Raw genomic sequence first — 50,005 nt, 5'->3', positions numbered from 1 at the left:
CGTTTGCTCGGAGAAGGACACGCTTCTCTTCGCCTTCTTGTAGGCCTCTCTCCTCTCCTGCAAGGCGGCGTTGTAGAGGTGGCGGCAGAGGTCTAGGGTGCGCTCCAGGTCCTTGGCCTGGGGTTGGGTGGGGTAGAGGCGGTACTTGAAGGCTTTGCGCATCCCCGTCCTCCACGTAGGATAGCGCGCTTTTCGTTTATCCCGCTATGCGCTCCGAAGGAGCGCGTGGGGGTCCATGTATCCCCGGTTTGAAAACCGGGGCGTTATGGCCCCCACACCCCCTTTTCTGTAATGCTCCCCGGAGATAACCTTTTCAAAGGCCGCTCCCGTGGAGGAATAGAGGGCGGCCTGGGCTCGGCCAAAGGCCCGCACCAGGTTTTGGAAGGCCGGGTACTGGTCGTAGTCCGCCTTAAGGATGGTGAAGCCCACGGCGCTCCGCTCGGGGTCCCAGGTGGCCACCCGCCCCCGCATCCTGGGCTCCTGCAGGAGGCGCACCAGGCCCTCGCGGGTGGTGGGGACCTCCTCCGGCTTGAGGAAGCGGCGGTTAAAAACCACCACCGCCGGCTCGAGGGTCGTGCCGTAGGCGAGGTTCTCCAGGCGCGCGTTGGCCGGCCAGTTCTTGGCCTCGGGGGAGTCGTAGGGCAAGGCGTACCCCTCGCTCGCCAGCTTCACCTGGAGTTCCATGGCGCTAGACCAGAGGAGGTCCGCACTCCGCGCCCCGGCCGCCGTTTCGCTCACAAAACGGTCGTAAATGGCCTGCGTCCCCAAATCGTTGTACTCAATCTGGATGAACGGGTACAGACGGCGGAAGTCGTCCAACAGAGCTTGGGCGCTCGCCTGGTCCGTGGCCGAGTAGATGATGAGCCGCCCCTCCTTGCGGGCTGCCTCCACCACCCCAGGGTCAGAGGCTGGCCGGGACTGCTGCCCCAAAGCCCAAGCCCCGAGCAAAACCAAAAGCCACGCCGTTCCCTTACGCATCGCCTTCACCTCCTCGGTTATGCCTACAAGGGGGACTATACGCCAAGACCCCTTCTCGGACAAGGCTTTTTCGTTTTTTTCCCGCTCGTTGCCGAGGGCACAAGCCCCTGGGGGAGCCTCTTTCACGGAAGGGGCTATACCCCCGGCCTTGCCCCCGACCGCCTGTCAGGGATATACCCAAGTGCATGGAGCTCCTACGCCCTCTTCTCATGGGACTCCTCGTGGGCATAGCCTTTCACCGCTTGGGCCTCCCCGGGGGAGCGGTGGTGGGGGCCATGCTGGGCGCAGGCCTTTACCAGGTCCTCTCGTCGGCTCCCGTCCCCACGCCAGCGGGTCTGGACGTGACGGCCCAACTCCTAGCCGGGGTGGCCGTGGGCCTCAGCTTCCGTAGGGAACTCCTCCAGGGATGGCTCTTGCCCTGGGCGGTCCTGGCAGGCTTGGGCTTTCTGGCTCTAGCCTTGGCCCTAGCCTTCCTTTACGCCCGCCTTCTGGGCCTGAGCCCCCACACCCTCTTCTTCGCCCTTTCCCCCGGGGGCATCACCGGCATGGGCCCCTTGAACCGCGCCGAGGGAGGGGATGCCGGGCTCGTGGGGCTCTTCCACACAGTACGCGTGTTTCTCCTCTTCCTCCTGGTACCCCTCCTGGCGAGGCTCCTGGGGGGGAACGCCCGCTGAACCTCTAAGCGCTAAAGGGAAAGCAGGGACACCACCTCGTCGCTCTGAACCAGGTCCTCCATCCGGCCCTCCAAGCGCACCTCCCCCGTTTCCAGAACGTAGGCCCGGTCCGCCACCTTCCCCGTGAAGCGGAGGTTTTGCTCCGCCAACAGGATGGGCAAGCCCTCTGCCTTCAACGCCAGGACCAGGCGGGCGATCTCCTCCACGATGAGGGGAGCAAGGCCCTCCGTGGGCTCGTCCAGAAGGAGAAGTCGAGGATGGGTCAATAGGGTGCGGGCGATGGTGAGCATCTGTTGCTCGCCGCCGGAAAGGAGCCCCCCACGGCGGTTTTGGATCTCCGCTAGCCGGGGAAGAACATCAAACACCCGTTCAAGGGTCCAAGGGCCAGGCCGCGCCGCCACTAGGAGGTTTTCCCTCACGGAAAGTTCCGGGAAGATCCGGCGGTCGTCGGGAACGTAGCCTAGCCCAAGCTGAGCCCGTCTATAAGGGGGCCAAACGGAAACGTCCTGGCCCCGGTAAAGGACCCGTCCAGAGAAGCGCCGCACCAGGCCCATGATCGCCTTGATCAGGGTGGTCTTGCCGGCGCCGTTCCGTCCCAGAAGGGCCACCACCTCCCCGTCCTCTACCCGCAAGCTGATGCCGTGCAGGACCGGGATCTCTCCGTATCCCGCCCACAAACCCTCCACCACCAGGCTCATGCGCCTCCTCCCAAAAAGGCAGCGCGCACCGCGCTATCGCCCCGGATCTCCTCAGGGGTTCCTTCCGCCAACACCCGCCCCTGGTGAAGGACGGTCACCCGGTCCGCCAGGGCCAGCACCGCCTCCGTGTCGTGCTCGGTAAAGAGGAGGGTAACGCCTTCCCGCCGCAACAAGTCCCCGATAAAGTCCACCATGCGTCGGCGCTCCGCCCGGGATAGTCCGGCCAAGGGCTCGTCCAGAAGGAGGATTTCGGGTTCGGCCACCAAGGCCATGGCCACGTCCAGGCGTTTGAGGTCGCCCAAGGGCAACTCCGCCACCCGGCGCATGGCGTGCGCCTCGAGGCCCACCTTGGCCAAGGCCGCCTGCGCCTTGGCCTGGGCCTCAGGAAAAGCAGAAAGGGGCCTGAGGAGGCGAAAGGTTTGCCCGGTATACCCCAGGCGGGCCAGGACCACCGCCTCCAACACCGTCATGGAGGCGAAGGGTTGCGCCCTTTGGAAGGCAATGGCGATGCCCAGCCTGGCCACCTTGGGCGTGGACCAGCCCGTGATCTCGGCCCCCCGAAAGAAGACCCTACCCTGGTCCGGCACCAGGCGCCCAGTGACCACGTTGAAAAGCGTGGTCTTGCCCGCCCCGTTGGGCCCCACCAGGGCGTGAAAGGTCCTCTCCTGGACTTGCAAGGAAACCCCACCCAAGGCCAAAAAGCCTTGGAAGGACTTGTAAATCCGGTCAACCTTGAGGAGCGCCACGACGCACCCTCCAAAGCCTCCGGGCCACCCTCTCCCCCACCCCGGCAAGCCCCGAGGGGAAGAAGAGCACGGTAAGGAGGAGGATAACCCCTAGGAAAAAGGGCCAGTACTCCGTTTGGGCCTGAACCCATACCCGCAGGAAGAGGAAGGCCGCTGCGCCCACGGCGGGCCCGAGGAAGACCCCGCTTCCCCCAAGGATGGTGGCCAGGATGGCCTCCGCCGAACGGGTCCAGAAGAGGTACTCGGGAAAAACGGAACGCTGCAATGCCCCTTGGAGCGCCCCCGCCAACCCGGATAGGAGGCCCGAGAGCACAAAGGCCAGGAGGAGGTGGCTGAACCCCCCGATTCCCACCGCCTCGGCACGGGCCCGGTTGTCCCGCAGCCCTCGGAGGGCGTACCCAAAGGGCGACCGTTGCAGAAGGGCCAGGAAGCTCACCCCTAGGGCGAAGGCCGCAAGGCTCAGGTAGTAAAAGGGGAGGCTTTCCCCGAAGGCCCCTTGGGGCCTTAGGTCCGTGATCCCGTTATCCCCCCCGGTGAAGGCATACCACTTGTGGACCACGGCGTAAAGCAACTGGGCAAAGGCCAAGGTAAGCATGGTGAAGTAGATGCGGGTGAGACGAAGGCTTAAAAACCCGATAGCGGCAGCCGCTAAGCCTGAGGCCAAAAGGGCAACGGGCAGAGTGGGGAGGAAAGGCCATCCCGCCCGGCTTACCAAAAGGGCCATGGTGTAGGCCCCCACGCCGAAGAAGGCCGCCTGGCCAAAAGAGAGCAGGCCCGCCTGGTGAAACTGGAGGTTAAAGGCCATGGCGTAAAGGCCCAAGATCAACGCCTCGCTGAGCAGTTTCAGTCCGTATTCCGAGAGGGCCGGGCCCAAGGCCGCCAGGAAGGCGAAGAGAAGGAGAAGCCTCATGTCCGCACCGCCGGGGGACGCCCCAAGAGGCCCCAAGGACGAAGCAGCAGGACCATGGCCATCAGGGCAAAGGGGAACACCATGGTCATCTCCGGGAGAACAAGGATGCCAAAGGCCTGGATAAGCCCCATCAGCACCGCCCCCAAGAGGGCGCCCCAAACGCTACCCAGTCCCCCGATCACCACCACGATAAAGGCCTGGATCACCGCATCCACCGCCATACCCGGGGTGGCGGCCTGGAGGGGGAGGAGGGCTGCCCCGCCCAAGGCGGCGAGGGCGATACCCCCAGCGAACACCGAGGTGTAGAGCAAGGGAACGTTGACCCCCAAGGCCTCCAGCATCTCCCGGTCCTGGGTGGCCGCCCGTACCCACACGCCAAGCCGGGTGCGCTGGAGGAAGAGCCATAGAAGCAAGGCCACCGTGGCGGCCAGACCCACCAGGAAGAGGTAGTAGCTGGGAAAGGGAGTCCCCAGGAGAAAGAGCGGCGAAGCGAAAGTGGGGGGCAAGGGGAAAGAGCGGTAGGCGGCGCCAAAAGCAAAGCGTACGAGATCCTCGAGGATCAGAAGAAGGGCATAGGTGAGGAGGATCTGGTACTCCTCCGGCCTACGGTAGATGGGCCGGATGAAAAGGCGCTCCACCACCGCTCCGATCACCATCCCCGCCGCCGCCACCAGCAAAAGCCCCCACCAAAAGCCTTCCCCCTGGCCCCGGGTGAAGGCGTACAGCAAATACGCCCCAAGCATGTAAAAGGAACCATGGGCGAAGTTCACGATGCCCATGGCCCCAAAGATGAGGGAAAGCCCCACGGCCAAGAGGAAGAGGGTGCTGGCGTAGGCTAAGCCGGTGACGAGCTGGAGTAGGTAGAAGCCCAAATCCATGTTCTACCGCTTGCACTGCGTGGGGTAAACCGTGTCCGTGGCCGGGATGATGCGCATGCGATCCAGAATCGCGAAGGGATACTCGGGGCTATGCTTGGTGTAGCCCCACACAAGTCCCTCGAACACCTGGTGGTCCTCGGGGCGCATGCGCTTGCGCCCTTCGGGGGCCTCATAGGTGAGCCCACCGTCGGCCTCAAAAGCGCGTCGCACCGCCTCCGCCTGCGTAGAGCGGGCCTTTTGGATGGCCAAGGCAAGCATGTGCATCCCGGCATAGGCCTCCTGGGCGTTGTAGCTGGGGTATTCGTTGAAGCGCTTTCGGTAGGCCTCCACAAAAGCCCGGTTCCGCTCGGTGTTCGGGTACAGGAACCAGTAGCGCGCGGAAACCAGAAGGCCTTCCGGAGCTTCCTTACCCAGGGGCCCAAGGACCTCCAGGGCCGCTCCCACGGGGTTCACAAAGTAGCGCACCTGATTGAAGAAGCCAAAGGCCTTGGCTTGGCGCGCAAAGATGACCATGTCCCCCGCCCAAAGGGTGGAGAAAACCCCTTCCGGCCGAGCCCGCATGAGAGCGGTGATAAAGCTGGCGTAATCCGTGGAACCAAAGCGGGGCCACTGCTCGCTCACCACCTCCACATCCGGCCGGAGTTGCTTCAGCCTCGTGATGAAATCTTGCCAGGAAACCCGGCCAAACTCGTAGTCAGGACCGATGTTCGCCCAGCGCTTCACCGGTAAGGTGGCCGCCAAAGCCGCAGCCGCCCAGGCGTCCATGCGGGCGTTGTTGGAGGTGCGGAACACGTAGGGCCGGCACTGCTCCGTGAGGGTAGGGGTCGCCGCATGGGTGACCACCAAGGGAATCTTGTACTCATCGGTGAGGGGCGCCACCGCCAGGGAAACCGAGCTCGAGTCGATACCAAAAAGCACGTCCACCTTCTCCTGAAGGACCAGCCTGCGGGCCTCCCTTACCCCCACCTCCGGGTTCCCTTGATCGTCCACCACGATGAGTTGCAAGGGGCGGCCCAGCACACCCCCACGGGCGTTGATCTCGTCCACCGCCAACTGCGCCCCTTGTGAGCCCGACTTACCGTAACCCGCAAAGTTGCCGCTCAGGATAAAAAGCGCCCCTACCTTGATGGGCTGCTGGCCCTGCGCCCATGCCAAGCCGACCGCCAACGCCAAAACCGGAAGCCACCGTAACGCCTTCATCGGCCACCTCCTACCTCGCTCCCACGCCGCCATCCACGGCGTAGACGCCTCCCGTCAAGTAAGCGTTTTCCGGCTCCAAAAGAAACGCCACCATCCTCGCCACCTCCTCAGGGCGGGCCATCCGCCTCAAGGGGATTTCCTGAAGGATAGCGGGCCCGAGCCTGGGATGGCTCCGCAAGCTTTCGGTCATCTCCGTTTCCGTCCAACCTGGGGCCACGAAGTTCACCCGAATGCCCCGTTCCACCCAGTCCAAGGCCAACGAGCGGGCGAGCCCCCAAAGCCCCGCCTTGGAGGCGGTGTAGGCGGCCAGACGGGCGCCACCCCGGAAGCCCAGGACCGAACCCACCAGAACCAGGCTCCCTGGGCCCGAAAGCACCTCGGCGAAGGCCCGTGCCGCCACAAAGGCCCCGGTGAGGTTCACGGCGAGCACCTCGTCCCAGACCTCTAGGGGCAAACGATCGGCCCGGGTGAAGGCGGGACTGGTGCCAGCGTTGTACACCAGGCCATAAAGCCCCACGTCCTTGGCAAAGTGGGCCACGGCTTCGGCCACCCTCTCCCGCTCCCGCACGTCCACCGCCATGCCCCAAGCCCCAAGCCGCTGGGCCACCCCCCGCACCCGTTCCGGATCTCGCCCCGTAACGCCTAGCTTGGCGCCACGACGGGCAAGCTCCTGGGCCACCGCCAGACCGATCCCGCGTGTGGCCCCCACCACCAGTACCGGAAGCCCCTCAAGCCCCGGCATGCTTCACCACCCGCTTGGCCTTAAAGGCCGTGCGCTCCAAGGTGCCTGGGGCCTCGAGGCGAACCCCTGGGGTTACCCCCAAAGCCTCCTTAAGGCGCTGGCGGATCCTCTGCAAAAGCCCCTCACCCACGTCTAGGGGACGGGCTAGCTCCACCACCACCGTCACCTCCTTCGCCACTCCATCCGCCTCGAGGACCTCTATGCGGTACTCGCTGGAAAGCTCGGGGAAACGCCGCACCACCTCCTCCACCTGGCTGGGATAAAACTTGGCCCCCCGGTAGACCACGAGATCGTCCGCCCGGCCCAAGATGCCCCCAACGGCCCGCAGGTGCGTGCGGCCGCAAGGGCAGCGCTCTTTGGTAATGCGGGCCAAATCCCCGGTGTAGTAGCGCACCAGGGGGGTAGCCTCGCGGGTAAGGTGGGTGAGGACCAGAACCCCCACTTCCCCCTCGGGAACGGGCTCTTTGGTTTCGGGGTCCACCACCTCCACCAGGTAGTGGTCTTCGGCGAAGTGAAGCCCCGCCTGGAACTCGCACTCCCCAGCGAAGGTGGGGCCCATCTCTGCCAGGCCGTAGTAGTCATAGGCGCGCAGGCCCAAGCCCTGCTCCAGCCGATTCCGGGTAGCGGGGTTTTCCGTTCCCGCTTCCCCACCAAAGGCGCCTATGCGCAAGGGGCTCTCTATCCCCCGCTCTTTTAGGACCTCGGCCAGAAAAAGCCCGAAGGATGGCGTGGCGGTTAGGGCTTGGGGCCGAAAACGGGACAACAGCTCCAGGTGGCGTTCCGTCTGCCCGGCGCCCACCGGCAATACGAAGAGGCCAAGGGCTCGGGCAGCGTGGTGGACAGCGATCCCCGCAACCCACAGGCCATAGCTAAACCCATTCAGTAAGGTGTCCCCCAACCGCAGGCCGTAAGCGAAGAGCGTCCTTGCCGTCACCTGGGTGATGTTTTCCAGGTCCTTTTCGCTCCAAACCGTGCCCACCGGGAAGCCGGTGGTACCGCTGCTTGGGTGGTACTCCCGCCAGGCCGCCCGGGGAGCCAGCACATAGCGCCCTAAGGGGGGGTGGAGGCGCTGCTCCTCCCTAAGTTCCTGTTTGGTGACCACAGGAAAGCGGGTGAGGTCCTCCAGGTGGCGGACTTCCAGGGGAACCCCAGCCCATTTCTCGCAAAAGAAGGGACTTTCGCGGCTAAGGCGCTCTACCTGGTACCGAAGGCGCTCTAGCTGCAAGGCTTCCAGGGCTTGCCGCGGCATGGTCTCCAGCTCCGCCTCCCAATAGGCCGCCATTCTTCCCTCCGCGCTTTGCGCCTACTATAGGGTTTTGAACAAGCGATGTCAAGAGTGAACACTTATGTTCACTTTGCTTGTGCGTTGTGCTAAACTGCGGCCATGCCCCCAACGCTGCCTTCGCTATACACCCTGAGCGACCTCGCCCGCGCAAGTGGGGTTTCGCGGCGCATCCTGCAACACTATGCCCAGCTTGGCCTTTTGGAGCCGGGAGCCCTCACCCAAGGGGGTCGGAAACTTTACACCGAGTTCGCCCTTTACCTAGTTCAGGACATCCAAGACCTCAACCAGTTAGGCTTTACCTTGGAAGAGATACGCAAGATAATGGCCCTCAAGAAGGCCGTCTTCCATCCCGACGGGACTTATCGCCAGGATTGGCGCCGGGAGGACATCCCCCTGTCGGATGAGGATCTTTGGGCCATGTGGCGCAAAGCGGGCGAGGTGCTCTCCAGCATGGAGCGGCAGGAGCGGATGATCCGCCGCTTCTACCGCTTCCTCACCAAACACTTCGCCCCGAAGGAGGTGCGGGATGGAGTTCTCTCTGGGGCAGGAGACGGAAGCATTGAGGGAACGGGTACGGGCCTTCCTGGAGGAGCGGGTCATCCCTCGGGAGAAGGAGGCAACACCGGCTAACCTCGAGGCCCTCACCCAAACGCTTCAGCAGGAGGCACGGGCTTGGGGGATCTTCCTGCCCCATATGCCCAAGGAGCTGGGCGGCCTGGGGCTTTCTTGGACTCAGCTTGCGGCAATTCTGGAGGAGGCGGGAAGAAGCCTCCTAGGCCCCCGGGCCCTCAACGCCGCTGCGCCGGACGAGGGGAATATGCACCTCCTGCACAAGGTGGCCAACCCAAAGCAGAAAGAGCGCTACCTGGTGCCCTTGGCCGCAGGCGAGGTTCGGAGCGGCTTCGCCATGACCGAGCCCATGGGAGCAGGGGCGGACCCTACCCTCCTCAAGGCCACAGCTCGGCGTAAGGGCAAGGGCTTTGTCTTGGAGGGACGCAAGTGGTTCACCACCGGGGCAGAGGGGGCGGCCTTTTTCCTCGTCCTGGCCCGGGCGGAAGAGGGACCCACTCTCTTCCTGGTGGACCGGGAAAACCCCGGGCTCAGGCTGGTGCGCACCATCCCCACCATGGACCACTGGTCGGTGGGCGGGCACGGGGAGCTGGTCCTGGAAGGATGCGAGGTGGGGGAGGATGCCGTCTTGGGCGAGGTGGGCAAGGGGTTTGAATACGCCGAGCTCCGCTTAGACCCCGCGCGGCTGACCCATTGCATGCGCTGGCTGGGCGTGGGGGTGCGGGCCACGGAGCTAGCCCAGGCCTATGCCCTTCAACGGGACTCCTTCGGCAGGAAGCTGGCGGAGCACCAGGCCGTACAGTTCATGATCGCCGACAGCCACATTGAGCTCCACGCCGCCCGGCTCATGGTCTGGCACGCCGCCTGGAAGCTGGACCGGGGGGAGCGGATCCGCCACGAGGCCTCCATGGCCAAGGTCTTCGTCTCCGAGGCGGTGAGCCGGGCCGTGGACCGTGCGGTACAGATCACCGGGGCCTTGGGCATCAGCGAGGACATCCCCCTCTCCATCTTTTACCGGGAGGTGCGCCCCTTCCGCATTTACGACGGGCCCAGCGAGGTCCACCGCGCCTCCGTGGGTAAACGGGCGCTTTACAAAGGGCTTAGGCCATGAGGGAAGCGCTGGGAAGCGCCTTAGAAGAAGTTCTAGGCCCGGGAGAGGTAATCCGGCTGCAACGCCTCCCCGGAGGGGCCTCCAAGGAGGCCTGGGCCGTGGACTACCGCCTGGGGGAAACGCTCCACCCGCTCTTCCTGCGCCGGGCCGGGGGTGGGGTTATCTACCGGGACACCCTCAGCCTGGCCACGGAGTTCCGCATCCTGCAACTGGCCCAGGCCCACGGGGTACGGGTCCCGGAACCCTTGGCCTATTTCCCCGACCTGGAGGGCCGGGAGGCCTTCCTCATGCGGCGCCTCGAGGGGGAGTCCATCGGGACCCGGGTGGTGCGGCGGCCGGAGTTTGAGCGGGCCAGGAAGGCCTTACCCCAAGCCATGGCGGAAGAGCTCGCCAAGATCCACACCATCCCCTTGGAACGGATTCCCTTCCTCCCCAAGCCCGCGCATCCGCCCTGGCGCACCGCCCTGGACCTAGCCTACCAAGACCTGGATGGCCTGGCGGAGCCCCACCCTGCCCTGGAATGGGGTCTCCGTTGGCTCCTGGAGCACCCTCCAAACCCCCGTCCCCTGGTCCTGGTCCACGGCGACTTCCGCATCGGCAACCTTCTCGTGAACGAAGAAGGGCTTGTGGCTGTCCTGGACTGGGAATTCGCCCATCTAGGAGATCCCAGGGAAGATTTAGCCTGGCCCCTAGTGCGGGCCTGGCGGTTCGGCGAGGACGCCAAGCGCCTAGGAGGTGTGGGCGAGGCAGGTCCTTTTCTGGAGCGCTACAACGCCCTTACGGGCCAAGATATTGGCGAGGAGGAGCTTTTCTGGTGGGAGGTCTTGGGCAACGTGCGCTGGGGCCTGGGAGCGCTCAAGCAGGCCCGCAGGCACCTGAAAGGGGAGGAACGAAGCGTGGAGCTGGCGGTCCTAGGAAGGCTTGCGGCAGAGATGGAATACGAGATCCTATTTCTCCTGGAGCGCCATGGATAGGCCCACCCTGGACGAGCTCTTGGAAGCCGTGTCGGAGTTCGTGGAACGGGAAATCCTCCCCACCCTCCAAGATCCGAGACTTCGCTTCCAAACCCTTGTGGCCTTAAACGCCCTGGGCATCGCCCGGCGGGAGTTAACCCTGGGGGAAGCCCTGAAGGGAGAGGACCGCCAGGCCCTAGTCTCCCTCCTGGGCGTGGAAGCCCCTCTGGAAGAGCTCCTCCGCCTCCTCGCCGAAAGGATCCGCCGAGGAGAAGCACCCCCAGGAACGGAGGCCTTCCTCAAAGCGCACGTGGCCCGCAAGCTAACGGTGGCAAACCCCAAGTACTTGGAGCGCTACCCATGAGAAGGCGGCTTCTTCTCCTGCGCCACGGCGAGGTGGACTACTTCCCTGAGGGAAAGCCGGTGCCCCCTGAGGGCGTGGGCCTCACGGACACGGGAAGAAAACAGGCGGAAGCCGTGGGAGAACTCCTCCGCGAGGTGCCCCTGGACCTTGCCATCCACACGGGCGTCCCTCGCACAGAGGAAACCCTCCGCATCCTTCTCAAGGGCCGGAACGTCCCCGTGGAGGCTTGGCCCGAGTTCCAAGAGATCCGACCAGGACGGCTAAAGGACCTTCCAGACCCCCAGCGGGCGTTTCAGGAAGCCTTCCATCCCCGAGACCTCTCGGAGCGCTTCCTAGGCGGGGAGCGGTATGCGGACTTCCTGGCCCGGGTCCTTCCCACCTACGAGCGCCTCTTGCTAAGGCCCTGGGATACCCTGCTCCTAGTGGCCCACGGAGGGGTTATCCGGGCCCTGCTTTCCTATGCCCTGACCGGCAAAGAGGGCTTCCTTCCCCTCGAGGTGCACCCTTGCGGGCTCTCGATCCTAGACCTGGGGGAGCCGCCCCTGCTTCGCGTCCACAACCTAACCCCTTACGAACTCCTCCCCCAAACCCGCCTTTCCACCATGGAGGCCCTTTGGCTCGCTTACCGGATGCCCTAGCGCCACACCCCCTTCTCCCGGAAGTAGCGCACAGCCCCTTCGTGGTAAGGCACCTTTCCACCCCGGGAGCGAATCGCGCTTTCTAAGGTGGTGTCCCGGGCAGGGGCCACGGCGGCATGGAGGGAAGAGAGGTTTTCAAAGACCGCCTTGACCATGGCGTAGGCCACCTCCTCGGGAAGGCTTGCCGGACAGACGAAAAGGTTCCAGAAGGTAAGGGTGGGCGCATCGTACCGCGTGTTGTAAACGCTCTTGGGAATGACCCCCGTGTCCACCACCCCGGGGAAGCGGCGCTGGAGCACCTGCACGGGGGTACTTTGCGGCGGGAGGGGGACCAGGGAAAGGCGCTTCCCCTTGCGGGCAAGACTCCCGGAAAGCTCCAAGATGCTCCCCGTGGGCAACCCCCCGGACCAGAAGAACGCATCCAGATTCCCTTCGGAGAGCATCTGGGCCGCCTCTGCCACCCGCACCCGTTCCCACTTGCCGAAGTGGGTTTTCGGATCAAAGCCGGGTATGGCAGCGGACATCAGAATCCTGGCCTCGTACTCGATGATTCCCCCGGCTACCTCTGTGGAAACACGCCTTCCCTTGAGGTCTTGGAGAACCCGGATGCCGCTATCCTCCGTGGTCACCACGTGGAAGTAGTTAGGGTACATGGTGAAAAGGATGCGTACAGGCGCGGGTTTTCCCTGGAAGCGCTCCTCCCCTTGCAGGGCAAGAAGGGCAGCGTCGGGGAGCACGGTGCCACAGTAGTAGAGACTCCGGGCGGGGTCCGTACGGTCTCGCAGGAGCATGAGGTTTTCCATGGACCCGCCCGACTGCATGGCCTGGGCCTGGACCACGCCAGCCTTGTTGAGGATCTCCGCCACCGCCGTGCCGTAGTAGAAGTACACCCCGCCCACACCCCCGGTGCCGATAACCACCTGGGGTTTTTGCGCCAGCGCCACACCGCAAAGGGCTACAAGCAGAAACCATCTTTTCATCGCCCACCTCCGGTTGGAGGCGAGTTTACTGGGGGAGAAGCCCGGGGCACAAGCCCTCGGTTGACCCAGGCCGCAACCCGTGCTACGATCGACCTCAAGACGTCAGGGAAAGGACTACGCATGCCGGAGGTTGCGGTGTCCGCCCTTTCTGACCTACAAGACCTGGGATTTAGTCCCTATGAGGCCCGGGTCTATTTGGCCTTGCTCCAAGAGGGTCGGCTTAACGGGTACGAAGCCGCCAAGCTGAGCGGGGTACCTCGCTCCATGGTGTACCAAGCCCTGGAACGCCTGGTGGCGCGGGGAGCCGCCTACCGGGTGGAGGAAGACCGGGGCGTCTTCTACGGCGCGGTGCCCCACGAGGAACTCCTAGCCCGCCTCGAGGCCGAGTCCCAAAGACGCCTAGACCGCGCCCGGGAAAGCCTGGCCCGTCTGACCCCAAAGCGGCCTCTTGGGGCCATCTGGCGGGTTGAGGGAGCGTCCCGAACCCTGGAGGAGGCCAGGGCCCTGGTGGTAGGGGCTCGACGGGCCCTAACCCTTTCCCTTTGGCAGAACCAGTTAGAGGCTTTGGAGGACGAGCTCCTGAAAGCTCAGGACAAGGGGGTGGCGCTCCGCCTCGTCCTCTTCGGGGATCGGGTTAACCCTGGCTTGCGCCAGGTTTACTTCCACCACTTCGTGGACCCCAACGTGGTGGAAGGTCGGCTTAGGGCCAGGCTGTTCGTGGTCGCCAAAGATCACGAGGAGGTGGTGGTGGGCAACCTCACGGAACAGGGGGAGGCATGGGCGGTACGTACCCGGGACCCCGCCTTGGTCCTGGTGGCGGAGGAATACGTGCGCCACGACGTCATCTTGGCCGAGATGACCCTGGCCTACGGGGTGGAAAAGCTCTCTGCCCTCTGGACCGCCCGCGAGGATCTGCGCCGGATGGTGACGGGGGAAGAGGTGTATGGATCGCCTTAACCTATACCGCCTTATGTACCGAATTCGTCGCTTTGAGGAACGGGTGGAGAAACTTTTTCAGGCGGGCAAGATCCCGGGGTTTGTCCACCTCTATATCGGCCAGGAGGCGGTGGCCGTGGGCGTCTTGGCCCATCGGCGACCCGGGGACTACCTCACCAGCACCCACCGGGGGCACGGGCACGCCCTGGCGGCCGGGGTAGACCCCCGGGCCATGATGGCGGAACTCTTTGGCCGGGCCACCGGCGTCTGCCGGGGTAAGGGAGGAAGCATGCACCTCTTTGACCCGGACCGCGGGATGCTAGGGGCCAACGGCATCGTGGCGGGGGGCATCCCCATCGCCGTGGGGGCAGGCCTTGGGTTGCGGCTCCTGGGCCAAACGGGGGTGGTCTTCGCCTTCTTCGGGGACGGGGCCCTGGGCCGGGGTGTCCTCCACGAGGGGCTAAACCTGGCAGCCCTGTGGCGGCTTCCTGTCCTCTTTATCCTGGAGAACAACGGTTACGCCTCCACCACCGCCCATGCGGAGAGCCACGCCTTCCGGGTGGAAGACCTAGTCCGGGCCTACGGCCTTCCTTTCCGGCAGGCAGATGGCCAGGACGTGGAAGAAGTCTACAGTGCGGTGGCAGATCTCCTACAGGGGGTACGTGGGGAAGGGGGCCCAGCTTTCCTGGAGGCCCGAACCTACCGTTTCAAGGGCCACTACGTGGGCGACCCCGAACGCTACCGTTCCCGGGAAGAGGTGGCCCAAGCCCGTATGCGGGACCCCGTGTCCCTCGCTCGGCAGAGGCTCCTCGCTGCCGGGGTCGGCGAAAAAGCCATAAAGACCCTGGAAGGCGAGGAGGATGCCCTCCTGGAGGAGGCTGTGACCTTCGCCGAGTTAAGCCCATGGCCTGATCCCGACGAGGCCCTTCAGGGCCTTTTCGCCGAGGAGGTGAGGGACTACCCATGGGAGGGGTGAGGGAGATCACCTTCGCTGAGGCCACGCGGGAGGCCATGGAAGAGGAGATGGCCCGCGACCGCACCGTCTTCCTCATGGGGGAGGACATCGCCAAGCAAGGGGGAATCTTCGGCCAGTTCAAGGGATTGGCGGAACGGTTTGGGCGGGAGCGGGTCCGCGACACCCCCATAAGCGAGCCCACCCTGGTGGGGGCGGCGTTGGGGGCGGCCCTAGTGGGGGCAAGGCCGGTCCTGGACATCCACTTCGCCGATTTCCTCCTCCTCGCCATGGACGAGCTGGCCAACCAAGCGGCCAGCCTGCGCTACATGTCAGGAGGCCGACTCAAGGTTCCCCTGGTCATCCGGGCCCCGGACGGGGCCATCCGCTCCGCAGCGGCCCACCACTCCAAAAGCCTCGAGGCCCTCTTCCTCCACCTGCCCGGTTTCAAGGTGGTGGCCCCGGCCACGCCTAAGGACGCCAAGGGCCTCCTAAAAGCCGCTATCCGCTCCGACGATCCCGTTCTCTACCTGGAGCACAAGGCTCTATACACCCGCAAAGGCCCGGTGCCCGAGGGGGAGGTTCTGACGCCCATCGGCCGGGCTGAGGTGGTGCGGGAGGGGCGGGACGTCACCTTGGTCAGCTATAGCCTCACCCTTTACAAGGCTCTGGAAGCGGCGCGCCAGTTGGAGGAAGACGGGATCTCGGCAGAGGTGGTGGACCTTAAGACCCTCTATCCCTTGGACTGGGACACCCTCCTCGCTTCGGCGGAGAAGACGGGCCGCATGGTGGTGGCCCACGAGGCCTGGCGTTTCCTGGGACCGGGAGCGGAGATATCCGCCACCCTAGGGGAGAAGCTTTGGAACAGGCTCCAGGCCCCCGTGGTCCGGGTGGGAGCAGCCCACGTGCCCATCCCCTTCAGCCCACCCTTGGAGGAACGCGTCATCCCCCAGGTGGCCGACCTGGTGCGAGCTGCGAAGGAGGTCCTGACGTGGCGCTAGTTCCCCTCCGTATGCCCCAGCTTGGTCTAACCATGGAGGAAGGGTGCTTCCAAGGCTTTGCCAAAAGGGTCGGGGAAACCTTCCGCAAGGGCGAGCCCCTCTTCACGGTAGAAACGGACAAGGCCCTGGTGGAGGTGGAAGCCGAGGCGGATGGGGTGCTGGTTTCGGTGCTGGCGGAGGTGGGGAAAACCTACCCCGTGGGCGCAATCCTTGGCTACTACGAGGAGGTGAAGGGATGAGAAGGTGGGTGTTCGGGGTGGTGGCCCTTTTGGGCTTGGCGGCGGCGCAGTTCAAGGCGGAGTACAAGCTTTCCGTGGTGGTGGCCCCCAATACCGCCTGGGGCCAAGGGGCCCAGCGCTTCGCCGAACTGGTGGCGGAAAAGACGGGCGGCCGGGTAAACATCAAGGTTTACTACTCGGGCCAGCTTTTCGCCGGGCAGCAAACCAACGAGTTCCAGCTTCTCCGAACAGGGGTGGCGGACTTCGCCATCGGCTCCACCATCAACTGGTCTCCCCAAGTGAAGGAGCTCAACCTATTCAACCTGCCCTTCTTCTTCCCCAGCTACAAGGAGCTGGACGCCGTGGAGGAGGGCCAGGCGGGCAAGGCCATCTTCCAGCGCCTCCGGCAGCTTGGGGTGGAACCGCTAGCCTGGGGGGAGAACGGATACCGGCAGCTCACCAACAGCAAGAGGCCTATCCGCACCCCGGAGGACCTCCAAGGGCTCAAGATCCGGGTGGTGGGCGCTCCCATCTTCATCGATACCTTCAGGGCCTTAGGGGCAAACCCCACCTCCATGAACTGGGCCGAGGTTCTCACCGCTCTGCAGCAAGGGGTGATTGACGGGCAGGAAAACCCCATCGTGGGGGTCATCATCCCCTACAAGCTATGGGAACTGGGACAGCGCCACTTAACGGTCTGGAACTACGTGATAGACCCCCTGATTTTCGCTGCTAGCGCCCAAACCTGGCGTACCTTCCCCCCAGAGGTGCAGAAGGCCATTCAGGAGGCGGCCTCGGAAGCGGCCCGTTACCAAAAGGCCCTGGCCCGGGCGGGGATGGACGATGGCAGCGCCTTGAAGTACCTGGCCTCCCTCGGGGTTAAGGTGGAGATCGCCGATCCCCTAGCCTACCTGCGAACCCAAGGGGTCCAGGTCACGGTCCTCTCCCCCTTGGAAGTGGGCCGATTCCGGGACAAGGTGACAGGGGTGGTGCAACGCTGGGCCACGGAGATTGGAGGAACCTTGGTGGTCCAGGCAGAGGCGGACAAGAAACGGGCCCGCTGATGCTCAGGCGCCTGGAGGAAATCCTCCTCGCCCTCCTCTTAGGGGGGATGGTTTCCTTGGCTTTTGCCAACGTGCTGACCCGCTACCTCTTCCGTTACCCGCTGGCCTTCAGCGAAGAGCTGCTCGTCAACGTCTTTGTGTGGGCCACCCTCCTGGGCATCGCCGTGGGTCTCCGCGAGGGGCTTGAAGGGGCACATATCCGGTTCGTGGCCCTGACAGAATTCCTGCCCGAACCGTGGCGCCGGGGGAGCATGGCCCTGGGCTTCCTCGTCTTTGGCCTCCTCTTCGCCACCTTGGCCTACCTGTCTTGGAAACAGGCCCTGGACGATCTGGCCTTGGGAGCCATTTCCCCGGCCTTGGGAATCCCCAACGCCATCTACACCCTCCCCACCCCCTTTCTCTGCCTTCTGGTGGCCCTGCGGAGCCTAGAGGGGGCTTGGCGGGCCCTCAGGGGGTAGGGTCGTGGGCACCCTCCTGGTCCTCCTCTTCCTCGGCCTCCTTCTCCTCCGGGTCCCCGTGGCCGCAGCCCTGGGAAGTGCCGCCCTTGTGGTCATCGCTACCCAGGGGCTCGGCCTCCAGGTGGTTTCCTTCAACTTCCAGGCGGGGATCGCCAAGTTTCCCTTGCTGGCCATCCCCTTCTTCATCCTCGCCGGGGCGGTGATGGACCGGGCGGGGATCGCCGAGCGCATTGTCCGGCTCCTCCTCCACCTGGTGGGGGGATGGAGGGCAGGAGCGGCGGTAGCCACGGTGTTAGCGGGCATGTTCTGGGGCGCGGTTTCCGGCTCGGGACCGGCCACCGTGGCCGCTTTGGGGGGTATCCTCATCCCCATGATGATCCGCCAGGGGTATGCCCCGGGCTTTGCCGCCGGGCTTGTAGCCGCCTCCGCTGAGCTCTCCATCGTTATTCCTCCCTCCATTGCCCTCATCGTCTACGCCACTTTAGCCACCACTTCCGTAGCCCAACAGTTTTTGGCTGGCATCCTTCCGGGGATCCTCCTGGGCGGCCTCATTGGGGTGGCGGCCTTGCTTGTGGTGAGGGCACGGGGTTGGGGCAAGGTGGAAAGGGCGCCGGGTTCAACCTGGCCCCTTTTTCTGGAAGCATTCCCGGGCCTTTTAACGCCCTTGCTGATCCTCGGCGGGATATACGGGGGCATCTTCACCCCCACCGAAGCGGCAGCGGTGGGGGTGTTTTGGGGCCTATTCGTGGGCTTCTTTATCTATCGAAGCCTGACGTGGCAAGACCTGGGCAACCTCTTGGTGCAGGCGGGGGTTTCCAGCGCGGTGATCATGGCCATCGTGGCCTGGGCGGGCATCTTCGCTTGGACTGCGGACACCGTAGGACTGGTGGGGACCCTAACCCAGACTCTCTTGCATTGGGGGGAGAACCCTACCCTTCTCCTCAGTCTTTTAAACCTTTTCTGGCTCTTCCTGGGAACCCTTTTGGATGCGGTGAGCATCTACTATTTGACCCTCCCCATCCTTCTCCCCGTGATGGCCCACCTGGGGTGGGACCCCGTTTGGATGGGCATCGTGATGACCGTGAACATGGCCATCGGCCAGATTACCCCGCCGGTGGCGGTGAACCTTTTCATGAGCGCCCGGGTAAGCGGCCTTCCTATTGAGGCCATCTGGCGGGAGATCTGGCCCTTCGTCCTGGCCTCGTTGGGGGGCCTCCTTCTTCTGGCCTACGGCCCTTTCCTCTGGAAGGCGATATGGGGCTCGGGCTAAGGCTCTTGCCCTTCGCAGTCGGCTACGCCCTCTCCTACCTTCTCCGCTCGGCCAACGCCGCCCTCGTCGAACCCCTAGCCCAAGAATTCCAGATGTCTCCCGGGGCATTGGGCGCGCTAACGAGCGTTTTTTACCTGGCCTTCGCCCTGGCTCAAGTGCCCCTGGGATCCCTCCTGGATCGCTTGGGTCCGGGTCGAACGCTGCCTCCCCTCTTCGCCCTCGCCGGCCTGGGGTGCCTGGCCTTCGCCCTCGCCCCGGGCTGGGCCCTTTTGGCCTTGGGCCGGGCCCTCATGGGCGCCGGAATGGCCCTGGCGCTGGTGGGCGCCTTGCGGACCTACCAGATTCTCCTCCCCGAGCGGTTAGGCCTGCTAAGCGGCCTTACCGTGGCTTTAGGAGGGCTAGGAGGCGTAGCGGCCACCGGCCCCCTGGTGGCCCTCGAGGAGGCCTTGGGATGGAGGGGGGTTTTCCTGCTCCTCGCTCTTCTTTCCTGGGGTTTGGCGCTGGTCATGGCCCCCCTGGCTCCCAAGGCGGAAGCCAGGAGGCAGGATCCCGCCCCGCAAAGGGACCGCCGCCTTGCCCCCCTAGCCTTCCTGGCCCTAGCCTACCTGGGTGGCTTCTTCGCTCTCCAAAGTTTTTGGGCAGGAGCCCATGCCTACGCCCGGGGCCTTTCTGGCCAGGAGGTGGGCCAAGCGCTTGCCCTCTTGAACCTGGCCTCCATTGGAGGCGCCTTTGCCAGCAGCCTCCTGGCGGCGCGTTGGGGAACAGGGCGCGCGCTCCTTTTCGGTATGGGCCTTTACGCCACAGGCTTAGGGCTCTGGATTGGGGAGGCTTCCCCCACGCCCACTTACCTCTTCTTAGGCCTTGGCGGTGGGTTCAACGCCCTGGTTCTGGCCCACACCGCCCGGCTTTCCCCCCGCCACCCAGGCCAGGCCATGGGCGTAGTAAACCTGGCGGGGGTGCTGGGCATCTTCGCCCTTCAAGGGGGGTTGGGACCCGTGGTGGGCCTTTACGGCTATCCCGCCGGGGGCTTCTTTCTGCTACTCCTTCTTGCGGTGGGCGTGGCGTGGGCCTGGACCCTTCTGCTTAAACCCTTTGAGCCCACCACCCGGTGACGACTCCTCAGATGGGAAGTCCGAGGCTACAAGATAGGCTTTGCCTGACCGTGGTTCAGGTCACGGCCGAAACCGCATCCATCCCCGAAGGCCTCTCCAGGCCTTAGCCAGGATGTTCTGCATTGCGGCTACGTCCCGGTGGAGAGGTGTCCCACGCCCGAAACAGGTGAACTGCCTATGCTATGTCCGCCTCCAGCGGACGTGGAGGGTCCATGTATCTCCGGTTTAAAAACCGGGGGAGGCAAGGTACGGGCTTCGCCCGTGACATAGCCCCTACACCCCCTCTTTTCTAAAAACCGCACATGGAGGCGTGGGGACCTCCCTTTAGGGCAAGACCCCTTCCCATCTCGAAACCTCCCGGGCCTCCTCTACCCTAAGGCTCAAGTCGGCCTCGAGGCGACCCACTAGCTCCAAAGCCTGACCTTTGGGAAAGAAGGTCCCGGTCAAGGAGGGGTCCAAGCGTAAGCAGAGGGAGAAAGCCTCCCCCAGCGCTCCCCTTTCCTGGTTAGGGCGCACCTCCACGCTCAGGTGCTCCCCTTCCCGATCCACCACCAACCCCACCACCCTAAAGCGCCCCGGCGATAAGGGGGGAGTTTCGGTAGTGTAGAGCTTGGCGAGGAGGGTCCTTCCCAGGTCCAAGCGGCACCCCTCCGTCCGGGGATAAAGGAGGACCGGAACCGGGCCCCCACCTGGGTTCCGCCGGAGGAAGGCCTGTAGCACCCCGGGCAGACTGGCTCGAGCCTTGGGAGCCAGGCTATGGCTAGGAACCAGGTACACCCGGTCCAAGACCTGGACGGAAGGAAAGTGGCCAGGCCCCTTGGGGGGCGAGGCCACCCCCTGGACCAGCAAAACTGCCTGAAAGGCAATCGGCTTAGCTTGGCCCATGGCTCAAGTCTACCCATCCCAGCGGGCCCGCTTACCTGAAACCGCCAGGTGGCCAACGAAGGGGCTTCCCGCCCGCAGGAAGTTCGCCATCGCCACAGTTCCCACCCCCTCATCGTCTAGGCGGAAGCCCTGGACGCCCACGAGTCCATCTTGGACATAGCTCGGCTTCTCTTCCCCGGATTTAGCCTAGCGTCTATCCCAACGGGGAGAGTACCCTCCCCACCCAGCTCTTTCGCCCTCCTTGTCAGTTCCCCATTCCGAAGGGAGGCGTTCCCGGAGAAATTCTGGGATCTCGTGGTGGCCACCCCCAGTCTCCGGAGGTGTGAAGCCTCCCACCCCCCCCAAGGCTTCCTCCTGTGTAGGGAATCAGGCTAAAGCCCGCGTAAAGCAGGGCAAAGGGCTCCGGCTCCCCCTCCCGCAGGAACGCCGCCCTCAGCTCCGCCCCCTCCCCCGCCAAGACCACCCTCCCCCCAAAGGGGGTTGGGCTTGGGCTTTCGCCCAGCCCGCCTCAGGGAAAGCCAGAAGCCCCGAAGCGACCACCGGGTCCGCTTGGGGTTCATCACCCCCCCTCGGCGCCCCAGCTCCCGGTCTACCCGGCGGTACCCGTACTCGGGGTGCTCCCCCACCCCCGCCTCCAGTAGGTGTACCCGGTGGCCCGGGGAACCTCCAAAGCCCGCGGGACGATGGGTGGGGGAGCCAACCCTTGGGCGAGGGCTTAGCTCCACGCGCTCGCCCAAGGGCCTCCCCTTCCTCTTTCTTCATGAGGCGCCGCGCCTTGTTCTCCCGCCTCTCGCCGGGGAAGAGGGAGGGCTCCTTCTCCACGAGCTCCCACCTCCCCTTCACCACGGGGTTGGGGCGGGCGTCGTGGGCGCGAGCCATCTCCACCAAGCGCTTTGCCCCTTGATTGACCGCCTCCAAGGCGGCTTGGAACTTCCCCCGCGGGGGGATAACTTTGAGCTTCTTCCCCTTATCCGCTTCGTCCGGCAATCCTGCCGTGGGCTCGCCGTCTAGTCTGGTGGTCGCATATCCAGGAACGGTTAAAGCCACCCGCCACGGGATCCGGGTTTGACGGTGGGATGACTGGGGAAGTTCAGAATGCCGCATGGGAGGTGAGCCGTGTTGCGAGCCCTGCTGTTTCTCGCAGCCTTCTTCGGGCTATCCATAGCTCAGGGACCCATTACCCTGCAGTACTGGCATATCAATACCGAAGCTTTTGGCTTACCAGCTGTACGTGAGCTCATCCGTATTTTTGAGCAACGCAACCCCGGGATTAAGGTTGAGGAGCGGTTCCATGCCAACGCCTACACGGGTTTGCTCCAGAACCTGCAAGCCGCCCTAGCCGCCGGAACCCCCCCGGATGTGGCTCAGATTGGCTATCTCTACACCCGCTACGTCGCTGCCAATTTCCCCTACGTTCCCATTAGCGACCTGGCCAAGCGCTACAACGGAGAACGCCACCTGCGCCGCTTTGCTCCCAACGTGTTGGCCTTGGGCCAGGTGGGCGGGGTACAGGTAGGTATGCCGTATTCCCTTTCTAACATCGTAACCTACTACAACGCTGATCTCGTTCGCCGGGCCGGTCTAAACCCCGACAGGCCCCCGAGCACCTGGGAGGGTTGGCGTCGGGCTGCCCAGCAGATAAAGGCGCGCACGGGCAAGACCGGTCTCTATCTGATCCTCTTGGACGATAACTGGGCGATCGAGGCGCTTATCCGTTCCAACGGAGGCACCCTACTACGTTGTGAGGCGGGATTTTACCGTTCGGGCATCGATAGCAAGGAAGCGATAGAGGCCCTCTCCCTTTGGGCAGGGCTGGTAAAGGATGGGCTCGCCCTCGGCGTACCCCTCCAGCAGGGAGAACAGGCTTTCCTGGCAGGGGAGACAGGGGCGTTCATGACCACCATCGCTCGCCGGGCTGGTTTGCAGCAGCAGACCCAAGGCCGCTTTGAGCTGCGAGGGGCGCGGTTCCCCACCTTCGGGGGCAAGAAGCCCGCGCTACCCGCCGGGGGCAACGTGCTCATGGTCTTTAGCCGCGACCCTAGGAAGCAGGAGGCCGCATGGAAATTCATCGAGTTCCTCACCTCTCCCGAGGGCTTCACCATCTGGACCAAAGGCACCGGTTATGTTCCCCTCCTGCCAGAGATTACCCGTGACCCCCGCTACCTTAAGGACTTCATGGAGCAGAATCCCATCCAGCGCATCGCGGTGGAGCAGCTTCCCTTCACTGTCCCTTGGACCAGCTTCCCCGGCCCTAATGGGTTGGCCGCCAGCCAAGCCCTTTTCCGCGCCGTGCAGCGCGCCCTGGCTGGACAGGCCACCCCGGAGGTGGCCCTCAAGGATGCGGCTCAGGAAATCAATCGGCTCATTGGGAGCGAGCGGTGCAACGAGTAGAGAGCCATCCTAGAGGAGGTGGAACCCGAACTCTGACCTGGGCCTGGGAGCCCTACCTCTTGGTAGCCCCGGGCCTTTTATTTTTGTTGGTTTTCGTCTACTGGCCCCTCCTTCACAACCTCTGGTTGAGCCTGTACGAGTGGAACCTGGTAAGCCCCCAAGCTCGCTTCGTGGGCCTGGGGAACTACCAGGCTTTGCTTCGGGACCCCCTCTTCGGCCAACTTCTGCAGCAGAGCTTGCTATACATGGCCCTGGCTGCCCTAGGCAACTTTCTCCTTCCTTTTGCCCTGGCCCTCCTTACCCTCCAGACGGCGGGACGCTGGGCCGAGCTGTACCAGAGTCTGCTGTTCACCCCTACGGCGGTGGCGGTTTCCGTTGCGTCTTTGGTCTGGATCTACCTTTATCTTCCCGCTGCGGGACCTCTCGCCAAGGCTTTCAACGCCGTGGGCTTGCCGGCCCCAAACTTCCTGAGTGACCCTCAGTTCGCCCTTTATGCGGTGAGTTTGGTGGCCAACTGGAAGTTCCTGGGCTTTCACTACCTGATCGCTCTGGCCGGCCTGAAGGCTTTGCCCAAGGAGGTGCTGGAGGCTGCCAGGGTAGACGGGGCAGTAGGCTGGACCTTCCTCTACCGGGTATTGGTGCCCCTTCTCTCCCCCACCCTGGTTTTTCTTTTCCTTAGCGCCCTGGCCAGCGCCCTGGACTATGCCTTTGTCCCGATAGACGTGATGACCCAAGGTGGCCCCTTCGGCCGGAGCAGCAATCTCATGTACGCGGTCTACCAGGAAGCCTTCCGCTACTTCCGCGCCGGAATGGCCGCCGCCTTGGCGGTGCTCCTGACGCTGGGAATGGCCTTCCTCATCGTAGGCCAGGTCCGCCTGTTGGAGGGAAGAAGGACCTATGGCTAGGAAGCTTTTGTCCCACCTCTTGCTCTGGCTTGCTGTTGGGGTCTGCTTCCTGCCGCTTCTCTACCAGCTGGGCCTCAGCCTGGTGCCTCCCGAGCGGCTCTTCGCCTCCCCTTGGCCTTTTACCTTGCCCCTTACCCTGGAGAACTATCGGGTGGTGCTGGAGAAGCTACCCTTTACCCGCTACGTCCTTAACAGCTTGGTTTTTGCCCTGGGGAGCACTGTGGGCCAACTCGTCCTGGGCCTGCTCGCAGGCTACGCCTTTGCCTTCCGGCGCTTTGCCCTCGCAGAGCTCCTGTTTGCCCTCTTCGTAGCCAGCATGGTGGTGCCTTTTGTGGTTACGTATCTACCCAACTACCTGCTGCTGGCCCAACTAGGGCTGCTCAACACTCACCTGGGCCTAATCCTGCCCATGCTCACCGCGGGCTACGCAACTTTCCTCTTGCGGCAGCGTTTCGTGAGCTTTCCTAGGGAGATCCTCGAAGCGGCCTTTGTGGATGGGGCCAGCACCCTCCAAATCATTTGGCGGGTGCTGGCGCCGGCCAATCGGGCTACTTTGGTAGCCCTTTTCATTACCCTATTCATCGGGGCTTGGAATCAGTTCGTGTGGCCCATGCTGGTGGCCAGCAGGCCTGACATGTATGTCCTTACCGTGGCCGTGCAGCGCTTCGCCGGCGGGGAAGGGGCCAACGCCTGGGGTCCTCTAATGGCCGCCTCGGTGCTGGCTACCTTGCCCGCCTTGCTCCTCTATTTGGCCTTCCGCAGGTGGATTCTGGAAACCTTACTGGAGGGAGGTGTGCGGTTTTGAAGGTCCTCTTTTTTGGCGATGTGGTAGGAGAGCCTGGGCTTAAGGCGCTGGAGCGGGAACTCCCACGGCTGAGGGCCCTTCACCAACCCGACTTCATTATCGCCAATGGGGAAAACCTGGACATCACGGAGCCCAAGCTGGGCCGGGCGGGGATGTCCTTGGAGAGCCTGAACCGCCTGTTGGCCTTGGGTGTGGATGCGGTAACGGGAGGGAATCATTCCTTTGACCCACCCTGGTTGGAGGAGGTGTTGGGGCATCCGAGGGTGCTTCGGCCGCTCAATTATGGCCCCCAAGCACCAGGGCGTGGGGTCCTGCTTCTGGAAAAGGAGGACCAGCGGCTTCAGGTGGTGAACCTTGCCGGCCGTTCGGCCTTGCCCCTGGTTGACTCCCCTATAGAGGCCATGGCTCAGGTCCTCGCCGAAGGGCCTGCAGGGGCAGTGGTGGTGGACTTTCATTCCGAGTCCGTTTTTGAAAAGTTAGGGTTCGCTTTTCTCTTTGACGGCCAGGTCGCCGCGGTGCTAGGCACCCACACCCACGTGCCGACCGCCGATGCCCGCATCTTGCCTAAAGGCACGGCGTATGTTTCCGACGTGGGCATGGTGGGGCCGGAAGGGGGAATGCAGGGGTACGAACCCCAGTTTTGGGTGGAGGCCCAGCGGCTCAGACTGCCTCCCCGGAACTTGCAGCTTCGCTGGGCGAGTGGGCCGGTCCGGATGAGCTATGTCGTTTTACAAATAGAAGACGGCAAGGCGTTGCAGATCCAGCATAGCTACCAAATCGTGGGGGTATGACCCTGGGAGCTTTCTCGGGTGGGTAAACCCACACCTACCCTCCTAAGGCCCCCTCGGAGGCCCTCCCGGATGAGGTCTTTGACCTCCCCTTTTGGAACCCGGATTGAACCCGAAGGCGGGGGCGGCTTGACGCTTACTTCCGTGGGGGACTGATAAACACTCCCCCTAGGTTTCCCCTCAAGATGAGGTACGCCGTCCACCCAGCACCGCCGTCCCCGGCTAGAACTCTAGCCGCAGCGCCCCGGCGCAGCCCGCGCGCCCTCTACCAGGAAAGCGAAAGCCCCGTGGAGCGGGTCTTCCTCCAGGGTAACGGGCCCTCCCCCACGGTCCACCCCATTCCCAGGTCGCCCGCATCCTGAGCTACCCCTTCCCCTGGGCCCGCCACACCCGCCGCCGCCACGCCGACGGCCGGCCCATGGTCAACCCCTACTCCCAGGGCTCCACGAGGCCTTCCGACAGGCCCTCCTCCCACCCTATCCCCGGGACGGGATAGGGGCCATCAGGAACGCCGCCGAGGGGTTATCGGCGAGGCTGGGCCCTCCTGTGGGCCCACGACGGGCCTGGAGCTGGATGAAGGGGCTTCGGCCCCAGCGCCGCTGGCTACAGCGGGGGCGGGCTAAAGCCGAACTCGCGGGCCGCTTCGCGGATCTCCCGCAAAAGGCGCCCTATCCGCTCCTCCTCCTCGGGCGTGGCGGGGCGAACCCGCCCGAGGAGGGTGTACAGCGCCCCAAGCTCGGCCACCTCGCCCTGCCAATCCAGGTCGTCCCAGTCGTCCGGGTTACGCAGGGCGTCACGGATGAGGGCCCAGCGGCTCTCGGCCCGCTCTAGGAGCCGAGCTGCGGGTTCTGCCTGAGCCAGACGCGATTGGGCCATAGGGTAATCGCCTCCAAGGAGGAAGCGAGGTATCCCGCCACTAGTGTACCGCGCGTGAGGTCGTAGACCACCCCGAGCCAGGGAGCCCAATTTGGGCTTGGCCAAAACGCACCTCCCCCTGGCCCACCCGACCCGGAAAACCTAGGAAAAGGCGGGCTAGCGCCGGAAGATCCTGGGGGGCAGGAAGGCCTTCAAGGCCATCCCCCCGGGGAGGGGTTCCCCTTGCAGCCAGGCCACGCCGCCCTTTTTGAAGGGAAAGCGGGAGGCCGACTCCCCCAGCGCCGAGCTCCCCAGGAAATCCCCCAAAAGAAGCCAGGCCAAAAGCTCCGACAGGTAGGGCTCGTGCCCCACCAGGGCCACACGGCCCCTTTTGGGAATTTCTTCCAGGAGGGCCGGGGAAGGGGGGAGGGCTAGGTGCGGGGTCGCCCGGCTTTCCCCCTCCAAAAGCTCCAATAGGATCTCCGCCGTTTCCAGGGCCCGGCGCTTGGGGCTGGTGAGGATAAGGTCCAGGGACACCCCTAGGGCCTTCAGGCCCCTCACCACCTTGCGGAAGCGGCGCACCCCCTTGGGGGCTAGGGGCCTGGCGTCGTCCGCCTCCTCCCCTTCCCCCTCCGAGGGCAGGGCCAGGGCGTGGCGCACGAGGAATAGCTCCATGCCTTAGCTTAGCTGAGGGGGCGCTGGGCATCGTGGCGGCCCCCCCAAAGGGGTTTTTCCCCCTCGAGCAGGAGGAGGAAGCTGTTGCGATCGTCCCGGATTTGGCGCTTCAGGACCTTGAGCACCTTGCGCTTCGCCTCCTTGTCCTGCACGGGAAAGAGGAGCTCAAAGCGGTTTTGGAAGTTGCGGGGCATGGCGTCGGCGCTGGTGAGGTAGACCTTCCAAGCGCCCCCCGCCCGGAAGGCGGCCACCCGGGCGTGCTCCAGGAAGCGCCCCACCAGGCTCTTGGCGCGAAAGCCCGGGTGGAGGAGGGTGAGGGTGCTCCGCACCAGGAGGTCCACCCGGGCCCCCGCCTCCGCCGCCTCCGCCAGGGCCCCTAGCACCTCCGGGTCGGTGAGGTGGTTGAACTTAAGGATCACCCGCCCCTGGGGGTGGGCCTCTGCCCGAATGGACTCCACCAAGAGGGCGCGGATGGCCTCCCCGGTGCGAAGCAGGGAAAGGGCGGGAAACACCCCCGCCCGCATGGCTTGGAAAAAGACGAGGACGTCCCGCACCACCCCCTCGTGGGCGGTAAAGAGGGAAAAGTCGGTGTACTGCCGCCCGTTTTGCGGGTTGTAGTTCCCGGTGCCCAGGTGCGCAAACCCCCCCTCCCGGGTTAAGAGGAGCAGGGCCTTGGCGTGCACCTTGCGTTCGGAAAGGGGAAGCACCTCCACCCCAGCCCGGAGAAAGCGCAGGTACCAGCGGAGGTTCAAAAGCTCGTCAAAGCGGGCCCGCCCCTCCAGGAGGACGTGGACCTTTTTGCCCCGCCTGGCCGCCTCCAGGAGGGCCTCCGCCAGGGGATTTTCCTCCCCGGTGCGGTAGAGGGTGGCGTACACCTCCTCCACCTCGGGGCGGAGGGCCGCCTCGGCGAAGCGCTCCACGGCGCCGTAGTCCTCAAAGGGGTGGTAGAGGAGAAGGTCCTCCTCCTGCAGCCGGGCCAAAGGGTTCTTCAGAAAGCCCTTGGGCTTAGCGGGCCGCAAGGGAGGGAAGCGGAGGCTCGTCGGCCCCGCCGCCACCAAGGCCTCCACCAGGGTGAGGTCCAAGGGTGGGGGGAGAACAAAGACCTCCTCCGGTAGGAGATTTAGCCCCTCCCGAAGCCGCAAAAGCCACGCCGGGGGAAAGCCCTCCTCCACCACCAGCAAGGTGGGCGCTCCCTCCTGCCGTTCTTCCAGAGCCTGGGCCAACTCGTCCCAGTCCGCCCGGGCCCGCTCGCTTTCCAAAAGCCTGAGGAGGCGAAACTCGTACAGGGGGGCCTCCTCGGGGAGGAAGAGGTCGCTTCGGGCCCGCACCAAGGCCCCCAGGCGCACGAAGGTCCCTTCCCGGCCCGGCACCGGCAAGAGGCGGGGAAGGTCCTGCGGCAAGCGCACCAGGTGGCGGGGTGAGGCGAAGTACAGGGCCCCGTGGGAAAGGTCCCCCACCGCCTCCCAGGGGATGAGGTCGGTCCTTGGGGCCACCACCTCCGCCAGGTAGACGCGGAAGTACCTCCAGTCCATCTCGTCCAGGGCCTCGGCGGAGAGGACCTGCAAGGCGGGGGCCGCCTCCTGGAGGAGGGCGCGGTAGCGCTCCGCCGCCAGGAGGGCTTGGGCCCTGGCCTCTTCCAGGAGGGCCAGGTGGGCCGCATCCCCCCGCCCCTTGAGGAAGGGCTTGGCGATGCGGGCGGCGAAGAACTCGTCCAGATTGCGGTTCCAAATGGCGAGGAAGCGGAGCCTCTCCAGAAGGGGAAAGTCGGGCCTTTCGCTTTGCTTGAGGACCCGGCGGTTAAACTGAAGCCAGCTCGCTTCGGGCTGGAGGTGCATTTGCTACAGATTACGCCAGCATCCCGTCAGGAAGAGGTCAAGGAGCGTACCTTGGCCGTCTTAGACCTGGGTTCGGGCACCTTCCGCCTGGTGGTGTACCGCTACCGCCTGGGGGCCTACTACCTCCTGGCGGACGAGCTTCGGGAGGCGGTGGCCCTGGGGGAGGGCCTAGCCCGCGGGCGCATCCTCCCTGAGGCCCTGGCCCGGGGCAGAAAGGCCCTCAGGGCCTTCGCCGACTTCCTAAAGGCGGTCCCGGTGGACGAGGTGGTGGTCCTGGCCACAAGCGCCATCCGCGATGCCGAAAACGGGGCCTTAGTCCTGGAAGAAGCCCGGGCCCTGGGCCTCGAGGCCATGGTGGTGCCGGGGGAGGAGGAGGCTAGGCTCGGGGTCTTGGCGGTGGCCAATGGCCTTTTCCTGGAGGACGCTTTGGTGGTGGACCAGGGGGGCGGGAGCGCCCAGATCTCCCGCATGGAAGGGCGCAGGTTCCGGCACGGGGTCGCCCTGCCCTTAGGGGCCCTGCGCCTCACGGAGGCTTTCCTCCCCTCCGACCCCCCGGCCAAGAAGGAGGTGCGGGCCCTGGAAAGGGAGGTGGCCCGGCGCCTTAAGGCGCTTTCCCTGGAAGGGGGCCTTCCCCTGGTGGGCCTTGGGGGGAACGTGCGGGCCATCGCCCGCCTGCACGCCAAGGAGCGGGGCTACCCTTGGGAGCACCTGCACGGCTACTTCCTGCCCCGGGAAGGGGTGGAGGCGCTCTACGAAAAGGTGCTAGGCCTCCCGCTAAAGGCCCGGGCCGAGCTTCCTGGCCTCGAGGGCCACCGGGCCCGCACCCTCCCCGCCTCCTTGGCCTTCCTGCGCCTTCTTTTGGCCCACGTGGGGGCCCCGGGGCTTTGGGTAAGCGGCATGGGGATCCGCGAGGGGGCCTTCTTCACCCGCTTCCTCCCCCCGCCCCACCTCCTCCCCGATCCCCGGGCCTTCGCCGTGGAAAGCCTCTACCTGCGCTACCCCTTTCCGGAGGACCACCGGGACCGGGTGAAGCGCCTGGCCCTCGCCCTCTTCGAAGGGCTTTGGCCCCTTCACCGCTACGGGGAAGCGGAAAGGCGGCTCCTCCAGGAGGCGGCCCACCTCCACGACATCGGCATGCGCCTGGGCTACCGCGACCACCACAAGCACGGGGCCTACCTGGTCTATTCCGAGCCCCTCTTGGGGTTTTCCCACCGGGAGCAGGCCCTTTTGGGCCTCTTGGTGCGCTACCACCGCCGGGGCGACCCTTCCTTGGGAGGCCTCAAGCCCCTCACGGAACGGGGGGACGCCAAGCGGCTCCTCAGGCTTTCCGCCCTCTTGCGCCTGGCTGAGATGCTGGAGCGCACCCGCTCGGGGCGGGTGCGGGGGGTGCGGGTGGAGCTTGGGGAAGGGGTGCGGCTTCGCCTCGAGGCGGACGTGGACCCCTGGGTGGAGCGGGTGGAGGCGGCAAAGCAGGCGGGGCTCTTCCAGAAGGCCTTCGGCTTGCCCTTGGAAGTGGCGGCGACGGAATAAAGGCCACCTGGACCACAAAGGGGGCGGGCTCGGTAGCCTAGACAAAAGTTATACGGCAGGTTTTGGGATATTTTTAGAGGGCCCGTAGGGGCGAGGAGGTTTGCATGCAAAGGATCCTGGGAATTCTTTTGGCCCTAGCCTTGGGTGGCCTGGCCCTGGCCCAGGGGGCCATGGTGCGGGTGGCCCACCTCTCCCCCGACGCTCCGGCGGTGGACGTCTTGGTGAACGGGGAGCGGGTCATCCAGAACCTGGCCTTCAAGGAGGTGACCCCCTACATCCCCCTTCCCGCGGCGAAAGTGCGGGTCCAGGTGGTGCCGGCGGGGCAGGACGCCCCCGTGGTCATCGACGCCGAGCTGGACCTCCGGGAGGGGGTCTACTACACCGTGGCCGCCACGGGCTTTTTGGCCCAGATCCGGCCCCAAGTCTACACGGACGCCCTGGCGGGCCTCTTCCCGCGGGCGGGCTACGCCCGGGTGCGGGTGGTCCACGCTTCCCCCGACGCCCCGGCGGTGGACGTGGCGGTGAAGGGAGGCCCCGTGCTCTTCCAGAACCTCCCCTTCCCCCGGGCGGGGCAGTACCTGGTGGTGCCCGCAGGGCGGTACGACCTGGAGGTGCGGGTGGCGGGCACGGCCACCGTGGCCCTGGAGCTTCCCGGGGTGGTCTTGGAAAGCGGCAAGACCTACACCGTTTTCGCCGTGGGGAGCGTGAGGGCAGGCACCCTCACCGTGGTGCCGGTGGTGGACGCCGCCGCCCTGGGCGGAAACCGCTAGAAGGGCGAAACCACGCCCCCAGGCGGGCCTGGGGGCCCTTTTTATGGCGCTTCCCCCTTGGCTTCCCCCCCTCCTCGCCTGCCCGCGGTGCGGGGCGGGCCTGGAGGGGTTCTCGTGCCCCCGGTGCGGGGCGCGCTACCCCTTTCGCCAGGGGTTTTTGGACCTGCGGGCGGGCCAGGAGCGGCCCCTCCTCGCCTGGGTCAACCGCCTCCCCCTCACCCCTTGGGCCTACGACGCCTGGCGGGGGCGGTCCACCGCTCTCCTTTCCGGGAGGGCCCTAACCTACCCCGAGGAGCTGGCCCTCCTCCGCTCCTGGCTCCTCCCTACCGGGGGGCCCTTCCTGGACGTGGGCACGGGCACCGGGGTCTACCGGGAAGCCTTAGGGGAAAGGGCGGTGGGCCTGGACCCTTCCCCCGCCTTCCTAAAGGCGGCGGCAAGGCGGCGGCCCGGCCCCTACCTCCTGGGCCACGGGGAGGCCCTCCCCTTCCGGAATGAGAGTTTTGGCGGGGTGGCCATCGGCCCCACCTGGAACGAGTTCCAAGACCCCAGGAGGGCGGCCCTGGAGGCCCGCCGGGTCCTCCGGGGGGGAGGAAGGCTTTTCGGGATGCTCCTCCTGGGGCCCGGGGCCTCCTTGGGGCTCTTTCGGCCAAGGGAGGAGGCGCTCCTTGGGCTATTGGAGGAGGCGGGCTTTTGCGTGGAGCTTCGCCGCTTCGGCAGGCTTGGCCTGGTCTTGGCCGAGGCGCCGGCACGAGGTTAGGGGACGTGCCACCCCACAGGCAATGACCCCGGAGGAGCGCCTCTACAAGCTAGGGGGCATGGCGGAGGGGGTCATGGCCACCTTCTTCGCCCGCTAGGCGGTGCGCTCAGACTCCCTTTTTGACCGCCTCCAGGGGAAGCCCCAAGCCCTAGCAGGGCACCTCCCCTTCTTCCGCATCCGCGCCTCCACCCCCTGGGCGCGGCTTTCCCCGGGCAGATAGCCCCCCAGGGTGAGAAGTTCCCGGTTGCGCCCAAGGGTTTCTCCCGGGAAACCGTAGCCTCCCTCCTAGCGCCCTAGCCGCCCAAGCCCAACATAAGGGCATGCGCCCCCTCGCCCTTGCGCTCCTTCTGGGCCTCGCCTTGGCCCAGACCTACCGCACCCTTCCCGGGGCCGACACCGGGCGACCGGAACTGGACCGAAGCTACGCCCTGGTCTTCCCGGCGGAGCGCCCGAGGGCGGTGCTCCTCCTCGTCCCGGGCCTCCTCGGGGGGAGCACCAACTTCGCCCTCCTGGCGGAGGCCCTGAGGCGGGAGGCGCCTTGGCTCGAGGTCTGGGCCTGGGAGCGGCGGGCCAACGGCCTGGAGGATCGGCGGGGCTTCTCCCAGGAGGATCCCCTGGCCTACTACGAGGCCCTCCCCGAGCCCGACCTTTCCCCCCTAAGGGACTTCGGGCTGGACGTCCACCTCATGGACCTGGACCGGGCGGTGGAGGCGGCCCGGGGGCGCGCCCCCGTGGTCCTAGCGGGCCACTCCCTGGGGGCAAGCCTCGCCGCCCTCTACGCCTACGCCCACGGGGAGAAGCTTAGGGGCCTCCTCCTCCTGGACGGCACCTTGGGCCTGGTGAACCTTTCCCGGGAGGCGCTTCTCCGGGGGCAGGACACCCCCCTGGGCCGCCTCCCGGGCCTCGAGGACCTCCTCGCCGGCCGGGCAAGCCCCGTCCTCCGCCTCCCGGGGCTCGGACCCAAGGAGCTCGCCCTGGCCGAGGCGGAGGCCTTCCTGGCGGCACGGCGGCCCGAGGAGCCCGTGCCCTTCGGGCCCTACCGGGCCACCCGGGAGGCCAAGGCCCTCCTCCGGGTGGACGACCACTACAGCCCCTTCCCCATCTTCAGCGTGAGCGCGGGACGGGCCTACGCCCGGGAGGGCCTGAGCCTTTGGGGCCTCCTCCAGGGGCGGCTCCAGCTCACCGTGCGGGGGCCGCGGCGGGGCCCCATCGCCTGGCGGGACACAGGGGAGGCCACGGACCCCAGGGCCTTCCTCCGCGCCTTCGCCCGGGAGGAGACGGGGTTTTCCGAGTGGTACTTCCCCTACCGCCTCCTCCTGGAGGTGGGGGGCTATCCCCACGTGCGCCCTGACCTCGGGCCCCGGTCCCTCCCCTACCCCGTCCTGGCCCTGGGGGCGGGCCGGGGGCTGGTGAGCCGGCCGGAGGGCTTCCGCCTCGCCGAGCTTTTCCCCAAAACGCCCGGGTTGGTGGAGGTCCTTCCCGGGCTCACCCACCTGGACCTCCTCACGGAGCGGGAGGGGCGCACCGCCCGGGCCCTCAGGGACTACCTAGAGCGCCTCTTAGGCCCAGGTACGCCAGGGCCAGCCGGGCCCCCCTGAGCCCGGAGAGGGCGGCAGCGGGAATGCCCTGCCCCGGGAAGACCCCTTCCCCCACCCGGAAGGCGTTGGCCAGAAGGCGCACCCGGGGGAAGCGGAAGGGGTGGGTCTGGGGGATGCCCCCCACCCAGGCCCGGCCGGCGAAGCGGAGGTAGGTCCTGGGGGTGGCGGCGAAGAGGGGGGAGGCCTCCCGCAGGCCAGGGAGGAGGGCCTCCCCCAGATGGAGGGCCCTTTCCAGAAAGCGGGCCTTGGCCTCCCGGTAAGCCTCCCGGGAGAGGCCAAGCCAGGGAGCGATGGGCACGTGGAAGGACAGGGTAAAGAGGGTCCTTTCCCCCTCGGGGCGCAGGGAGAGGAAGGCGAAGGGGCGCTCCCGGGCGTTTTGCCGAAAGTAGGGGGGCGGCGCGGCGAAGGGGAGGACCCCATAAACCACAAAGGCCCCCCAGGCGTCCCGGGGCGCCCGCTCGGGCAGGCCCAGGAGGGGCTCGGGGGGCGCGTTGAGGAGGAAGACCTCCCCCTCCACCACCTCCCTTTCCCCCCGCCGCCTCCCCCCGTAGGCCACCTCCACCCCATAGGCCCGCCCCCCGCGGTGGAGGAGGCGTAGGGCCCGCGCCTTGTAGCGCACCTCGAGGCCCTCCGCCAAAGCCTCGGCCAGGAGGCCCATGCGGGGGGGCAGGGCCACCCCCAGGTGGGGCAGGTCCAGGGCGAGGGCGGCGTAAAGGGCGTAGGGGTTCTCGGTCTGGGCGGTGATGAGGAGCTGCGCCGCCAGGAAGCGGCGGAACTGGGGGTCCTGGGGGGAGCGGGCCAGGACGGGGAGAAAGAGCTCGGGGAGGAGGGGAAGGAGGGCGGGAAGGCGCCCTAGGAGCGCCCCCCACTCCTCCCCTTCCGGGGGCCAGGGGAGGCTTGGGGCCAGGGCGAGGAGCCGCTCCGCCCGGTCCTCCTGCCAGTCCCAGAAGGGGAGGACCTGGGGCCCGAAGAAGTCCCGCTCCGCCTCCCGCTCCGCCCGCCGCCCCACGGGCCGCACCAGGCGCCCCCGGGGCAGGAGGACCTCCAGGAGGGGAAAGCCCTCCGGCAGGGGGGAGAGGGGCAGGGCCAGGCCCAAAAGGGCCAAAGCCCGCCCCAAGGGGGCCTCGGGCCTGAGGCCCGTGAGGAGGGTGGCCCCCGCCTCGAAGCGGAAGCCCTTGTGGAGGAAGCTCCCCGCCAGCCCCCCGGGGTAGGTGTGGGCCTCCAGGACCACCACCTCCAGGCCCGCCCGCCTCAGGGCCCTCGCCGCCACCAGGCCGCCGATGCCGGCTCCCACCACCACCGCCCGCACGCCCCCTAGCCTAGGGGGGTTCCCCTCCTAAAACCTTTGCCCCGCCTATACAGAAACCCTCCCGCCCTTTCCCCACGCCAGGGCCTGGCAGCGGAAAACCCTTCCCCGCCACTTTTTCCGGGCGCCGCGGGGCTAAGGTGAAGGGCATGCGGGTCCTGGTCACGGGGGCCACGGGGTATGTGGGAGGCAGGCTCGTGCCCCGCCTCCTGGAGCGGGGCCACCGGGTGCGGGTCCTGGTGCGGGAGGCGGGGCGGCTTTCGGGCCGCCCCTGGGCGGGGGAGGTGGAGGTGGTGGAGGGGGCCCTCGAGGACCCCCACGCCCTCCGCCGCGCCCTGGAGGGGGTGGAGGCCGCCTACTACCTGGTCCACGCCATGCTCTCCCAGCGCCGCTTCCCGGAGGCGGAGGCGCGCCAGGCGGAAACCTTCGCCCGGGTGGCCCGGGAGGTGGGCTTTCCCCACGCCATCTACCTTGGGGGCCTCCTCCCCCAGGGGGCCGCCCCCTCCCCCCACCTGCGAAGCCGGGCCCGGGTGGGGGAGATCCTTCGGGGGGCGGTGCCCACCACGGAGTTCCGCGCCGGGCCCATCGTGGGCTCGGGCTCCGCCAGCTTTGAGATGGTCCGCTACCTCACGGAACGGCTCCCCGTGATGGTGGCCCCCCGTTGGGTCCTAAACCCCGTGTCCCCCATCGCCATCCGGGACGTTCTGGCCTACCTCCTCCTGGCCCTGGAACGGGGCCCTTCGGGAGTGGTGGAGATCGGGGCCCCGCCCCTCTCCTTCAAGGCGATGATGGAAACCTACGCGGAGGTGCGGGGCTTAAGGCGCCTCGTCCTGCCCGTGCCGGTGCTGGCCCCGAGGCTCGCCGCCCTTTGGGTGGGGCTCGTGACCCCCATCCCCAACCGCCTGGCCCTGCCCCTGGTGGAGGGCATCCTCCACCCTTTGGTGGCGGACACCGCCAAGGCCCAAGCCCTCTTCCCCGAGATAACCCCCATCCCCTACCGGAAGGCGGTGGAGCTGGCCTTGGCGCGCATCGCCCTGGGAGAGGTGGAAACCCGGTGGTCCGGGGCCCTGCAGGGGCCGAGCTACTTCCTGGAGGACCGGGAGGGGCTCATCCGGGAGGTGCGCGCCCTGCCGGTGAAGGCTCCGCCCGAGGCCCTCTTCCGCGCCTTCGCCTCCTTGGGGGGCGAGCGGGGCTGGCGGGTGTGGAACTGGGCCTGGGCGGTGCGGGGCGGGATCGACCGCCTCCTGGGAGGCCCTGGGCTCAGGCGGGGGCGCAGGCACCCCACGGAGCTCCTCCCGGGGGAGGCGGTGGACTTCTGGCGGGTGGAGGCGGTGGAGCCTCCCCAGCTCCTGCGCTTAAGGGCCGAGATGCGCCTGCCGGGAAAGGCCTGGCTGGAGTGGCGGGCCCTCCCGGAAGCGGGGGGAAGCCGCTTGGTCCAGACCGCCTACTTCGAGCCTTTAGGGCTTTCGGGCCTCCTCTACTGGTGGCTCCTCTACCCCATCCACGCCCGCATCTTCAGCGACCTGGCGCGGGCCATCGCCCGGGAGGCGGAGAGCGGCGCAACCAAGCCTCAAGGGTCAGGGCATGGGGAAGGGTAAGGGCAAAAAGGAGGGCCATGTACGTGGCCAACGGATCCTGAAAAAGGGGAAGGAGGGGAAGCGCGAGGGCTAGGGCGGCCAGGGTGGCAACGTATACCCCAAGCCACTCCTTCCCCCTCACCCCGACGAGGCGCAGGCTGTCCACGCTGTGGACCAGGAGGAAGTAACCCGCCAAGGCGGCATAGGGGTGGGCGAAAGCGGAGAGGAAGACGAGGGCTAGGGTATCCCCCCAAAGCACTACGGGATGCTGCTCCCTCAGGGAAAGGAGGAGCAGAACAAGCCAAATGGACAGAGCAAGCCCCGCTGGCAGGGCAAAGCCCCTTGCGAAGGCCTGGAGAAAGGGCGATATGGCCTCTGGGTGTAGGACGAACGGCATCAGGAGAACGGTGCTAGCCCGGAAGTAGCCGAGAATTCCCTTTCCCTCCACCCGGCCCCAGTGGAGGAGAGCCAGGAGGAGAAAGCCGACGAGGCCCGCGGGAGGGCTTGCCCGCAGGAGGAAGAGCGGCAAGGCGGCGAGGAAGAGGTAGGTCCCCAGAAAGGGAAGAAGGGGCCACCCAAGCCTGCGGGCGACAAGGAGGTCCGCGGCCCCGTGGGGGAGCCCCAGGACGAGCGCGGACAGAAGCAAGAGGCCACCCGCTAGGCCCTCGGGGAGCAGGACTAAGGGGAGAAGGTACAGGCTGGGCACATTTTTAGAGTGCGCTTTAGCCCTTGACCGGGTTGTGGGGTAGCGTTCAATTCCCGTCTAAGTGTTGCCTAGAACCTCGTTTCGGCGTACCTTTCAGCTTTGCAATGAAGGTGCGCGCCTCACCCAGGCAGGCTCGCAAAGAGGTGCCCATGCGGGAGTTGCCGGAACTCACCTTTGGTCAATACTGGCTGGTCTTTAACATGCTCTCCCTCACCATCGCGGGGATGCTGGCTGCCTTTGTCTTTTTCCTCTTGGCCCGTAGCTACGTCTCCCCCCGGTACCACATCGCCCTCTACCTCTCCGCCCTCATTGTCTTCATCGCCGGCTACCACTACCTGCGGATCTTCGAGAGTTGGGTAGGTGCCTACCAGCTTCAAGGCGGGGTCTACGTGCCCACGGGCAAACCCTTCAACGACTTCTATCGCTACGCTGACTGGCTCCTGACCGTTCCCCTCCTGCTCCTAGAACTTATCCTCGTCCTAGGGCTTTCCACGGCCCGCACGTGGAACCTCAGCATCAAGCTGGTGGTGGCCTCCGTGCTGATGCTAGGCCTAGGGTACGTGGGCGAGGTCAACACGGAACCCGGCCCTAGGACCCTCTGGGGAGCCCTCTCTTCCATCCCCTTCTTCTACATCCTCTACGTGCTCTGGGTGGAGCTAGGCCAGGCCATTCGCGAGGCCAAATTCGGGACCAGGGTTCTGGAGCTTCTCAACGCCACCCGCTACGTTCTTCTCCTCTCCTGGGGCTTCTACCCTATCGCTTACGCTCTGGGTACCTGGCTTCCCGGGGGTGCGGCACAGGAGGTGGCCATCCAATTGGGTTACAGCCTGGCTGACCTCATCGCCAAACCCATCTACGGGCTTTTGGTCTTCGCCATCGCTCGGGCCAAGAGCCTCGAGGAGGGCTTCGGAGCCGAGGCCAAGGCCGCCTAAAACGCACCGGGCCTGCCTGGGGGGGCCTCGGCCCCTTTCGTTTTGGGCTACAAAGCGCCTGGAAACAGAGAGGTAGGGTGATGCCATGCGAGTGCTCGTCCTAGGCGCCACAGGGGGCTTGGGTAGCGCCCTGGCCCGGGCCCTCAAGGGCCACGAGCTCCTCCTCTCGGGGCGGAGGGCGGGGGCGCTACGGGAGCTCGCCGCGGAGCTTGGGGCCAAGGCCCTCCCCGCGGACCTCCGGGACGCCCTCGAGGCCCAAGCCCTCCTGGAGGAGGCCGGCCCCCTAGACCTTCTCCTCCACGCCGTGGGGGTGGCGGGGCGGGCCCCGGTGCGGGAACTGGGGCGGAACCTGCTGGAGGAGATGCTCTCCGCTCACCTCCTCACCGCCCACCACGCCCTAAGGTACGCCCGCTTCCGCCCCGGAGGGCGGGCCGTGTTCTTCGGGGCTTACCCCCACTACGTCCAGGTGCCGGGCTTCGCCGCCTACGCCGCGGCCAAGGGGGCCCTGGAGGCCTATCTGGGGGCGGCGAGGCGGGAGCTTTGGCGGGAGGGGGTGCACCTGGTCCTGGTGCGGCTTCCCGCCGTGGCCACGGGGCTTTGGGCCCCCCTAGGGGGCCCGCCCAAGGGGGCCCTGGCCCCGGAGGAGGCGGCGAGGCGGGTCCTCTCGGGGGTCCTGGCGGAGCCCCCGCCCGAAACCCTGGAGGTCTAGGGTGGGCGCCTACCGGGCCCTCTTCTACCCCATGCGCCTCGCCCTCCTGGCCGTGGGGGAGAACTTCATGCCCATGGCCTGGTGGACCCCGGTGTCCAAGGAGCCCTTCCGCTTCCTCCTGGCGGTGGACCGGAAAAACCACACCCTAAGCCTCCTGCGGGCGCTGGGGGAGGCGGCCCTCTGCTTCCTGCCCTGGGAGGAGCGGGGTTGGGTGGTGCGCTCCGGCTACCTCTCGGGAAGGAAGGTGCGCAAGGCGGAAAGGCTCGGCGTGGCCCTGCGGCCCGCCCGGGCCCTGGCCCACACCCAGGTTCCCGAGCGGGCGGTGGCGGTCTTCGAGCTCAAGGTGGCGGAGTGGCCCACGGACGGGGACCACGCCCTCTTCCTGGGGGACGTGGTCCACGCCGAGGGGAACCCCGAGGGCAAGCGCCGCCCCATCCTCTTCCTGGGCTTTCGCGACTTCGCCACGTTGGGAGAAACCTGGAGGTTCCGGAGATGAAGCGGGCCTTCGCCCTCTTCCTCCTCGCCCTATCCTTCGCCCAGGCCCCCTACGCCGTGGAGGGAACGGCCCGCTACCGGGGCTACTACCCCTTGGGAAGCTGGGAGGGGGTGAACCCTACCGCCCAAGGGGAGATCACCTGGGACGGGGAAAGGGCCTCGGGCCGGGTCTGCCTGGAACAGAAGGCCTGGGAGTCAGGCAACGCCGAGAGGGACAAGAAGGCCCGGGAGATCCTCCGGGCGAAGGACCACCCTCAGGCCTGCCTTTACCCCAAGCGGGCCCGGTTTGAAGGCGCCCGCTTCGTGGTGGAGGGGGAGCTTTCCCTGGCGGGCCTCACCCGCCCCGTGCGCCTCGAGGGGGAACTCCGGGAAACCCCTTCGGGCTACCGCTTCCAGGGGCGGTTTTCCACCCGCTTCTCCGAGTGGAACCTAGAGAGGCCCCGCTTCCTCTTCCTGGAGGTGCGGGACGAGGTGGAGGTGTTCCTGGAAGCCGAGGTGAAGCGGTGATCCGCCTGGGCTACCCCTGCGAGAACCTGACCCTTAAGGCCAGCACCAACCACACCCTGCGCCTGGGCTCCTTGAGGGAGGAGCGGGTGCGGGCCAAGGTGGCGCAGAACCTGGCCGACTTGGAGCGCATCCTCCGCTGGAACGCCGAGCATGGCTTCCACCTTTTCCGCATCGGTCAGCACCTCGTCCCCTTCGCCTCCCACCCCGCCTTCCCCTACGCCTGGGAAGAGGCCCACAGGGAGGACCTCAGGCGATTGGGCGCCTTGGCCAAGGCCTTGGGCCAGCGGCTTTCCTTCCACCCGGGCCAGTACGTGAACCCGGGAAGCCCAGACCCCAAGGTGGTGGAGCGCTCCTTGGCGGAACTGCGCTACTCCGCCCGGGCCCTCTCCCTTCTGAGGGCGGAGGACGGGGTTTTGGTCCTCCACCTGGGCGGGGCCTACGGGGATCGGAAAGGGGCTCTCCGGCGTTTCACGGAGAACCTACGGGGCGAGGGGGAGGTCCTCCGCTACCTGGCCCTGGAAAACGACGAGCGGCTTTGGAGCGTGGAGGAGGCGCTGGAGGCGGCGGAGGTCCTAGGGGTGCCCGTAGTGGTGGACACCCTTCACCACGCCCTCCACCCGGGCCGGCTTTCCCTAGAGGAGGCCCTCCGGCTCGCCTTCGCCACCTGGCGCACCCGGCCCAAGGTGCACCTGGCGAGCCAAGACCCCACCCGCCGCCCCGGGGCCCACGCCCTTCGGGTGTCCTCGGAGGACTGGGAGCGCCTCCTCGCTGCCCTGCCCGGACCCGCGGACATCATGGTGGAGGCGAAGGGCAAAGAAAGGGGCCTTCCCAGTCACCTTTACGCCGATCAGGAAGCGGAACTTTTACGACCCAGGCCTATCATCTGAAGGGGCGGTTTCGGGGCGAGAACCCTACGCCCTCGTTTGACCCAAGTTGCCACCGATGCCCGGCCCTGAAAAAATGGCGGCCGCTATGCTCCGCAAAACGTTAGCGGTCTTCCACATTATAGGCGACATCCGCGAGGCCATGGGCCATAAGGACAGCCTACAGACCAAAGTCCGTTCCAGCGTCATCCTCACCCTCGCCGCCTCCCCCATGTCCGCGGCTCTAGGGGTTACCTACGTCTTCCACGGCCTGGGCTCCACCTCACGGTCCCCCATCTCTCAACGGTGCGGTCTATGGTGCCCGCCACCGGATGCGGGTGGGAAGTTAGTCCGGAAAATTTTTTAGGGGGACAGATGGGAGCGAACCGCCTGTGTCCTTACCGATCCGGGGAGCTCTCTCCAAGCTGGTCCAGCAGGCGCTCCAGTGAGGCCTTAAGGACGGGCAAATCTTTGGTGACGGTATTCCATACTACATCCAAATCAATTTGGAAGTAGCTGTGGACCAAAACGTTCCGCATGCCAATGATTTTGCTCCAGGGGATGTCCTGCGCCCAGTTTCGCACATCCTGGGCTAGACCCCGGGCTGCTTCTCCTAGTATCTCCAAGTGGCGGACAAACCAGACCTGGAGGAGCTCATCCTGTTCAAAAGCTTCCTTGCCCCGCCCTACATAGCGCTGGATGGCGGCGATGGCCTCCAGCATGTCCCTTACCCGCTCAGCCGGGTCCCTCACAGGGGGACAGCCTCCTTGAGGACCCGTTCACGGATTCGGGCTTTTAGGCCCCCTTCCGTGACCACGTCCACCCTGCAGCCTAGGAGGCTCTCCAGCTCGTACTGGAGCCCCCCCAAGTCAAGAAGGGTCCGGCCGGGTTCAAGAGTCACCAGGAGGTCCAGGTCGCTTTCCTCGTCCGCCTCCCAACGGGCAACCGAACCGAAAACCCGCACGTCCTGCACGCCGTACTTGGCGCAGAGGCGCCGAATTTCTTCCCGCTTCTCCTGGAGAAGCCTTCCCAGTTTCATGTTGCGCTCCCTATACGGCTCACGTTCCTAGCCACGCAATCGATGGCTTGTAGCGTGCATCTGCTCAAGCAGTAGCGCCTGGGCTTCAAGCCAAAGTTTGCCTTCATCTTAAGCCCAGTATATCCTGAGCGCTCACCCTTCTCCCACCCCAGACTTGACCGTCATTCCGCACACAACCCCAGAAACCTGAGGGCGGAGAGAGGATGAAAGGAGAAACCCTCCAAGGCCGCCTTCTTCGCCCTCACACCCTTGCGGCGCATGAGGGAAAGCAGGTACCTCAAGAGCACCGACAGCACCCAAGCCCCCACCCCCCGCACCTGACACCCGTCCTCCCGCAAGGGCCCACCCCGCACCCAGAAGGAACCGTTCTCTATCCCCCACCGCCCACCCCAACACCTCCCTCTGGTTCCTCTTCAGGACCAAGAGGTAGTCCCCCCTTCCCCGTATGGCCTCGGCCACCTCCGGGTACAGATAGCCCACATCTCCGACCACCCCCTTGCCCGCCAAACCCTCCGCCCCCAAGGAGGCCAGAAGCCGCCTCGGGAAAGAGGGAGAGGAGGGCCGTTTGCCGTGCCAGCTGGTCCAGGCGGTGGAGGAGGGTGATGGGAACGTTTGGTTCCTGAAACACAGAAGACTTATGCGATGGCCTGTCCGGTACAATGAACGGGAAATGGCCGCAAGCCGCCCTTCCAAGAAGGACGTTTTGGCCCGGGCGCAGCACCTGGACGAGGCCAACGTGGCCCGGCTTGGGCTCATCTCCATCCAAGAGCGCATCCCCGAGGGCTACGCCTCCTGGGAGGAGGAGTTCGAGTTTTTGGGCAAGCCGGTGAAGCTGGCCTGTTACGCCAGCGAGAAGGTGGGCGGCGTACCGCACGGCCTGGACAACGAGGTTTCCTTGGCCCTCATCGCCCTCTACTTCAACGCCGGCAGCCCCGAGGACGGCACCTTCACCGCCACCCCCTACCAGATCCTCAAGCTCATGGGCCTGGACACCTCGGGCTACTACTACCAGGCCCTCAAGGAGAGCCTCATGCGCCTCACCACCGCCACCTACGTCCTGTCCGAGGCCTGGCGGGCGGACGGGCGCTGGCAGAGCGTCACCTTCCGCTACATCGAGAAGCTGGAGTACACCTCCAGCGCCGAGGGGAAGTTGGACCGGGCCAGCGTCTTGCGCATCACCCTGGCCAAGGAGATCGTGCGCTCCCTGAAGCAAAACTACGTCAAGCCCATCGACATCGAGTTCATGGCCAGCCTCCGCCGCCCCTTGAGCCGGGCCCTTTACCGCCTCCTGGACGCCCAACGCTTCTCCCCGGAAAACCCCGCTCCCCTTACCCGCTTCGAGGTGAACCTCATGGAGTGGGCCGCCGCCTGCAAGATCGTCCACAAGCGGCCCGACAAGGTGCGGCGGACCCTGGAGCCGGCCCACGAGGAGCTCATCGAGCGCCGCTACCTCCAGTCCGTGGAGTACATCGGCCGGGGCCAGAACCAGACCATCGTCTACGTCTTCGGCGAGGAGGCGGGGGGGGTGCCGGATATGGAAGCGGTGGAGCTCCTCATGGCCGAGGGGCTTTCCTTCACCAGCGCCTACTCCCTGGCCCGCCGCTACCCCCTGGCCCACATCAAAGACCGCCTGGAGCGCTACCGGAGCATCCTGGCCTCGGGCTACAAGCCGAAGAACAAGCTGGGCTTCCTGGTGGACGTAATCCGGGACGAAAGCGGCAAGTACGCCCGCGCCCTCCCCCCCAGCAACGCCCGGCGGGTCCAGGCCAAGGTGGAGGAGGAGGAGGCCCGCCGCATCGAGGAGGAGGCGGAGCGGGAGTGGCAGAACATGCCCAAGGAGGCCCAGATACGCCGGGCCGTGCAGGTGGCGCAGCTTCTCCTCCGCTCCCGGCTTTCCGTGGGCGACCTCGAGGACCTCACCCGCCTGATGGAAGAAGGCTTGGTGGAGCCCAGGCGCCTGGTGGAAGAGCTCAAGGAGGCGGCGGCCCAAGGGTCTTTGGAGGAATGGGTCCAGGTTTTTCGCCGGGGCCTGGAGGATTGAAGGTATCGGAAGACTTGGGGAGTTTGAAGAGGGGCGGGAGGGAAAACCCCGCCCTTTTCCCTTAACAACGGCAATTTCTTCCCTCAAGCGGGGTATCGGAAGACTTGGGGAGTTGGCTCGGCAAAGTATCGGAAGACTTGGGGAGTTTGGGGGCCGGAGTATCGGAAGACTTGGGGAGTTGGTATCGGAAGACTTGGGGAGTTCTATCGGAAGACTTGGGGAGTTTGGGGGCCGGAGTATCGGAAGACTTGGGGAGTTGGTATCGGAAGACTTGGGGAGTTCTATCGGAAGACTTGGGGAGTTTTCGACCCCCATTTGCGTCCTGGACGGCACTCCTGGCAGCGCGGGCCGGGCCCCTGTTGTTGATCATCAATGTATTTAAAAGTTCGATCTTTTAAAGAGATCAACAACAAAGCCGTGTAAGATGGAACCAGTCTAGGTTTATGGGGGTACCCGGGCGGTTTTCTAGAGTGTCCTAAAAGGAATTTCAACCTTGGCGGTATCGGAATACTCGGGGTGTTTGGGAGGTTGCACGCCTTGGGTTGTTTGCACCCGCGCGCAGGGTGAGTTACAAGTGCAAGGCACTGCCGCCTGCGCGCCAGAGGAGGGTTGGGAAGAGCTCCACTTGTGGGGGACCGTCGCTCCCGGGGAAGTTCTGGTTCGCGCCTCAGGCCGGGAATTCAGGCTTGCGGCACCCTCTAGCTTCTCCTCGGCGTGGTGGCGCCGGGGCTTCGCCCTTGGGAAGATAATGGTCCCATGAAGGTCCTCATCCTCAGCGTGGGCACTACCCGGCCCCCCCTAGAGGAAGCCCTGGCGCAACACACCCCCGAGGGGGTCATCTTCCTCGCTAGCCAGGAAACCCACCCCGTGGCGGCAGAGTTGGTGCGGGACTACGGCGGCTCCTTGCGCCATCACACCTTCCTCCTCGAGGACGCCGAAAGCCTTTTGGAAAGCTACCAAGCCGCCCTCAAGGCCCTCAAGAAGGCCCTAGAGTGGGAGGCCACGGCCATCGTGGCTGACCTCACCGGGGGAACCAAGCCCATGGCGGCGGGGCTCGTTTTGGCTCTCACGGGGCGAGGCGTGGTCTTCAGCTACGTGGGCGGGGAAAAACGGGACCCGGTCACGGGCCGGGTGGTAAGCGGAGCCGAACGGCTCAGGGTCCTGGAAGACCCCACCGCGCGGCTGGGCCTGAAGGAGTGGGCCGCCTTCACCCAGGCTTGGAACGGACTTAATCTACGGGGAGCGCTCATGGAACTGGACGGCCTCCTGAACCGCCCCTTGAGTCCCTCGGAAGAGCGCTTCTACCGCGCCATGAGGGAGGTGGTGCTGGGGCTTATGGAGTGGGACCGCTTTCGTCACGGACAGGCCTTGGCGCACCTTTCTTCCAGCCTGCCCGTGGCTTTGGCGGTGGCGGAAGCCTGGGGGCACGGGGCCAAGGTGCGGGTGCTAAGAGGGCTGGAAGCCCTTTTGCCGCACCTCCAGGCCATCGTGGAGGCGGCGGGCAAGCCGACCTTCGCCCTCCTACAGGACCTTTTGGCCAACGCCGAGCGCCGGGCGGAGCTTGGCCGCTTCGACGACGCCCTGGCGCGGCTTTACCGGGCCATGGAGCTGGCGGTGGAGGCGGACGTCCTCGAGCGCCTGGGTTTCCTACTCAAGGACCCGAGGACCTGGCCCGAGGGCTTCCCGGAGTCCTTGCGGGAGCGGGTGCTGAGGCCTCGAGGCCTGATGGAGCTTCTGGAGGCCGCTTTTGACCTAGACCTTGCCTTCGGGCAAAAGAACACGCTGGCGCAACGCCTTTACGGGGAGAAAAATCGGATCCAGTCCCTGCTAAGCCGTCGGCACGAGAGCATTTTGGCCCACGGCACGAAACCCGTGGAGGAGGAGGACTACCGCCGCGTGCTGGACTTCCTCTCTTCCCTGGATCCTAAGCTTGCGCCCCTTGCCCCCTGGCCTCGCTTCTGATGGTCCTGCACCTGACCCGGCAAGGAGCCACCTTGCGCTTGAGGCAAGGAAGGCTCGTCTTGGAGGAAGGGGGCGAGAAGGTTTTGGACTTCCCCGCCCGAAAGGTGCGGCAGGTAGCGGTGTGGGGCAACGTGCGCCTTTCCACCCCCGCCTTGGTTTTTCTCCTGCGCCAGGGGGTACCGGTTTTTTTCTTCAGCCTTGAGGGTTTTCTGCACGGTGTGGCGGGGGCCTTTGCCGAGCCGAACCCCGAGCATCTTCGGGCCCAGTTCGCCGCTAGTGCTTTGCCCCTGGCCAGGGCCTTTGTGCTGGGAAAGCTTCGCTCAGCTAGGGCTCTCCTCGAGCGCCACAACCTAGCCGAAGCTGGGGAGGTGGCGAGGGCTTTGGACCTGGCGGAGGGGGCAAGTACCCGAGAGGCCCTTTGGGGGGCGGAGGGGCTGGGGAGCCGGGCCTACTTCAAAGGGTTGGAGCGGCTTCTCAGCCCCTACGGGTTAAGGGGCCGGACCAGAAGGCCGCCGCAAGACCCCGTAAATGCGGCCCTTTCCTACGGTTACGCTCTGCTTCTTGGCCGCGCGCAGGTGGCGCTTCGCTTGGCAGGCCTCCACCCCGAGGTGGGCTACCTCCATGCCGAGGGGCGCCGGAGCCCCGCCTTGGCCCTAGACCTCATGGAGGAGTTTCGGGTTCCCGTGGTGGACCAGGTGGTGCTCTCCGGTTTCCGCCGGGGGAAGCTCACCCCCGCCCATGGCGAGGCGCGGGACGGAGGCGTGTACCTGAACGAGGAGGGAAGGCGGGTGCTCCTTGGCTTATTGGAGGAGCGGTTTGCGCAGGAGGCTACCCACCCCCTCGGCTTCCGCAAGCCCTATGCGGAGCTCATAGAGGTTCAAGCCCAACGGCTGAAGGCAGCTGTCCTGGGTCGAGGTAAGTACAGTCCCTTTCACTTGAAATAAGTATAGTGGCTTCCGTAATCTGCCCAAATGCGGCAGAAAAGGCGCGTTTGACACTTCACCAAAGCGAAGGGTTGATGCCAGGCTCCTTCTTGCCCTGTGTTTGGACTTGGTCAACGTTTCCGGTCTTGTGCTATACTTAGGGTGTCGGCCCTGGCCGACGGGGTTCTTGAAAGCCAGTTTTCCCCTTGAGGAAGGCGAATATGCGCTTTTCCCTTCTCATCGGCCCTTCCGCAAGTGGCTTGCGAACGGGCTAAACCCCCAAAAACCGCCCTTATACGGCGTGTGCATATTCCAAGCTTCATCTTTCTCACAAACCCCCCTCCGGAGGTGCCGTTCAGGACGTAGCAGAAGAGGGGGTACTGTTGCACGAGATGCTTCCCCGTCAGGGGATTACGACCTCTTGAGGATTATTTCCAGCACCATATCTTCTCCTGTTGCACGAGATGCTTCCCCGTCAGGGGATTACGACAGCTGGTAGATGCCAGGGACACGGTGGCCTCTCTGCGATGCACGAGATGCTTCCCCGTCAGGGGATTACGACTCTCTAACCTTCATCGGCTCCCCCAAACCGTTGACGGAAGGTTGCACGAGATGCTTCCCCGTCAGGGGATTACGACTCCAGGTCTAGGGCGCGCGCCCGCCTGCGCACTTCCTCGTGTTGCACGAGATGCTTCCCCGTCAGGGGATTACGACCCCTCCTCTTCCTCTCCTCAAAAACCTCCTTCACCTGTTGCACGAGATACTTCCCCGTCAGGGGATTACGGCTGTGGCCATAGGATACTTGTATGGCCAAGCGCCTTTATGCGATTGCATACGATATACCCGACGATAACCGTCGAGTGAAGTTGGCCAATTTGCTGAAAAGCTACGGGGAGCGGGTGCAGTTGTCTGTGTTTGAATGCTATTTGGATGACAGAATGGTGAAGGATCTTCTGGGGCGCGCTAGGAAGATTGTGAACCTTTCCGAGGATAGCCTGCGCCTCTACCCTGTGGAGGGAGAAGTTCGTATTTTGGGCCTCGGTGCTCCAACCCGCCTCGAGGCCTTCGCCGTGGTGTAGCGCTGGGGCGAAGCGAGGCCGCCTTCAGCCCGGAAAAGACCTGCGCTTATCGCCCCCGACGGTCGCTGGAGAAGATGACCTCCTTGAGCTTAGCCCACAACCCCCGGATGTTGCCCTCCAGGGTACGTGCGGGGGTAGGGTTGGGTCGCATGCCGGCGTGGGCTACGTCGTTGCGGGCGTTGGCGAGGTCGTTCCAGAGCTTCCCTAGCCCTGCTTCCCCGTCCGCATCCCCCCGCTGGGCCTTTTTCTGCCACGCCCAAAGAAAGGCCTCCCCCACCTCCCGGTGCTCCAAGGGGTCCAGGCCGCGCTCTAGGCAAACCCAGGTCACCATCATCTCCCGCATGAGGGCCAAGGCCTGGGCCAGGCTTCCCGTGGCCAAGAGAAGCTCCACCATCTGGGCCTGGGCCTCGAGGCCCTCTGGGGCAAGGAGGTTCTCCGCCGCCATGCCGGCGTACCGCTCTCGTAATCCCTCTAGCAGAAGGCCCAGGGGCCTCGAGGGAGGAATGCGCTCCAGGTCCACCTGTACCCGATCTAGGGTGGCCAGGAGCCCCCGGGCGTGGTCGCCCGCCTCTTTGATCCGAAGAAGCTCCAAGGAAACGCTGAGGTTCTCCAGGATGTTGCCCAGGGGGGCAAGGGCCTGGGCTCCCCCTCCTTGCCCCCGCCAGGTGGCCCGGTGCAGGGACTTGAGGAGCTCCGCCAGCGGCCTTCCGAAGCCGTAGCGCCTAAGGTCAGAGGCCGCCTGGGTCCAGGCCAGAAGGTCCAGGAAAGGGGTGAGGTCCAAGAACTCCCCCGTGCCGTCCTCCCGGAGGGCCCCATACACCACCCGCTCCACCCGCACCCCCTTGGCCACGCTCAGGAAGTGCACCACCGCCAGGGCCAGCACCGGCTGGGAACGGAAGCCGTGGGAGATGTCCATGGTGAGGGCCGCCCCTTCGGGCACCGCCTCCACGATGGCGTTGAAGACGTTCCAGAGCTCCGCCGGCGTTCGGCCGTCGGGGATGGGGATGGCCTCGTAGGGCACCCGCTGCGCCAAGGCGTCCCCGTGGACCTCCCTGGCCCGCTCGGTGAGGAGCACCTTGAGGGTGTGGTCCGGATGGTGGCGTTTCAGGGCCTCTTGGGTGTAGGGGGTCTTGTAGGTCTTGCCCTCCAAGGTGTAGGGAACCTCTTGGTAGTTGCCCGTGCCGAGGAAGGAAAGGATGAGCTTCACCGCCCACCTCCTATGGGCACCAACCTGCCCATGGCCCACCCCAGGGGATAGCCGTCCTTGGGGTGTTGCGCCCCCGCCGTTTTGCGGGTCTTGGGTTCCTGCGCCTCCGGGTTGTCCTCGGGCAGGAGAAGGGCGAGGCGCAGGCTGAGCCGTCCCGAGCCGAAGCCCACCCGAAGGGGAAAGGCTTCCCGGTCCTGCGCCAGGCGGGCTTCAAGCTCCCGGTAGACCTCCAGAGCCCGGGCAAGCCCCTCCTCCTCAGCGAAGGCCCGCTCCCACTCCGCCACCTTGCCGTAGTACGCCCGCAGGGCCCGCACCAGCTCCTGCGGGGGTACCGCCCCCGCCACGCCCCCGTGCCGGGCGAGGCCCCCCTGGTAGCGGAAGAGGAACCGGAAACGGCTTCCCTTGCGGAAGGTTTCCGCCAGGAAGAGGGTTCGGTCCAGGTCGCCCTGCGGGTGGAAGAGGCCGATGCGGTTCAGGAAGCCTTCCCCGGGGCTCGAGTCCGTGAGGCGCAGGGCGCGGAAGGGGTCCTTGTAGAGGTCCAGGCTGGGGCGGCCATTCCTCGAGCCTAGGTAGCCCAGGACCGCCCCTTCGAAGGTCTGGTTGTGCAAGAGGTTGGGCTCCCGGGGCGGTTGGATGAGGGCGTCTCCGTCCCTGGCCGTGGCCCTGCGCCAGTGCCAGCTCCTGCCCCGCCACTCCACCACCTCACCCCTTTGCACCAGGCGCCAGTGACGACTCCTCGGACTGAAGTCCGAGGCTTCTCGGTTTAGGTTGGGGAGAAAGCCTCAACCATCCCCGAAGGCCCCGTCCAGGCCCTGGCCAGGATGTTCCGCGCGGCGGCCACGTCCCGGTGCAGGGGAGTCCCACAAGCGGGGCAGGTGTACTCCCTGACCCAGAGAGGTCTCTTCTCCCTGTGGCCGCACGCCGGACAATCCTGGCTCGTGTGTTTGGGGTCTACCCCGATGACCCGCCTACCAGCCTCCACCGCTTTGTAGGCGAGGATTTGGAGAAACTGGGCCCAGCCCGCATCCAAGACTCCCTTGGCAATAGGGGAGCGGGACAAGCCTTGGATGTTCAAATCTTCATGAACGATAACTCCGTACCTATTTACGAGCCTCCTCGCTACCTTG

At 65.8% G+C, this 50,005-nt stretch carries 53 protein-coding genes and 1 CRISPR repeat array; of the genes, 32 read left to right on the top strand and 21 right to left on the bottom strand.

Features of this window, described 5'->3' with window-relative positions:
* Both ABXG85_RS10760 and ABXG85_RS10755 read right to left on the bottom strand, forming a co-directional pair.
* Positions 1-162: helix-turn-helix domain-containing protein (locus tag ABXG85_RS10760; RefSeq protein ID WP_353513633.1), on the bottom strand; the 162-nt coding region annotated here is incomplete at its 3' end.
* A 42-nt stretch (positions 163-204) separates the two neighbouring features.
* Entirely contained in the window at positions 205-978 is a 774-nt protein-coding gene (locus tag ABXG85_RS10755; RefSeq protein WP_353513631.1) for an ABC transporter substrate-binding protein, read from the bottom strand.
* Between the two features lie 185 nt (positions 979-1,163).
* Between ABXG85_RS10755 and ABXG85_RS10750 the strand changes: the two genes are divergently transcribed.
* Positions 1,164-1,652 (top strand): AbrB family transcriptional regulator, encoded by a 489-nt coding sequence (locus tag ABXG85_RS10750; RefSeq protein ID WP_353513630.1) that lies wholly within the window; start codon positions 1,164-1,166, stop codon positions 1,650-1,652.
* Between the two features lie 11 nt (positions 1,653-1,663).
* Here the strand turns inward: ABXG85_RS10750 and ABXG85_RS10745 are convergent, their stop codons facing one another.
* The 7 genes from ABXG85_RS10745 to ABXG85_RS10715 are packed head-to-tail and all read right to left on the bottom strand — an operon-like array spanning position 1,664 to position 8,108.
* Positions 1,664-2,350, bottom strand: coding sequence for an ABC transporter ATP-binding protein (locus ABXG85_RS10745; RefSeq protein ID WP_353513629.1), 687 nt, complete (start codon positions 2,348-2,350; stop codon positions 1,664-1,666).
* Positions 2,347-3,096: an ABC transporter ATP-binding protein gene (locus ABXG85_RS10740; RefSeq protein WP_353513628.1), complete on the bottom strand. Its 750-nt coding sequence runs from the start codon at positions 3,094-3,096 to the stop codon at positions 2,347-2,349. Before ABXG85_RS10740 ends, ABXG85_RS10745 begins: the two co-directional genes overlap by 4 nt.
* Entirely contained in the window at positions 3,077-4,006 is a 930-nt protein-coding gene (locus tag ABXG85_RS10735; RefSeq protein ID WP_353513627.1) for a branched-chain amino acid ABC transporter permease, read from the bottom strand. The genes ABXG85_RS10740 and ABXG85_RS10735 overlap by 20 nt, the downstream gene beginning before the upstream one ends.
* Positions 4,003-4,884, bottom strand: coding sequence for a branched-chain amino acid ABC transporter permease (locus ABXG85_RS10730; RefSeq protein ID WP_353513626.1), 882 nt, complete (start codon positions 4,882-4,884; stop codon positions 4,003-4,005). Before ABXG85_RS10730 ends, ABXG85_RS10735 begins: the two co-directional genes overlap by 4 nt.
* A 3-nt stretch (positions 4,885-4,887) precedes the next feature.
* Entirely contained in the window at positions 4,888-6,084 is a 1,197-nt protein-coding gene (locus tag ABXG85_RS10725; protein WP_353513625.1) for an ABC transporter substrate-binding protein, read from the bottom strand.
* A 10-nt stretch (positions 6,085-6,094) separates the two neighbouring features.
* On the bottom strand, positions 6,095-6,826 hold the full coding sequence (locus tag ABXG85_RS10720) for an SDR family NAD(P)-dependent oxidoreductase (protein WP_353513624.1): 732 nt from the start codon (positions 6,824-6,826) through the stop codon (positions 6,095-6,097).
* Positions 6,813-8,108, bottom strand: a complete 1,296-nt coding sequence (locus ABXG85_RS10715; RefSeq protein WP_353513623.1) for a phenylacetate--CoA ligase family protein — start codon at positions 8,106-8,108, stop codon at positions 6,813-6,815. Before ABXG85_RS10715 ends, ABXG85_RS10720 begins: the two co-directional genes overlap by 14 nt.
* A 102-nt stretch (positions 8,109-8,210) precedes the next feature.
* Between ABXG85_RS10715 and ABXG85_RS10710 the strand changes: the two genes are divergently transcribed.
* Genes ABXG85_RS10710 through ABXG85_RS10690 form a run of 5 tightly spaced genes read left to right on the top strand, consistent with a single transcriptional unit; the run spans position 8,211 to position 11,747 of the window.
* Positions 8,211-8,741, top strand: coding sequence for a MerR family transcriptional regulator (locus ABXG85_RS10710; protein WP_353513622.1), 531 nt, complete (start codon positions 8,211-8,213; stop codon positions 8,739-8,741).
* Entirely contained in the window at positions 8,638-9,792 is a 1,155-nt protein-coding gene (locus ABXG85_RS10705; RefSeq protein WP_353513621.1) for an acyl-CoA dehydrogenase family protein, read from the top strand. Before ABXG85_RS10710 ends, ABXG85_RS10705 begins: the two co-directional genes overlap by 104 nt.
* Positions 9,789-10,766: a phosphotransferase family protein gene (locus tag ABXG85_RS10700; RefSeq protein WP_353513620.1), complete on the top strand. Its 978-nt coding sequence runs from the start codon at positions 9,789-9,791 to the stop codon at positions 10,764-10,766. Before ABXG85_RS10705 ends, ABXG85_RS10700 begins: the two co-directional genes overlap by 4 nt.
* Positions 10,759-11,109 carry a DUF6285 domain-containing protein gene (locus ABXG85_RS10695; protein ID WP_353513619.1) on the top strand — a complete coding sequence of 117 codons (351 nt, stop codon included), beginning with the start codon at positions 10,759-10,761 and terminating at the stop codon, positions 11,107-11,109. Before ABXG85_RS10700 ends, ABXG85_RS10695 begins: the two co-directional genes overlap by 8 nt.
* On the top strand, positions 11,106-11,747 hold the full coding sequence (locus ABXG85_RS10690; RefSeq protein WP_353513618.1) for a histidine phosphatase family protein: 642 nt from the start codon (positions 11,106-11,108) through the stop codon (positions 11,745-11,747). Before ABXG85_RS10695 ends, ABXG85_RS10690 begins: the two co-directional genes overlap by 4 nt.
* Here the strand turns inward: ABXG85_RS10690 and ABXG85_RS10685 are convergent.
* Positions 11,744-12,727, bottom strand: coding sequence for a TAXI family TRAP transporter solute-binding subunit (locus ABXG85_RS10685; RefSeq protein ID WP_353513617.1), 984 nt, complete (start codon positions 12,725-12,727; stop codon positions 11,744-11,746). The two genes, ABXG85_RS10690 and ABXG85_RS10685, sit on opposite strands and share 4 nt — an antisense overlap.
* A 120-nt stretch (positions 12,728-12,847) precedes the next feature.
* Here ABXG85_RS10685 and ABXG85_RS10680 point away from each other — a divergent pair, with 120 nt between their 5' ends.
* Genes ABXG85_RS10680 through ABXG85_RS10645 form a run of 8 tightly spaced genes read left to right on the top strand, consistent with a single transcriptional unit; the run spans position 12,848 to position 19,738 of the window.
* Entirely contained in the window at positions 12,848-13,684 is an 837-nt protein-coding gene (locus ABXG85_RS10680) for a TrmB family transcriptional regulator (protein WP_353513616.1), read from the top strand.
* Entirely contained in the window at positions 13,671-14,639 is a 969-nt protein-coding gene (locus ABXG85_RS10675; RefSeq protein ID WP_353513615.1) for a thiamine pyrophosphate-dependent dehydrogenase E1 component subunit alpha, read from the top strand. The genes ABXG85_RS10680 and ABXG85_RS10675 overlap by 14 nt, the downstream gene beginning before the upstream one ends.
* A complete protein-coding gene (locus ABXG85_RS10670; RefSeq protein WP_353513614.1) occupies positions 14,627-15,616 on the top strand; it encodes an alpha-ketoacid dehydrogenase subunit beta in 990 nt (329 codons plus the stop codon). The genes ABXG85_RS10675 and ABXG85_RS10670 overlap by 13 nt, the downstream gene beginning before the upstream one ends.
* Entirely contained in the window at positions 15,607-15,855 is a 249-nt protein-coding gene (locus ABXG85_RS10665) for a lipoyl domain-containing protein (protein ID WP_353513613.1), read from the top strand. The genes ABXG85_RS10670 and ABXG85_RS10665 overlap by 10 nt, the downstream gene beginning before the upstream one ends.
* Complete coding sequence (locus ABXG85_RS10660) at positions 15,852-16,898, top strand: DctP family TRAP transporter solute-binding subunit (protein WP_353513612.1); 1,047 nt, start codon at positions 15,852-15,854, stop codon at positions 16,896-16,898. The genes ABXG85_RS10665 and ABXG85_RS10660 overlap by 4 nt, the downstream gene beginning before the upstream one ends.
* A complete protein-coding gene (locus ABXG85_RS10655) occupies positions 16,898-17,356 on the top strand; it encodes a TRAP transporter small permease (protein ID WP_353513611.1) in 459 nt (152 codons plus the stop codon). Before ABXG85_RS10660 ends, ABXG85_RS10655 begins: the two co-directional genes overlap by 1 nt.
* 4 nt (positions 17,357-17,360) lie before the next feature.
* Positions 17,361-18,626: a TRAP transporter large permease gene (locus ABXG85_RS10650; RefSeq protein ID WP_353513610.1), complete on the top strand. Its 1,266-nt coding sequence runs from the start codon at positions 17,361-17,363 to the stop codon at positions 18,624-18,626.
* Complete coding sequence (locus ABXG85_RS10645; protein WP_353513609.1) at positions 18,611-19,738, top strand: MFS transporter; 1,128 nt, start codon at positions 18,611-18,613, stop codon at positions 19,736-19,738. The genes ABXG85_RS10650 and ABXG85_RS10645 overlap by 16 nt, the downstream gene beginning before the upstream one ends.
* A gap of 324 nt (positions 19,739-20,062) precedes the next feature.
* Here the strand turns inward: ABXG85_RS10645 and ABXG85_RS10640 are convergent, their stop codons facing one another.
* Complete coding sequence (locus ABXG85_RS10640; RefSeq protein ID WP_353513608.1) at positions 20,063-20,623, bottom strand: hypothetical protein; 561 nt, start codon at positions 20,621-20,623, stop codon at positions 20,063-20,065.
* 1,116 nt (positions 20,624-21,739) lie between these two features.
* Here ABXG85_RS10640 and ABXG85_RS10635 point away from each other — a divergent pair.
* The 4 genes from ABXG85_RS10635 (at position 21,740) to ABXG85_RS10620 (ending at position 25,515) form a co-directional block, all read left to right on the top strand.
* Positions 21,740-23,014, top strand: coding sequence for an ABC transporter substrate-binding protein (locus ABXG85_RS10635; RefSeq protein WP_353513607.1), 1,275 nt, complete (start codon positions 21,740-21,742; stop codon positions 23,012-23,014).
* A 125-nt stretch (positions 23,015-23,139) separates the two neighbouring features.
* Entirely contained in the window at positions 23,140-23,919 is a 780-nt protein-coding gene (locus ABXG85_RS10630; protein WP_353513606.1) for a carbohydrate ABC transporter permease, read from the top strand.
* The gene (locus tag ABXG85_RS10625) at positions 23,912-24,724 is read left to right on the top strand and encodes a carbohydrate ABC transporter permease (RefSeq protein WP_353513605.1); all 813 of its coding nucleotides are present in this window, start codon (positions 23,912-23,914) and stop codon (positions 24,722-24,724) included. The genes ABXG85_RS10630 and ABXG85_RS10625 overlap by 8 nt, the downstream gene beginning before the upstream one ends.
* On the top strand, positions 24,721-25,515 hold the full coding sequence (locus ABXG85_RS10620) for a TIGR00282 family metallophosphoesterase (protein WP_353513604.1): 795 nt from the start codon (positions 24,721-24,723) through the stop codon (positions 25,513-25,515). Before ABXG85_RS10625 ends, ABXG85_RS10620 begins: the two co-directional genes overlap by 4 nt.
* 600 nt (positions 25,516-26,115) lie before the next feature.
* On the opposite strand, the gene ABXG85_RS10615 is transcribed toward ABXG85_RS10620, so the two are convergent.
* The 3 genes from ABXG85_RS10615 to ABXG85_RS10605 all read right to left on the bottom strand — a co-directional run bounded on the left by ABXG85_RS10615 (position 26,116) and on the right by ABXG85_RS10605 (position 28,877).
* Positions 26,116-26,388, bottom strand: coding sequence for a hypothetical protein (locus ABXG85_RS10615; RefSeq protein ID WP_353513603.1), 273 nt, complete (start codon positions 26,386-26,388; stop codon positions 26,116-26,118).
* Between the two features lie 156 nt (positions 26,389-26,544).
* Positions 26,545-27,042 carry a SixA phosphatase family protein gene (locus tag ABXG85_RS10610; protein ID WP_353513602.1) on the bottom strand — a complete coding sequence of 166 codons (498 nt, stop codon included), beginning with the start codon at positions 27,040-27,042 and terminating at the stop codon, positions 26,545-26,547.
* An 8-nt stretch (positions 27,043-27,050) separates the two neighbouring features.
* Complete coding sequence (locus ABXG85_RS10605) at positions 27,051-28,877, bottom strand: polyphosphate kinase (RefSeq protein WP_353513601.1); 1,827 nt, start codon at positions 28,875-28,877, stop codon at positions 27,051-27,053.
* Between ABXG85_RS10605 and ABXG85_RS10600 the strand changes: the two genes are divergently transcribed.
* The 4 genes from ABXG85_RS10600 to ABXG85_RS10585 all read left to right on the top strand — a co-directional run bounded on the left by ABXG85_RS10600 (position 28,878) and on the right by ABXG85_RS10585 (position 33,532).
* A complete protein-coding gene (locus ABXG85_RS10600) occupies positions 28,878-30,407 on the top strand; it encodes a Ppx/GppA family phosphatase (protein ID WP_353513600.1) in 1,530 nt (509 codons plus the stop codon).
* A 104-nt stretch (positions 30,408-30,511) separates the two neighbouring features.
* Positions 30,512-31,177, top strand: a complete 666-nt coding sequence (locus ABXG85_RS10595) for a DUF4397 domain-containing protein (protein WP_353513599.1) — start codon at positions 30,512-30,514, stop codon at positions 31,175-31,177.
* A 43-nt stretch (positions 31,178-31,220) separates the two neighbouring features.
* Positions 31,221-31,934 carry a methyltransferase domain-containing protein gene (locus tag ABXG85_RS10590; RefSeq protein ID WP_353513598.1) on the top strand — a complete coding sequence of 238 codons (714 nt, stop codon included), beginning with the start codon at positions 31,221-31,223 and terminating at the stop codon, positions 31,932-31,934.
* A 320-nt stretch (positions 31,935-32,254) separates the two neighbouring features.
* Complete coding sequence (locus ABXG85_RS10585; RefSeq protein ID WP_353513597.1) at positions 32,255-33,532, top strand: alpha/beta fold hydrolase; 1,278 nt, start codon at positions 32,255-32,257, stop codon at positions 33,530-33,532.
* Here the strand turns inward: ABXG85_RS10585 and ABXG85_RS10580 are convergent.
* Positions 33,471-34,841 (bottom strand): phytoene desaturase family protein, encoded by a 1,371-nt coding sequence (locus ABXG85_RS10580; RefSeq protein ID WP_353513596.1) that lies wholly within the window; start codon positions 34,839-34,841, stop codon positions 33,471-33,473. The genes ABXG85_RS10585 and ABXG85_RS10580 overlap by 62 nt on opposite strands.
* 146 nt (positions 34,842-34,987) lie before the next feature.
* On the opposite strand from ABXG85_RS10580, the gene ABXG85_RS10575 reads away from it, so the two are divergent.
* The gene (locus ABXG85_RS10575) at positions 34,988-36,436 is read left to right on the top strand and encodes an SDR family oxidoreductase (RefSeq protein ID WP_353513595.1); all 1,449 of its coding nucleotides are present in this window, start codon (positions 34,988-34,990) and stop codon (positions 36,434-36,436) included.
* Here the strand turns inward: ABXG85_RS10575 and ABXG85_RS10570 are convergent.
* Entirely contained in the window at positions 36,354-37,121 is a 768-nt protein-coding gene (locus tag ABXG85_RS10570; RefSeq protein WP_353513594.1) for a beta-carotene 15,15'-dioxygenase, Brp/Blh family, read from the bottom strand. The genes ABXG85_RS10575 and ABXG85_RS10570 overlap by 83 nt on opposite strands.
* 149 nt (positions 37,122-37,270) lie before the next feature.
* On the opposite strand from ABXG85_RS10570, the gene ABXG85_RS10565 reads away from it, so the two are divergent.
* From ABXG85_RS10565 to uvsE, 5 genes are all read left to right on the top strand, one after another.
* A complete protein-coding gene (locus tag ABXG85_RS10565) occupies positions 37,271-38,053 on the top strand; it encodes a bacteriorhodopsin (protein ID WP_353513593.1) in 783 nt (260 codons plus the stop codon).
* Positions 38,054-38,138: 85 nt separating this feature from the next.
* On the top strand, positions 38,139-38,762 hold the full coding sequence (locus tag ABXG85_RS10560) for an SDR family NAD(P)-dependent oxidoreductase (protein ID WP_353513592.1): 624 nt from the start codon (positions 38,139-38,141) through the stop codon (positions 38,760-38,762).
* Positions 38,763-38,793: 31 nt separating this feature from the next.
* Positions 38,794-39,258, top strand: coding sequence for a flavin reductase family protein (locus ABXG85_RS10555; protein WP_353513632.1), 465 nt, complete (start codon positions 38,794-38,796; stop codon positions 39,256-39,258).
* Positions 39,255-39,764: a YceI family protein gene (locus ABXG85_RS10550; protein ID WP_353513591.1), complete on the top strand. Its 510-nt coding sequence runs from the start codon at positions 39,255-39,257 to the stop codon at positions 39,762-39,764. Before ABXG85_RS10555 ends, ABXG85_RS10550 begins: the two co-directional genes overlap by 4 nt.
* On the top strand, positions 39,761-40,651 hold the full coding sequence (gene uvsE, locus ABXG85_RS10545; RefSeq protein ID WP_353513590.1) for a UV DNA damage repair endonuclease UvsE: 891 nt from the start codon (positions 39,761-39,763) through the stop codon (positions 40,649-40,651). The genes ABXG85_RS10550 and uvsE overlap by 4 nt, the downstream gene beginning before the upstream one ends.
* Before the next feature lie 374 nt (positions 40,652-41,025).
* On the opposite strand, the gene ABXG85_RS10540 is transcribed toward uvsE, so the two are convergent.
* Positions 41,026-41,379 carry a HepT-like ribonuclease domain-containing protein gene (locus tag ABXG85_RS10540; protein ID WP_353513589.1) on the bottom strand — a complete coding sequence of 118 codons (354 nt, stop codon included), beginning with the start codon at positions 41,377-41,379 and terminating at the stop codon, positions 41,026-41,028.
* Positions 41,376-41,666, bottom strand: a complete 291-nt coding sequence (locus ABXG85_RS10535) for a nucleotidyltransferase family protein (protein ID WP_353513588.1) — start codon at positions 41,664-41,666, stop codon at positions 41,376-41,378. The genes ABXG85_RS10540 and ABXG85_RS10535 overlap by 4 nt, the downstream gene beginning before the upstream one ends.
* Before the next feature lie 670 nt (positions 41,667-42,336).
* Between ABXG85_RS10535 and ABXG85_RS10525 the strand changes: the two genes are divergently transcribed.
* From ABXG85_RS10525 to cas2, 4 genes are all read left to right on the top strand, one after another.
* Entirely contained in the window at positions 42,337-43,707 is a 1,371-nt protein-coding gene (locus tag ABXG85_RS10525; RefSeq protein ID WP_353513587.1) for a replication initiator protein A, read from the top strand.
* Positions 43,708-44,463: 756 nt separating this feature from the next.
* On the top strand, positions 44,464-45,669 hold the full coding sequence (locus ABXG85_RS10520) for a TIGR02710 family CRISPR-associated CARF protein (RefSeq protein WP_353513586.1): 1,206 nt from the start codon (positions 44,464-44,466) through the stop codon (positions 45,667-45,669).
* Positions 45,669-46,613 carry a CRISPR-associated endonuclease Cas1 gene (gene cas1 / locus ABXG85_RS10515; protein ID WP_353513585.1) on the top strand — a complete coding sequence of 315 codons (945 nt, stop codon included), beginning with the start codon at positions 45,669-45,671 and terminating at the stop codon, positions 46,611-46,613. The genes ABXG85_RS10520 and cas1 overlap by 1 nt, the downstream gene beginning before the upstream one ends.
* Positions 46,614-46,976: 363 nt before the next feature.
* Positions 46,977-47,378: direct repeats of the CRISPR family, unit length 34 nt; unit sequence TGCACGAGATGCTTCCCCGTCAGGGGATTACGAC.
* A gap of 20 nt (positions 47,379-47,398) precedes the next feature.
* On the top strand, positions 47,399-47,671 hold the full coding sequence (gene cas2, locus ABXG85_RS10510; protein WP_353513584.1) for a CRISPR-associated endonuclease Cas2: 273 nt from the start codon (positions 47,399-47,401) through the stop codon (positions 47,669-47,671).
* Positions 47,672-47,717: 46 nt separating this feature from the next.
* Here cas2 and ABXG85_RS10505 read toward each other — a convergent pair whose 3' ends face one another.
* Genes ABXG85_RS10505 through ABXG85_RS10495 form a run of 3 tightly spaced genes read right to left on the bottom strand, consistent with a single transcriptional unit; the run spans position 47,718 to position 49,953 of the window.
* The gene (locus ABXG85_RS10505; protein ID WP_353513583.1) at positions 47,718-48,878 is read right to left on the bottom strand and encodes a TM1812 family CRISPR-associated protein; all 1,161 of its coding nucleotides are present in this window, start codon (positions 48,876-48,878) and stop codon (positions 47,718-47,720) included.
* On the bottom strand, positions 48,875-49,594 hold the full coding sequence (locus ABXG85_RS10500) for a hypothetical protein (protein WP_353513582.1): 720 nt from the start codon (positions 49,592-49,594) through the stop codon (positions 48,875-48,877). Before ABXG85_RS10500 ends, ABXG85_RS10505 begins: the two co-directional genes overlap by 4 nt.
* 47 nt (positions 49,595-49,641) lie before the next feature.
* A complete protein-coding gene (locus ABXG85_RS10495) occupies positions 49,642-49,953 on the bottom strand; it encodes an RNA-guided endonuclease InsQ/TnpB family protein (protein WP_486401648.1) in 312 nt (103 codons plus the stop codon).
* Between the last annotated feature and the right edge of the window lie 52 nt (positions 49,954-50,005).

Source organism: Thermus sp. LT1-2-5, assembly GCF_040363165.1.
Taxonomy (GTDB): domain Bacteria; phylum Deinococcota; class Deinococci; order Deinococcales; family Thermaceae; genus Thermus.
This window is presented reverse-complemented; position numbering and strand designations above follow the sequence as displayed.

Bases quoted from the DNA above. Each gene is read 5' to 3' on its own strand.
- ABXG85_RS10555 (WP_353513632.1), top strand. From the start codon at position 38,794: ATGCGCCTCGCCCTCCTGGCCGTGGGGGAGAACTTCATGCCCATGGCC.
- ABXG85_RS10700 (WP_353513620.1), top strand. From the start codon at position 9,789: ATGAGGGAAGCGCTGGGAAGCGCCTTAGAAGAAGTTCTAGGCCCGGGA.
- ABXG85_RS10710 (WP_353513622.1), top strand. From the start codon at position 8,211: ATGCCCCCAACGCTGCCTTCGCTATACACCCTGAGCGACCTCGCCCGC.
- ABXG85_RS10595 (WP_353513599.1), top strand. From the start codon at position 30,512: ATGCAAAGGATCCTGGGAATTCTTTTGGCCCTAGCCTTGGGTGGCCTG.
- ABXG85_RS10725 (WP_353513625.1), bottom strand. From the start codon at position 6,084: ATGAAGGCGTTACGGTGGCTTCCGGTTTTGGCGTTGGCGGTCGGCTTG.
- ABXG85_RS10625 (WP_353513605.1), top strand. From the start codon at position 23,912: ATGGCTAGGAAGCTTTTGTCCCACCTCTTGCTCTGGCTTGCTGTTGGG.
- ABXG85_RS10680 (WP_353513616.1), top strand. From the start codon at position 12,848: ATGCCGGAGGTTGCGGTGTCCGCCCTTTCTGACCTACAAGACCTGGGA.
- ABXG85_RS10715 (WP_353513623.1), bottom strand. From the start codon at position 8,108: ATGGCGGCCTATTGGGAGGCGGAGCTGGAGACCATGCCGCGGCAAGCC.
- ABXG85_RS10685 (WP_353513617.1), bottom strand. From the start codon at position 12,727: ATGAAAAGATGGTTTCTGCTTGTAGCCCTTTGCGGTGTGGCGCTGGCG.
- ABXG85_RS10525 (WP_353513587.1), top strand. From the start codon at position 42,337: ATGGCCGCAAGCCGCCCTTCCAAGAAGGACGTTTTGGCCCGGGCGCAG.
- ABXG85_RS10590 (WP_353513598.1), top strand. From the start codon at position 31,221: ATGGCGCTTCCCCCTTGGCTTCCCCCCCTCCTCGCCTGCCCGCGGTGC.
- ABXG85_RS10640 (WP_353513608.1), bottom strand. From the start codon at position 20,623: ATGGGCCAAGCTAAGCCGATTGCCTTTCAGGCAGTTTTGCTGGTCCAG.
- ABXG85_RS10735 (WP_353513627.1), bottom strand. From the start codon at position 4,006: ATGAGGCTTCTCCTTCTCTTCGCCTTCCTGGCGGCCTTGGGCCCGGCC.
- ABXG85_RS10610 (WP_353513602.1), bottom strand. From the start codon at position 27,042: ATGGAGCTATTCCTCGTGCGCCACGCCCTGGCCCTGCCCTCGGAGGGG.
- ABXG85_RS10520 (WP_353513586.1), top strand. From the start codon at position 44,464: ATGAAGGTCCTCATCCTCAGCGTGGGCACTACCCGGCCCCCCCTAGAG.
- ABXG85_RS10615 (WP_353513603.1), bottom strand. From the start codon at position 26,388: ATGGCCCAATCGCGTCTGGCTCAGGCAGAACCCGCAGCTCGGCTCCTA.
- ABXG85_RS10705 (WP_353513621.1), top strand. From the start codon at position 8,638: ATGGAGTTCTCTCTGGGGCAGGAGACGGAAGCATTGAGGGAACGGGTA.
- cas2 (WP_353513584.1), top strand. From the start codon at position 47,399: ATGGCCAAGCGCCTTTATGCGATTGCATACGATATACCCGACGATAAC.
- ABXG85_RS10675 (WP_353513615.1), top strand. From the start codon at position 13,671: ATGGATCGCCTTAACCTATACCGCCTTATGTACCGAATTCGTCGCTTT.
- ABXG85_RS10575 (WP_353513595.1), top strand. From the start codon at position 34,988: ATGCGGGTCCTGGTCACGGGGGCCACGGGGTATGTGGGAGGCAGGCTC.
- cas1 (WP_353513585.1), top strand. From the start codon at position 45,669: ATGGTCCTGCACCTGACCCGGCAAGGAGCCACCTTGCGCTTGAGGCAA.
- ABXG85_RS10655 (WP_353513611.1), top strand. From the start codon at position 16,898: ATGCTCAGGCGCCTGGAGGAAATCCTCCTCGCCCTCCTCTTAGGGGGG.
- ABXG85_RS10730 (WP_353513626.1), bottom strand. From the start codon at position 4,884: ATGGATTTGGGCTTCTACCTACTCCAGCTCGTCACCGGCTTAGCCTAC.
- ABXG85_RS10750 (WP_353513630.1), top strand. From the start codon at position 1,164: ATGGAGCTCCTACGCCCTCTTCTCATGGGACTCCTCGTGGGCATAGCC.
- ABXG85_RS10745 (WP_353513629.1), bottom strand. From the start codon at position 2,350: ATGAGCCTGGTGGTGGAGGGTTTGTGGGCGGGATACGGAGAGATCCCG.
- ABXG85_RS10755 (WP_353513631.1), bottom strand. From the start codon at position 978: ATGCGTAAGGGAACGGCGTGGCTTTTGGTTTTGCTCGGGGCTTGGGCT.
- ABXG85_RS10560 (WP_353513592.1), top strand. From the start codon at position 38,139: ATGCGAGTGCTCGTCCTAGGCGCCACAGGGGGCTTGGGTAGCGCCCTG.
- ABXG85_RS10605 (WP_353513601.1), bottom strand. From the start codon at position 28,877: ATGCACCTCCAGCCCGAAGCGAGCTGGCTTCAGTTTAACCGCCGGGTC.
- ABXG85_RS10585 (WP_353513597.1), top strand. From the start codon at position 32,255: ATGCGCCCCCTCGCCCTTGCGCTCCTTCTGGGCCTCGCCTTGGCCCAG.
- ABXG85_RS10565 (WP_353513593.1), top strand. From the start codon at position 37,271: ATGCGGGAGTTGCCGGAACTCACCTTTGGTCAATACTGGCTGGTCTTT.
- ABXG85_RS10670 (WP_353513614.1), top strand. From the start codon at position 14,627: ATGGGAGGGGTGAGGGAGATCACCTTCGCTGAGGCCACGCGGGAGGCC.
- ABXG85_RS10645 (WP_353513609.1), top strand. From the start codon at position 18,611: ATGGGGCTCGGGCTAAGGCTCTTGCCCTTCGCAGTCGGCTACGCCCTC.
- ABXG85_RS10550 (WP_353513591.1), top strand. From the start codon at position 39,255: ATGAAGCGGGCCTTCGCCCTCTTCCTCCTCGCCCTATCCTTCGCCCAG.
- ABXG85_RS10535 (WP_353513588.1), bottom strand. From the start codon at position 41,666: ATGAAACTGGGAAGGCTTCTCCAGGAGAAGCGGGAAGAAATTCGGCGC.
- ABXG85_RS10695 (WP_353513619.1), top strand. From the start codon at position 10,759: ATGGATAGGCCCACCCTGGACGAGCTCTTGGAAGCCGTGTCGGAGTTC.
- ABXG85_RS10660 (WP_353513612.1), top strand. From the start codon at position 15,852: ATGAGAAGGTGGGTGTTCGGGGTGGTGGCCCTTTTGGGCTTGGCGGCG.
- ABXG85_RS10690 (WP_353513618.1), top strand. From the start codon at position 11,106: ATGAGAAGGCGGCTTCTTCTCCTGCGCCACGGCGAGGTGGACTACTTC.
- ABXG85_RS10720 (WP_353513624.1), bottom strand. From the start codon at position 6,826: ATGCCGGGGCTTGAGGGGCTTCCGGTACTGGTGGTGGGGGCCACACGC.